This is a genomic window from Streptomyces sp. NPDC046716, from assembly GCF_040645755.1.
Taxonomy (GTDB): Bacteria; Actinomycetota; Actinomycetes; order Streptomycetales; family Streptomycetaceae; genus Streptomyces.
In genome coordinates this window covers 1-57671 of sequence record NZ_JBEYYU010000043.1, presented here as the reverse complement: position 1 = coordinate 57671, position 57671 = coordinate 1, and the positions used below count along the sequence as shown (strand labels likewise).

Here is a 57671-nt window from a genome sequence, read left to right as displayed (position 1 = left end):
TCGTCCGGCGGCACCACCGTCGGCGAAGCCCTCAACATGCTGGAGAGGACGGATCTTTCGAAGGCGTCCGCCGTCCAGTACCTGCACCACTACATCGAGGCCAGCCGGATCGCGTTCGCCGACCGCGGCCGCTGGGTCGGTGACCCGGCCTTCGAGGACGTCCCCACCCGCCAACTCCTGTCGCAGAAGTACGCCGACTCGCGGGCCTGCCTCATCAAGGACGACGCGGTGCTCACCAGCCCGGTGACGCCCGGCGACCCCCGGCACCCCGGGAAGTGCGGCAAGGCCGGTGACAAGGCGGCGCCGACGACGTACGAGGGCGAGAACACCACGCACCTCACCACCGCCGACAAGTGGGGCAACGTCGTCTCCTACACCCTCACCATCGAGCAGACCGGCGGCAGCGGCATCACCGTGCCGGGCCGCGGCTTCCTGCTCAACAACGAGCTGACCGACTTCTCCTTCGCGCCGGCCAGTCCCGACGTGCACGACCCGAACCTGCCGGGCCCCGGCAAGCGGCCGCGCTCGTCGATCTCCCCGACGATCGTGCTCGACCGGCACAACCAGCCGGTCGTCGCCGTCGGTTCACCCGGTGGCGCCACCATCATCACCACCGTGCTCCAGACGCTCACCGGGTTCCTCGACCGCGGGCTGCCGCTCGTCGACGCCATCGCGGCGCCGCGCGCCAGCCAGCGCAACGCCGCGCAGACCGAGCTCGAACCCGGCCTGTACGACAGTGATCTGCGGGCGAAGCTGGAGGCCATCGGGCACTCCTTCAAGCAGAACCCGGAGATCGGGGCCGCCACCGGAGTGCAGCGGCTGCCGGGCGGCAAGTGGCTCGCGGCCGCCGAGAAGATCCGGCGTGGCGGGGGCTCGGCGATGGTGGTCACCCCCGGCAAGTGACCCGTCCCTAGAACGCGGAGGGCATCGGCCCACGGGATGCATCCCGTGGGCCGATGCCCACGCCAGCCCGGCTTCGTACGCTCACCTGTGTGAACGCATCCTCCCTGTTCCGTACCGCCGTCGCCTGGGGCGGTCTCGTCCTCTACCCGGTGGCCCTCGGCCTCACCCTGTTCGGCTCGTCGGACGTCGCGCCCGCGGTGTGCGCCCTCGGCGTGGCCCTGTCGGCGGTGCTCCTGGCGGGGGTGGTGCGCCGGATGCCGCTGCCGGGACTGTCGCTGATCCTCCTCGGGACGCTGGTCGCCGCGTTCGCACAGCCGAGCGGCGGGCACTCGGACGGCGCGCGGGGAGTGACCCTGCTGGCGTTCGGGGCGGCCGACGTGGCGTTGGGCCATCTGATCGTCACCCGGCCGGGGTGGCAGTGGGGCACCGGAGTCGCTCTCTCCTTCGTCGCCCAGGCCGCCGGGATCGCCGCTCTGGTGCGGCCCGAGAACATGGTCGGCGGCGGGGTCGTCGCCCTGCTCGCCCTCCTCGTGGCCGGCATGGTCGGGCTGCTCGGCCGCGAGCGCCGGACGCACGCCGAGGCGCTGCGCACGCGGGCCGTGGTCGAAGCCGTGAACGCCGAACGGCTGCGCATAGCGCGGGAGTTGCACGACATGGTCTCCCACAGCATCGGCGTCATCGCGATCCAGTCGGGCGTCGCGGCCCGGGTCGTCGAGACCCGCCCCCGCGAGGCACGGGAGGCCCTGTCGGCGATCGAGGACACCAGCCGGGAGACCCTCGCGGGCCTGCGCCGCACCCTCGTCGCGCTGCGCGGGACCGACCCGGCCGGCGAGGCGCCGCTCGCCCCGGCCGCCGGTCTCGGCGACCTCGACGCGCTCGCCGGGGCCACGGGCCGGGACGCCGGGGTCCGCGTCGACCTCGTCCGCACCGGACCCGAGGGGGCGCTGCCGCCCGACATCGAGCTCGCGGCCTACCGCATCGTCCAGGAATCCCTCACCAACGTCGTCAAGCACGCGGGCGTCGACACCTGCCGGGTCGCCGTCCGCCGCGGCGACGACGCACTCGTCCTGGAGATCACCGACGCGGGCACCGGCGGCTCGGCTACCGTCCCCGGCATGGGGATCACGGGAATGCGCGAGCGGGTGAGTCTGCTGCACGGCGAGTTCGACGCCGGGCCGGGGCCGGAGGGCGGGTTCCGGGTGACGGCGCGCATACCGCTGCCGGAGGCGGGCCGATGACCGTCCGCGTCCTCCTCGTCGACGACCAGCCGCTGGTCCGATCCGGGCTGCGCGTCCTGATCGGCGAGACCGACGACCTGGAGGTGGCCGGCGAGGCGGGCGACGGCGCGCGGGCCGTCGAACTGGCCGCGTCGCTGCGGCCCGACGTGGTCGTCATGGACCTGCGGATGCCCGGCATGGACGGCATCGAGGCGACCCGGCGGATCATGGCGGGCGACAGCGGCAGCAGGGTGCTCGTCCTGACCACCTTCGACGAGGACGACTACGTGTACGGGGCTTTGCGGGCCGGCGCAGGGGGCTTCGCCCTCAAGGACATGCAGCTGGAGGACATTCTCGCGGCGGTGCGTGTCGTGGCCGCCGGGGACGCGCTCATCGCCCCCGGGGTGACCCGGCGGCTCATCGCGGACTTCGTGGGGCGGCCGGGGCCCGTCGCCGCACGCTCGGCGCGCCCGGTCCAGGGGATCACGCAGCGCGAGCGCGAGGTGCTCACCCTGGTCGGGCTCGGCCGGTCGAACCAGGAGATCGCCGACGAGCTCGTCATCAGCGTGGCCACGACCAAGTCGCACGTGGCCCGCCTGTTCACCAAGCTGGACGCCCGCGACCGCGTACAACTGGTCATCATCGCCTATGAGTTGGGCCTGGTGGCGCCGTCCGGGTGAGGGTGTGCGAACGGTCGGGGCTGTTCGCCGCGGTCCGGATCGCCCCCGTGGGCGCGGCGGAGGCTCCCGGCCGGTCGCCGTACACCCGTGGGGCGTACGGCAACCGGTGTGTCGGGCCAGGGGTGCGCCGTCGGGGCTCCCGGCACGGGGACGCTCCAGAGCGGCAACCCCACCCACAGGAGGTCCCCCGTGCCCCCGAAGACGGCCGTGCGCACCGGCGCCGCCCTCGCCCTGACCGCCCTCGCGGCAGTCGCCTGCGCCGCTCAGGAACCGGAGAACGTGCCCCGGGTCACGGGCGCCCTCGGCACCCGGCCCACCATCACCGTCCCGGACCAGCCCGCGCCCGAGGGGGCCCGGACGACGGTGCTGCGCGACGGTACGGGGCCCGAGGTGAAGAAGGGGCAGGTCGCCGTCACCGACGTGGAGATGCGGAGCTGGGAGGGCGGGAAGGGGCTCGTGTCGTCCTGGGGCCTGACCCAGCCGCGTACGGTCCGCTTCGACGGCGGCCGTGCCGCGCGCTCCTGGGAGCAGGCCCTCGTCGGCCGCAGGGGAGGCAGCCGCGTGCTCGTGGTGACGCCCGCCGCGAGCGCCCTCGGCCCACAGGAGCGGGCGGAGGGCGGCGAGGGGGTCGCGGCGGCCGGCCACACGATCGCCGTGTTCGATCTGATCGGCGGCTACGACCTCGACCAGCGGGTGCCCGTCACCGACGGCGGCACGCCGGGCGCCGGGGCGGCGGGCGAGGGGCTGCCGGTCGTCGACCTCCCCGACGGCGCCCCGCCCCGGGTCGTCGACTGGGGCGCGGGCAGACCCCGCAGGCTGCACGTCCGCACCGTCTCCGAGGGCAGGGGGCCGGTGGTCCAGGACGGCGATGTCGCCGTCGTGAACTACTTCGGCTGGCAGTGGGGCAAGGCGCGGCCGTTCCGCTGCACGTACGGGGTGAGCGGTCCCAGCGGCATGGTCGTCGGCCGGCGGGCGGCGCTGCCCGGGATGTACGAGGCGCTGAAGGGCGTCCGTGTGGGCAGCCGCCTCCAGATCGCCGTGCCGGCCGACTACTCGCCCGGCTTCACCGCGACCCCGGGCGGCCTCGCCCAGCCCGCGCACGCGGCCGTCCTCTACACGGTGGACGTCCTCGACCGGCAGGACCGCTGAGCCGCCTAAAGCGCTGTCAGGATGCGCGGCCCCGCATCGGTGATCGCCACGGTGTGCTCGGCGTGGGCGGCGCGCGAGCCGTCGTTCGTGCGCAGGGTCCAGCCGTCCGGCGCCTCGTGGTAGTCGTCCTCGCCGCCGCCGATCAGCATCGGCTCGATCGCGAGGACCATGCCGTGGCGCAGCCGCATGCCGCGGCCCGGCCGTCCCTCGTTCGGCACGCCCGGGTCCTCGTGCATCCGGCGGCCGATGCCGTGCCCGCCGAAGTCCTGCGGGACGCCGTACCCGGCGGTGCGGCAGAGCCGGCCGACGGCGTGCGCGATGTCTCCGATGCGGTTGCCCACGACGGCCGCCGCGATGCCCGCGGCCAGGGCCCGCTCGGCGGTCTCGATCAGCGTCACGTCCTCCGGGCGCGCCCGGCCCACGGTGAAGCTGATGGCGGAGTCGCCCGCCCAGCCGTCGAGCAGGGCGCCGCAGTCGATCGAGACCAGGTCGCCGTCGCGCAGCCGGTCGGCGGTCGGGATGCCGTGCACGATCGCGTCGTTCACGGACGCGCAGATCACCGCCGGGAACGGGGTGCTCGCGAACGAGGGCCGGTAGTGCAGGAAGGGCGAGCCCGCCCCGGCTCTGTCCAGCACCTCGCGCGCCACCCCGTCCAGCTCCAGCAGGCTTACGCCCACGGCGGCGTGGTCCCGCACGGCCGTCAGGGCCTGGGCCACGACGCGGCCCGCCTCACGCATCGCGTCCATCTGAGTGTCTGTCTTCAGTTCCACCATGCCAATAACTATACCGGTATTTCTATCCGGTACAAAAATCCGGTACAGAAATCCGGTATAGGAATCGGATCTCGGGTAGACTCCCGCCATGGTCCGAACTCCCCTGACCCCCGAAGAGCGCGAGCGCGGCGAGCGGCTCGGCCGGCTGCTGCGCGAGGCGCGGCGCGAGCGCAGCATGACGGAGGTCGCCGCGGGTGCGGGCGTCTCCGTCGAGACCCTGCGCAAGATCGAGACCGGGCGCGCCCCGACCCCGGCGTTCTTCACCATCGCCGCCGTCGCCCGCGAGCTGGGCCTGTCGATGGACGAGCTGGTGGTGCGCTGCGCGCTGGTGCTCGCCTGAAAAGTCCGCGTAGCGGCCCCGTAACACGCCGGGTGTTTCCTTCCGGAGCGACAGGCTCCAGGGGGCGCGACGATCGGCGGGGCGCACGTGACGGAAACGACGGACGCGGGGCAACTGGCTTTGCCCTGCAGGGAGTTCGCGGCCTACCTGCGCGCACTCGTGACCCGGATCGACCAGGGGGCCGGCTGGCTCGGCGTCTTCTGGCAGCGTGACCCCGAGGGGCTGCGCGCCTGCCTCGGCGGGGTCGAGGTGCCGCCCTGGGACGTGGTCGAGGCGCTGCTCCAGGACGTCGCCGCGCAGTACGGCCCCGACCGCGCCGAGCGCGAGACGGCCGACGCCCGCGCCCTGCACCGGGCGGCCGTCCGCGCCCATGACGCGGCCCCGGGCGGCCGGGACGCGCTGCTCGCCCACCTCGACGCCATGGCCCGCGAGCAGCGCCACGCCACCGAGCGCCGCCGCGATCTGGGTCACCTCCTCGACTCCGCCGCCACCCACGAGCAGGCCGAGTCGGCGCGCAGGGACCTCGCCTGGGCGCGGGACGACCATGACCGGGCGACGGCGCGCATCGCCGAACTCCGCCACAGGATCGCGGAGTTGGGGAGCGTCCAGGCGGTGTCGGGGCCGCACCCGGCTCCGCCCCGGCCGACCGCACCCGACGACGAGGCCGCGCCCGACGCCGGGCCCGAGGGCGATGCCGAGCCCACCGCACCCTCCCGTTCCGGGAAGCCCGCCAAGCCCGCCAAGCCGGCCAAGTCCAAGAAGCGCCGCCCACGCGGCAGCGCCCGCTTCGCCGGCCTCGACGTGGAGGCGGAGGAGCGACCTGCCCCGGAAGCGCCGCCCCTCGCGGCCCCCGCGACCGCCACCGGCGCCCGCTTCGCCGGGGCGCAGGACGACGCGGCGCCCGCCCCGCGGGCCCTCGACGACGCGGCCCACGAAGACGTCGCGGCCGTCGCCGCCACCGTCGACACCCTGCTCGGGCTGCGGGCCGCCGCGCGCAGCGGTGAGGCGCACATCCTCCTCGTGGAGGCGGCGCACTGGCCCGCGGCCCGCCTCCCGCTGTTCGCCGCGGAGCTGCACCGGGCCGGGCTCGACGCCGACTGGGCCACGCTGCTGTGGGAGGCCGCCTCGCTGCCTCCGGCCCGGCTGGTCGACGCCGCGGACGCGCTCGCCGCGGCGGGGCGCGGTGCCGACGGGCGCCAGGTGCTGCGGCAGGGCGTGGGGCGCCCGCCCGAGGCGATCGGGACGGCCGTCGCCGATCTCGACGCCGACGGCCGGCACCGCGAGGCCCGCATCCTCCTCGACGCCTATGTGCGGACCCGCACCCCCGAGGAGGCCGCCCGCAGCGCGCTGTGCGACCCGGGGCGCCTCGTCCCGCTGGTGCTCGACGCGGCCCGCGCCGTCACCGGCGACCGCCACCGCGACGTGCTGCACGCGCTGCGCCTGGCGGGGCACCCCGCCTGAGCCGGACGCCACCCCCCACGCGATCGCGGACCGCTGACCCGCCCGGCTGAGAAACGAGATCGATCCAGCGGGTTAACGACGATGGTCTTGGCAAGCCTTCCGGGTGGGCTTACGTTCGTCCCTCTACGGCCCGGTCTACGGGCGTAGAGGATCAGGCAAAGGAGCGGCTCATGGCCCCCGTCGTACGCGCCGCACTCGTCCAGGCCACCTGGACGGGCGACACCGAATCCATGATCGCCAAGCATGAGGAGCACGCCCGCGAGGCGGCCCGGCAGGGCGCGAAGATCATCGGCTTCCAGGAAGTCTTCAACGCCCCCTACTTCTGCCAGGTCCAGGAGGCGGAGCACTACCGCTGGGCCGAGCCCGTCCCCGACGGCCCGACCGTGGCCCGGATGTGCGCCCTCGCCCGCGAGACCTGCATGGTCGTCGTGGTCCCCGTCTTCGAGGTCGAGCAGTCCGGCTTCTACTTCAACACCGCCGCCGTGATCGACGCCGACGGCAGCTACCTCGGCAAGTACCGCAAGCACCACATCCCGCAGGTCAAGGGGTTCTGGGAGAAGTACTACTTCAAGCCGGGCAACCTGGGCTGGCCGGTCTTCGACACCGCCGTCGGCCGGGTCGGCGTCTACATCTGCTACGACCGTCACTTCCCGGAGGGCTGGCGGCAGTTGGGCCTGAACGGCGCCCAGCTGGTCTACAACCCCTCGGCCACCTCCCGCGGACTCTCCGCCTACCTGTGGCAGCTCGAACAGCCCGCCGCGGCCGTCGCCAACGAGTACTTCGTCGCCGCCATCAACCGCGTCGGCGTCGAGGAGTACGGCGACAACGACTTCTACGGCACCTCCTACTTCGTCGACCCGCGCGGACGGCTCGTCGGCGACGCCGCGAGCGACAAGACCGAGGAACTTCTCGTCCGGGATCTGGACCTCGGCCTCATCGACGAGGTACGGCAGCAGTGGGCGTTCTACCGCGACCGCCGCCCGGACGCCTACGACGGTCTCGTCCAGCCGTGAGCCGAGCACCCCGACGAACCGCGCACCCGACCGAGCCGTGATCGACGAAGGGACGCCGCACCCGTGAACACCTCCGCCCTGCACGCCCGCCACCGCGCCGTCCTGCCGGACTGGCTGGCCCTCTACTACGCCGAGCCGATCGAGCTGACGCACGGCGAGGGCCGCCACGTCTGGGACGCCGAGGGCCGCAAGTACCTCGACTTCTTCGGCGGCATCCTCACCACGATGACCGCGCACGCGCTGCCCGAGGTGACGAAGGCGGTCGCCGAGCAGGCGTCCCGCATCATCCACTCCTCGACCCTCTACCTCGACCGGCCGATGGTCGAACTCGCCGAGCGCGTGGCCCAGTTGTCCGGCATCCCGGACGCCCGCGTCTTCTTCACCACGTCGGGCACGGAGGCCAACGACACGGCGCTGATGCTCGCCACCGCGTACCGCCGCTCGAACCAGATCCTGGCGATGCGCAACAGCTACCACGGCCGCTCCTTCTCGGCGATCGGCATCACCGGCAACAAGGGCTGGTCGCCGACGAGCCTGTCCCCGCTGCAGACCCTCTACGTCCACGGAGGCGTCCGCGGCCGCGGCCCGTACGCGGCGCTGTCCGACGCCGAGTTCACCGACGCCTGCGTCGCCGACCTGCGCGACATGCTCGGCCAGACCCGCGGCGACGTGGCGGCGCTGATCGCCGAGCCGATCCAGGGCGTCGGCGGGTTCACCTCCCCGCCCGACGGCCTGTACGCCCGCTTCCGCGAGGTCCTGCGGGAGCATGGCATCCTGTGGATCTCCGACGAGGTGCAGACCGGCTGGGGCCGCACCGGCGACCACTTCTGGGGGTGGCAGGCGCACGGCCAGGCCGGCCCGCCCGACCTCCTCACCTTCGCCAAGGGCATCGGCAACGGCATGTCGATCGGCGGGGTCGTCGCCCGCGCCGACGTCATGAACTGCCTCGACGCCAACTCCATCTCCACCTTCGGCGGCTCCCCGGTCACCATGGCGGCCGGCCTCGCCAACCTCTCGTACCTCCTGGAACACGACCTCCAGGGCAACGCCCGCCGCGTCGGCGGCCTCCTCATCGAACGGCTCCGAGCCATCGCGGCACAGGTCCCCGCCGTACGGGACGTGCGCGGCCGGGGCCTGATGATCGGCGTCGAGCTCGACGACCCGACCCGCGCGGTCGCCGCGTCGGTCCTGGAGTCCTGCCGCGAGGCCGGCCTCCTCATCGGCAAGGGCGGCGGCCACGACACCAGCGTCCTGCGCATCGCGCCGCCGCTGTCCTTGACGGTGGCGGAGGCGGAAGAGGGCGCCGCCATCTTGGAACGGGCGTTGCGAGAAGCCCCCTAGGGGCGCGGGGAACTGCGCGACCAGCCACGACGAACCCGCACCCGGCCGACAAGAGAAGCCCCACGGCGAGGAGGCCCGATGCCGACCACCGCACCCGGCACCGAACACGCCCTGTCCGTACGCCAGATACTCGCCCTGGAACGCATCGCAGCCGGCGAACCGGAGGTGGTCGCGGCGGCGAACCACCTCGACCGCCCCGTCCGCTGGGTCCACGTGGCGGAGGCCGCGGACGTCGGCGTCATGCTCACCGGCGGCGAGATGATCCTCACCACCGGCGTGCTCCTCACCGGCGACGCCCACACGCAGACCGAGTACATCAAGTCCCTGCACCGCGCGGAGGCCTCGGCCCTGGTCCTCGGGCTCGGCCGGGCCTTCCCCGCCCCGCCGGAGGACATGCGGCGCGCCGCCGAGCGCTACGGCCTGCCCATGGTCGTCCTGCACCGCCCGTTCCCCTTCGCCGAACTCACGGAGGAGGTCCAGTCCCGGCTGGTGCGGCGCAAGTTCGCCGCCGTCAGCCTCTCCGAGGGCATCCGCACCGCCCTCACCGGCCTGATCACGGCGGGCGCCCCGCTCCAGGCCCTGCTCGACGAGGTCGCCGCGCACAGCGCCTGCCCGGTGCTCGTCACCAACCTCGCCCACCGCGTGCTGGCCACCGCCGGTGAGCGCCCCGCCGTCGACGACGTGCTGCGCGACTGGGAGCGGATCGCCCGCCGGCCGGGCGAAGTCGACGGCGAGGGCTGGCTCCGCGCCGACCTCGGCGGGCGCGGCGAACGCTGGGGCTCGGTCGTCCTGTGCGGCTACCGGGGCGACGGCGCCACCGGCCGCCTCCTCGCCGACCGCGCCGCCGAGGCCCTGGTCCTGCACCGCATGCTCTCCGGCGCGGGCTCCGCGACCTGGGAGGAGCAGTCCGCGCGGTGCCTGCTGGCCGACCTGATCTCGGGCACCGCCCCGGCCCGCCACTTCCTGCCCCGCGCACGGGCGGCGGGCCTCCCCGTGAACCGCCGCACCTTCGTCCCCCTCGTCGTCCGCGACCGTACGGCGCCCCAACTCGACCGCGTGGTGCGGCTCCTGGGCCTGCCCGCGCTGGTGGCCGAGCTCGCCGACGGCGCCACCGCCGTGCTGCTCAGCCTCGCCCGCGACCAGGCCGCGGCGCCCCTCACCGCGCACTTCGCGGCCCGGCTGCACGCCGAGACCGGCGAGCCCGCCGTGATCTGCGCCGGGCCCGACCGCACCACCTGGGACGAGGTGCCGGCGGCGCTCCAGGAGGCCCTGCACGTCGCCGACGCCGTCGCCGGGGCGGCACCGTCGTCCGGACTGCCCGCCGTCGTCCGCCTCGGCGACGTACGGCTGCGCGGCCTGATGCGGCTGCTCCGCGACGACCCGCGCGTCCAGTCGTTCGCCGAACGCGAGCTGGACGGTCTGCTGTACGCGGACGACGGCGACGCCCTGCTGCCGGTCCTGCGCACCTATCTCGCCACCGGCCGCAACAAGTCCCGTACCGCCCAGCTCCACCACATGAGCCGCCCCGCCCTCTACCGCCGGCTCGAAGCCATCGAGACGCTGCTCGGCATCGATCTCGACGACTTCGAACAGGCCGCGTCCGTGCACATCGCGCTCCTCGCGCACGACGCGCAGCAGGCGTGACACGGTGGAACGACACGCGGCGGCGGACGTGACACGGTGCAACTCGGCGGCGGCGCCCGCGATTCCTATCGTCGTGGGCACACCGAGCACCCCGCCACGCTGGAGGCCCTGATGAGCCCCGTGATCCGCGCCGCGATCTTCCAGACCGCATGGACCGGCGACAAGGAATCCATGATCAAGGTGCACGAGCAGGCCGTTCGTGACGCCGCCGCGCAGGGCGCCCAGGTCCTGTGCTTCCAGGAACTGTTCTACGGCCCGTACTTCTGCCAGGTGCAGGACCCCGAGTTCTATGCGTACGCCGAGGCCATCCCCGAGGGCCCGATCGTGCGCCGCTTCCAGGAGCTGGCCCGCGAGCACGGCATCGTCCTCGTCCTGCCCATGTACGAGGAGGAGCAGCCGGGCGTCCTCTACAACACCGCCGCGGTCATCGACGCCGACGGCAGCTACCTCGGCAAGTACCGCAAGACGCACATCCCGCAGGTGAAGGGCTTCTGGGAGAAGTTCTACTTCCGCCCGGGCAACAGCGGCTGGCCCGTCTTCGACACCGCCGTCGGCAAGATCGGCGTCTACATCTGCTACGACCGGCACTTCCCCGAGGGCTGGCGCGCGCTCGGCCTCGAAGGCGCCCAGATCGTCTTCAACCCGTCGGCCACCTCGCGCGGCCTCTCCCGCTACCTGTGGCAGCTGGAGCAGCCGGCGGCGGCCGTCGCCAACGAGTACTTCGTCGGCGCCATCAACCGCGTCGGCGTCGAGGAGTACGGGGACAACGACTTCTACGGCACGTCCTACTTCGTCGACCCCGAGGGCCAGTTCGTCGGCGAGGTCGCCGACGACAAGGCGCCCGAACTCGTCGTCCGCGACCTCGACATCGCCAAGCTGCGCGAGGTCCGCGACCGCTGGCAGTTCTACCGGGACCGTGCCCCGCAGGCGTACGAGCCCCTGACCCGCCCGTAAGACCGCCGCACTTCTGGAGGAGAACATGAGCGCCGTCCGTACCGTCATCCGCGGTGGTCTCGTCGTCACCGCCGCCGACGAGATGCACGCCGACGTCCTCGTCGAGGACGGCCGCGTCGCGGCCCTCGCGGCCAGCGGCAGCGACACCGCCGCGTCCTGGACGGACGCGCGCACGATCGACGCGAGCCAGAAGTACGTCATCCCGGGCGGCGTCGACGCGCACACCCACATGGAGATGCCGTTCGGCGGCACGTTCGCCGCGGACACCTTCGAGACGGGGACGCGGGCCGCCGCCTGGGGCGGCACCACCACCATCGTCGACTTCGCGATCCAGTCCAAGGGCCGCAGCCTGCGCGAGGGCCTGGACGCCTGGTACGCCAAGGCCGACGGGCAGTGCGCCGTCGACTACGGCTTCCACATGATCGTCTCCGACGTGAACGACGACACGCTCAAGGAGATGGACCTGCTGGTGGGGGAGGGGGTCACCTCCTTCAAGCAGTTCATGGCCTACCCGGGCGTCTTCTACAGCGACGACGGCCAGATCCTGCGCGCCATGCAGCGCGCGGGCGAGAACGGCGGGCTGATCATGATGCACGCCGAGAACGGCATCGCGATCGACGTCCTCGTCGAACAGGCCCTCGCCCGCGGCGAGACCGACCCGCGCTTCCACGGCGAGGTGCGCAAGGCCCTCCTGGAGGCCGAGGCGACCCACCGCGCGATCAAGCTGGCGCAGGTCGCCGGGGCGCCGCTGTACGTCGTCCACGTATCGGCGCAGGAAGCCCTCGCCGAGTTGCAGCGCGCCCGCGACGAGGGCCTGAACGTCTTCGGCGAGACCTGCCCGCAGTACTTGTTCCTGTCCACCGAAAATCTCGCCGAGCCCGACTTCGAGGGCGCCAAGTACGTGTGCAGCACACCGCTGCGCCCCAAGGACCACCAGGCGGCGCTCTGGCGCGGCCTGCGCACCAACGACCTCCAGGTGGTCTCCACCGACCACTGCCCGTTCTGCTTCACCGGCCAGAAGGAGCTGGGCCGCGGCGACTTCTCGAAGATCCCGAACGGCATGCCGGGCGTCGAGAACCGCATGGACCTCCTCCACCAGGCCGTCGTCGACGGCCACCTCTCGCGCCGCCGCTGGATCGAGATCGCCTGCGCGACCCCGGCCCGGATGTTCGGCCTGTACCCGAAGAAGGGCACGATCGCGCCCGGCGCCGACGCGGACATCGTCATCTACGACCCGCACGCCGAGCAGACCGTCAGCGCCGAGACCCACCACATGAACGTCGACTACTCCGCGTACGAGGGCAAGCGTCTGACCGGCCGCGTGGAGACGGTCCTGTCGCGCGGCGAACTCGTCATCACCGAGCGGGAGTTCACGGGCCGCGCCGGGCACGGCACGTACACCCCGCGCTCCACCTGTCAGTACCTGAACTGAACCTGAACTGAGCAAGCGAGGGATCACATCATGGACTTCGGACTCGTTCTGCAGACCGACCCGCCGGCCTCCGGGGTCGTGGAGCTGATGAAGCGGGCGGAGGGCGCCGGGTTCACGTACGGGTGGACGTTCGACTCGTGCGTGCTCTGGCAGGAGCCGTTCGTCATCTACAGCCGGATCCTCGCCGAGACGGAGCGGCTGATCGTCGGCCCGATGGTGACCAACCCCGGCACCCGCACCTGGGAGGTCACCGCCTCCACGTTCGCGACGCTCAACGACATGTACGGCAACCGCACCGTGTGCGGCATCGGGCGCGGCGACTCCGCGATGCGCGTCGCGGGCCGCACCCCCAACACCCTCGCGCGGATCAGCGGCGCGATGAAGGTCATCCGGGCGCTCGGCCGGGGCGACGAGGCCGACCTCGGCGGCGGCGCCGTGGTGCGGTTCCCGTGGGTGCGCCCCGGCGCCGAACTGCCGGTGTGGATGGCCGCGTACGGGCCGAAGGCGCTGAAGATGACCGGCGAGGAGGCCGACGGGTTCATCCTGCAACTCGCCGACCCGTTCCTCACCCAGTGGATGGTCAAGGCGGTGCGGGACGCGGCGGCCGCCGCGGGCCGCGACCCGTCGGACGTGAAGATCTGCGTGGCGGCGCCCGCCTACGTCACCGACGACGACTCGCCCGAGGCCCTCGCGCATGCCCGCGAGCAGTGCCGCTGGTTCGGCGGCATGGTCGGCAACCACGTCGCCGACCTGGTCTCCAAGTACGGCGCGCACTCCGGGATGGTGCCGGACGAGCTGACGGAGTACATCAAGGCCCGCGAGGGCTACGACTACGCGCACCACGGCCGCTCCGGCAACCCCGACACCCAGTTCGTGCCGGACGAGATCGTCGACCGGTTCTGTCTGATCGGCCCGGCGTCCGCGCACATCGAGAAGCTGCGCGCGCTGCGCGAGCTCGGCGTCGACCAGTTCGCGCTGTACGCGATGCACGACGCGAAGGAGCAGTCCATCGACGCGTACGGGCAGGACATCATCCCCGCGCTGACCGCATGACGGCGCCCGTTCCCTTACCCCCACGCGCGATGTGTCTCTGCGTCGCAACGCCCCCACACAGCACGGCAGTTCACGGCTTCCGCACGGCCGCAACCTCTCGTTCACCTCCCTAGAACGGACTGCCTCATGACCGACACGGCCCCACCACCGCAGCCCGCGGTGGAACTCCCCGCCGACGACTACCCGGCCGCCAGCCGCTACGCCAATGACGATCTCCGCCCGGTGCCGCTCGCCGAGCGCCGCTGGACGACGTACAACTTCGTGGCCCTGTGGATCGGCATGGCCCACTGCATCCCGTCCTGGACGCTGGCCTCGGGCCTGGTGGCGCTGGGCATGGACTGGAAGCAGGCGGTGCTGACCATCGCCCTCGCCAACGTCATCGTGCTGCTGCCGATGCTGCTGACCGGGCACGCGGGACCCAAGTACGGCATCCCCTTCCCGGTCCTCGCCCGGGCGTCGTTCGGGGTGCGGGGCGCGAACCTGCCGGCCATGGTGCGGGCGGCGGTGGCCTGCTGCTGGTTCGGCATCCAGACGTGGATCGGCGGCCAGGGCATCTTCGTGCTCCTGGGGAAGCTGTTCGGCGGGTGGGCGGACGCCGGGAAGATCGGCGGCTACCCGTGGACGCTGTGGCTGTGCTTCGTCGTCTTCTGGGTCCTCGAACTGGCCATCATCTACCGGGGGATGGACACCCTGCGCCGCTTCGAGAACTGGGCGGCGCCCTTCGTCCTCGTCGGCGCGCTGGTGCTGCTGATCTGGATAGCGAACAAGGCCGGCGGGTTCGGGCCGCTGCTGCACGAGCCGTCGAAGGTCGGCTGGGGCCCGGACTTCTGGAAGGTCTTCTTCCCCGGCCTGATGGGCATGATCGGGTTCTGGTCCACGCTGTCGCTGAACATCCCGGACTTCACGCGCTTCGGCAAGGGGCAGAGAGCGCAGGTCCTCGGGCAGACACTGGGCCTTCCCACGACCATGACCCTCTTCGCACTGATGTCGGTCCTGGTGACGGCCGGTTCCGAGAAGGTGTACGGCGTCGCCATCTGGGACCCGGTCGCGCTGGCCGGCAAGACCGACAACGTCTTCGGTCTCCTCTTCGCGCTCATCACGGTCTTCGTCGCCACGATCTCCGTGAACATCGCCGCGAACGTCGTCTCGCCCGCCTACGACCTCGCGAACCTCGCGCCGAAGGTCATCAACTTCCGTACGGGCGCGATCATCACGGGCATCGTGGGCGTCCTGGTGATGCCGTGGAAGCTGACCTCGACGCCCGAGCTGTACATCTTCACCTGGCTCGGGGTGGTCGGCGGGCTGCTCGGCACAGTCGCGGGCATCCTCATCGCGGACTACTGGATCGTGCGCAGGACCGTGCTCCACCTGCACGACCTGTATGTGGAGGGCGGCCGGTACTGGTACTCCGGCGGCTGGAACTGGCGCGCCGTCGTCGCCTTCGCGGTGGGCGGCGTGCTGGCGGTCGGCGGTTCCTACTCGACCCTGGACGCGAACGGCGACAAGGCCGGGCCGTTCCCGGTCGACGGCATCATCCCGTTCCTGAAGCCACTGGCCGACTACGGGTGGGCCGTGGGGCTCGGGGCCTCGCTGATCGTGTACGTCGCGCTGATGGCGGGCGGACGGCAGCGAGAAGCCCGAGTGTGACCTGAGGCACGGCCCGCACGGCTCCGGCGCGGTCGCGGGGGAGTCGGGCAGGCGCCGCCGCACGGTGCGCGGACAGCGCTCAAAGCCGCTGTGCGGCAAGCGAATTGATGAAGCGCGGGAGGCCGGTACCGGCCTCCCGCGCCGTACGTTTCCGGCGGGCGCGACGGTCGTCGGATGCTCGTCCGACGGCACGGCCTGTCCGATATCCGAGACCGGCATCCCGATCTTTGTTGACTTCCTTCACGGCGCTGGGCCATATTCCTCGGCATGTCCCGCAGCGCCGTCACCCCCGAGCAAGCCGCCATTGAGCTGGCTCTCATCGGTGTGACCCCGCACTGCGTCTCCGACGTCCACTGTTGCTGACGCCCGCCCGAGCGCGCGAAATCCCTCGCAGGCGCGGCAGCATCCCATATTCCGGCCGGCAGTCCCACTGTCCGGTCGTCCCTCTGTGATCGCCCTCGCCGCCGCCTGCACGCAACGTCCCTGCCTGCAGCACTCCGAGAGGTCACCTCCCATGCGTCAACCGTCCGTCATATCGCGCCGCCTCGCAGCGGCTCTGGCCGTGTCCGCCGTGGCGGTGGGCGCTGCCGCGTGCGGCCCCCAGGACGGCAAGGCGTCCGGCTCCGGTGCCGCGGGCGCGCCCGAGAAGGGCGGCACGCTCACCGTCCTCAACAGCACTCCCCAGGAGGACTTCGACCCCGCGCGGCTCTACACCTCCGGCGGCGGCAACATCCCCTCCCTCGTCTTCCGCACGCTCACCACGCGCAACCGCGAGGACGGCGCGGCCGGCGCCGAGGTGGTGCCCGACCTGGCCACCGACCTCGGCACGCCCAGCAAGAACGCCACCGTGTGGACGTACCACCTCAAGGACGGACTGAAGTACGAGGACGGCACGGAGATCACCAGCGCCGACATCAAGTACGGGATCGAGAGATCGTTCGCCGGCGAGCTGTCCGGCGGCGCGCCCTATCTGCGTGACTGGCTGATCGGCGGCGCCGACTACCAGGGCCCGTACAAGGACAAGAAGGGCCTCGACTCGATCGAGACGCCCGACAAGAAGACCATCGTCTTCCATCTCAACAAGTCGGAGGGCGAGTTCCCCTACCTCGCCACGCAGACCCAGACGACCCCGGTGCCCGAGGCCAAGGACAAGGGCACCAAGTACGAGGAGCACCCGCTGTCCTCGGGCCCGTACAAGGTCGTCAGGAACGAGGGCGACGGCGAGCGGCTCGTCCTGGAGCGCAACCCGCACTGGTCGGCCGCCACCGACAAGGAGCGCAAGGCCTACCCCGACAAGATCGACGTACGCTCCGGGCTCGACTCCGCCGTCATCAACCAGCGGCTCTCCGCCTCGCGCGGCACCGACGCCGCCGCCGTCACCACCGACACCAACCTCGGCCCCGCCGAACTGGCCAAGGTCAGCGGCGACAAGGACCTCGCCGCCCGCGTCGGCACCGGCCACTTCGGCTACACCAACTACCTCGCCTTCAACCCGAAGGTGAAGCCGTTCGACAACCCCAAGGTGCGCCAGGCCATCTCCTACGCCGTCGACCGCTCGTCCGTGGTCAACGCGGCCGGCGGATCGTCGCTCGCCGAGCCCGCCACCACCTTCCTGCCGAACCAGAAGTCCTTCGGATACACGCCCTACGACCACTTCCCGGCCGGGAAGAACGGCGACGCGGCCAAGGCCAAGCAGCTGCTCAAGGAGGCCGGTTACCCCAAGGGCCTGACCGTCACCCTCACCCACGACAACGCCAAGAACTTCGCCACCAGCCCCGAGATCGCCACCGCGGTCCAGGAGGCACTGGCGAAGGCGGGCATCACCGTCAAGCTGCAGGGGCTCGAGGACACCAAGTACTCCGACACCATCTACAACGTGAAGAGCGAGCCCGGCTTCTTCATCAGCGGCTGGGGAGCCGACTGGCCGTCGGGCGGCCCGTTCTTCGCGCCGATCTTCGACGGACGGCAGATCGTCGAGAACGGCTACAACTTCAACTCCGGCCAGCTGAACGACTCCTCGGTCAACAAGGAGATCGACGAGATCAACAAGCTGACCGACCTGAAGGCCGCCGCCCAGCGGTGGGGCGCGCTCGACAAGAAGGTCGGCGAGCAGGCACTGACCGTGCCGCTGTTCCACCCGGTCTACAAGCGCCTGTACGGCGCGGACGTCAAGAACGTCGTCATCAGCGACTGGACCGGTGTGCTCGACGTCTCCCAGGTCGCGGTCAAGTAATCATGTCCGAAGCACTTCTCGCACAAGCGGAGAAGGCCGACGGGGCGGGGGCGGCCGACGTCGCCCCCGCCCCCGGGGGCCGCCCCTTCTGGCGACGGCTGCGCGCCCGCCGCTCCGCCCTGATCGCCGCCGCGGTCGTCGCCCTCCTCGTCGTCGCGGCCCTCGCCGCGCCGCTGCTCAGCGCCCTCGAAGGGCAGAACCCGACCACGTACCACCCCGCCCTCGTCGACTCCGGGAGCGGTGGCGTGCCGATCGGCTCGTTCGGCGGGATCAGCGGCGAGCACTGGCTCGGCGTCGAACCCCTCACCGGACGCGACCTGTTCGCCCGCGTCGTGTACGGAGCCCGGGTCTCGCTCGGTGTCGCGCTCGCCGCGACCCTGCTCCAGGTCGGCATCGGCACCGCCATCGGCCTCGCGGCCGGTCTCGGCAACCGGTACGTCGACCAGGCACTCAGCCGCATCACCGACGTCGTCGTCGCGCTGCCCATCATGGTCATCGCGCTCGGCGCGCTCGCCGTCGTCCCCGCCGGATTCCCGCGCCCCGTGCTGATCGCCGTGGTCGTCGGGCTCATCGGCTGGTCCGGGATCTCCAAGATCGTGCGGGCCCAGACGCTGTCCCTGAAGTCGCGCGACCACGTCGCCGCCGCCCGGCTCAGCGGCTGGAGCTCCTGGCAGGTCGCCCGCCGCGAACTGCTGCCCGCGCTCGGCGCGCCCGTCATCACGTACGCCGTGCTGCTCTTCCCGTCGAACATCGTCGTCGAGGCCGCCCTGTCGTTCCTCGGCGTCGGCATCAAACCGCCCACACCGTCCTGGGGACAGATGCTCAGCGACGCCGACACCTGGTACCAGGCGGCGCCCACCTATCTGCTGATCCCCGCCGTGCTGCTCTTCGTCACCGTGCTCGCGCTGACCGTCCTCGGCGAGGGCGTCCGCACCGCCCTCGACCCGCGCGCGGCGTCCCGGCTGCGGATCGGCACCGGCCGCAAGAAGGAGGCGGACGCATGACCGGGTTCCTGCTCCGGCGGGCCGTCGGCGCGGTCCTCGTGCTCTTCGCGCTGAGCGTCGTCGTCTACGCGGCCTTCTACGTCGCCCCGGGCAACGTCGCCCAGATCGCCTGCGGGCCGCGCTGCTCACCCGCCCAAGTCGCCCAGGTCAGCGCCCAGTTGCACCTCGGCGATCCGCTCTACCTCCAGTACGCGCACTTCGTCGAGGCGCTGTTCGCGGGCCGCGACTACTCCACCGGCACCGGTGTGCAGCACTGCCCGGCGCCCTGCCTCGGCCTCTCCTACCAGAGCGACCAGCAGGTCACCCGGCTGATCCTCGCCAAGCTCCCGGCCACCGCCTCGCTCGTCCTCGGCGGCGCCGTGCTGTGGGTGCTGCTCGGCGTCGGCACCGGCATCCTCTCGGTGTGGCGGCGCGGCCGTCCGACCGAGCGGATCCTCACCTGGATCACCCTGGCCGGCATGGCCACACCGGTCTTCGTCATCGGCCTGCTGCTCATCATCGTCCTGGTCACCGCGCTGCAGATCCTGCCGTTCCCGGACTACGTGCCGCTCACCGACGATCCCGAACAGTGGGCCTGGAACCTGCTGCTGCCCTGGATCTCGCTGGCCCTGGTCTCCGCCGCCCCGTACGCCCGCATGACCCGCGCCGCGATGCTGGAGACCCTCGCCGAGGACCATGTGCGCACCTTCCGCGCCTACGGGGTCAGCGAACGGGTCCTGGTGCGCCGGCACGCGCTGCGCGGCGCGCTCGCCCCGGTGATCGCGCTCGGCGCCCTCGACGTCGGCGCCATGTTCGGCGGCGCCGTCCTCACCGAGTCCCTCTTCGGGATCCCGGGGATCTGCCGCGAACTCGTCGACGCCGTCAAGAACGTGGACCTTCCGGTCGTCGTCGGCCTGGTGCTCGTCACCGGGTTCTTCGTCGTCCTCGCCAACGCCGTCGCCGATGTCCTCCAGGCGCTGGCCGACCGACGGGTGGTGCTCGCATGAGCCTCGTCTCAGTCAGCGATCTCTCCCTCTCCTTCGGCGACGTACGGGCCGTGGAGAACCTGTCGTTCGACCTCGAACCCGGCGGCGCGCTCGGCATCGTCGGCGAGTCGGGCTCCGGCAAGAGCGCCTCGGCGTACGCCCTGCTGGGCCTGCACCGGGGGACCGGCGCCCGGGTCACCGGCCGCGTCGAGGTCGCCGGCGTCGACGTGAACGCCGCCGACGACGCACAACTGCGGGCCCTGCGGGGCGCCAAGGCGGCGATGGTCTTCCAGGACCCGCTGTCCTCGCTGGACCCGTACTACGCGGTCGGCGACCAGATCGCGCAGGTGTACCGGGTCCACCACCGGGTCTCCCGGCGTGCGGCGCGGGCCCGCGCGGTCGAGGTCCTGGACCGGGTCCGCATCCCCGACGCGGCGCGGCGCGCCCGGTCCAGGCCGCACGAGTTCTCCGGCGGCATGCGGCAGCGGGCCCTGATCGCTATGGCCCTGGCCTGCGCACCCCAGCTGCTCATCGCCGACGAGCCGACGACCGCCCTGGACGTCACCGTGCAGGCCCAGATCCTCGACCTGCTGCACCAGTTGCGCCAGGAGACCGGCATGGGCCTGATCCTGGTCACGCACGACGTGGGCGTCGCCGCCGAATCGGTCGACGACGTGCTCGTCATGCAGCACGGCCGGGCCGTCGAACGGGGCCCGGTGCGCGAGGTGCTCGGAGCCCCCCGCGAGCCGTACACCCGGGCCCTGCTGTCGGCCGTGCCCCGGATCCCGGACGGCGACGCCCCGCGCGACGAGCGGCCGACACCGCCCGCGGAAGCGGGGGAGCCGCCCTCCGGGCGGACGGAGGGCTCTGAGAGACAGGCCCTCGTCGAGGCGACCGGCCTCCGGCACGTCTTCGGCCGGGGCGCGGCCGCGCACACCGCCGTCGACGACGTCTCGCTCACCGTCCACCGCGGCGAGACCCTCGGCATCGTCGGGGAGAGCGGCAGCGGCAAGACCACCCTCGGCCGGATCCTGGTCGGACTGCTCGACCCCACCTCCGGCGACCTCACCCGCCGGGCCAAGGTCCAGATGGTGTTCCAGGACCCCGTCTCCTCCCTCAACCCGCGCCGCTCGATCGGGGAGTCGGTCGCCGACCCGCTCCGGGCGGGCGGACAGCGCGACGAGGGCGCCATCCGGGCCCGGGTGGCCGGGCTGCTGCGCAGGGTCGGTCTCGAACCCGGCCACTACGACCGCTATCCGCACGAGTTCAGCGGCGGCCAGCGCCAGCGCGTCGGCATCGCCCGGGCCCTCGCCGCCGAGCCCGACCTCATCGTCTGCGACGAGGCCGTGTCCGCCCTCGACGTGACGACCCAGGCCCAAGTCACCTCCCTGCTGGCCGAGTTGCAGCGGGAGCTGGGTCTGTCCCTCGTCTTCATCGCGCACGACCTCGCCGTCGTACGGCAGGTCAGCGACCGGGTCGCCGTGATGCGGCAGGGCCGGATCGTCGAGGAAGGACCGGTGGAGCAGGTGTACGCCCACCCCCGGGAGACGTACACCAAGACGCTGCTCGCGGCCGTCCCCGCGCTCGACCCCGACCGGGCCGTCGCCCGGCGGAACGCCCGCGCGGAGCTGGCGGCGCTCTGAGCCGGCCCCGCGCGCCCGTCATGTGACCGCCGGGTAAAGGGAGTTGTCCGTCCGGACAGTACCGGCGGGCAGACCTCTGCCGAACGGACAAGAGGGAGGCGTGACGGTCCGACCTAGGTTTCAGCCACTGAACCCGGGGAGGACCTCATGCTTCGCTCCAGCACGTCCCGCACCAGCCTTTTCGCGCTGACCGCACCCTTGCTCGCCTGCTCCCTCGCCGCCTGTGGTGCGCGCGACGAGGGCGGTGAGAGCGGCTCGGACGGCGGCACCACCACCGTCACCATCGGCTACGACTCGCCGCTCTCCAAGGACCTGGCCGCCGTCGGTCTCGGCATGCGCAACTCCGCCGAACTGGCCGTCAAGCAGGCGAACAAGGAGAAGCTGGTCCCCGGCGTCACCTTCAGGCTCCGGGCCAAGGACGACCAGGGCACCCCGAACATCGGCCAGCAGAACGCGGCCGCGTTCGTCTCCGACAAGAGCGTCATCGGCGTGGTCGGCGCCTACAACTCCTCGGTATCCGCCGCCATGCAGTCCACCCTGCACGACGCGCGGATGGTGCAGATCTCCGGCGCCAACACCGCCGCCACCCTCACCAAGGGCGCCGACTACACCGACAACCCGAAGCGCCAGTACGACAACTACTTCCGGACCATCTCCACCGACGACGTCGCCGTGCCCGTCACCGCCGCGTACCTCTACAAGGACCTGAAGATCAAGAAGATCGCCGCGGTCGACGACAAGAAGACCTACGGCGCCCAGATCGTCGACGACTTCACCACCGCGTACAAGAAGCTCGGCGGCAAGGTCGTCCTCCACCAGTCCATCAACCCGGACGAGTCCGACTACTCCGCCGTCGTCAACACCGTCAAGTCCTCCGGCGCGCGGGGCGTGTTCTACGGCGGCGAGTACCCGCAGGCCGCCGCCCTGAAGAAGCAGCTCGTCGCGGCCGGCTTCGACGGGCCGATGGGCGGCGGCGACGCCGTCAAGGACGACCAGCTGATCTCCCTGGCCGGCGCCAAGGCCGCCGACGGCACCTGCACCCACTCCGACGGCGCGCCCATCGACAAGATGACCACGGCGACCTCGTTCGTCTCCGCCTACCAGGCCGCCGGATACCAGCAGACCTACGGCGTCTTCGGCATCTACACCTACGACGCGACCACCGCACTGATCAAGGCCGTCGGCGAGGCCGTCAAGGCGAACGACGGCAAGGTCGGCGACGTGACCCAGCTGCGCCCGAAGGTCGTCGAGGCCATGGCGAAGGTCTCCTTCGACGGCGCCACCGGCACCATCGGCTTCAACGAGTTCGGCGACAGCACCAACCAGGTCATCAGCATCAACTGCGTCAAGAACGGAAAGTGGGAGAACGGCGTCAAGGTGGTCACCGTCAAGTGAGCACCACCGACCTGTTCCAGCTCCTCGCCGACGGACTCGTCCTCGGCGCCATGTACGGCCTCATCGCGGTCGGCTACACGATGGTCTACGGCATCCTCCAGATCATCAACTTCGCCCACGGTGAGATCTTCATGCTCGGCGGGTTCGGCGCCCTCTTCGTCTACGCGTGGGTGCCGGGCCTGCACCAGGTCAACCTCTGGGTGGCACTCCCCGTGCTGCTGATCGCCGCCGTCCTGGTCTCCGTGACGGCGGCGGTCGCCGCCGAGCGGTTCGCCTACCGGCCGCTGCGCGGGGCGCCCCGCCTGGCCCCGCTCATCACGGCCATCGGCCTCTCCCTCTTCCTCCAGCAGGTCGTCTTCAACTTCTTCACGCTGCCCGGCGCCTCCGTCGGCGTCACCGCCCCCGTCCCCTTCCCCCAGCTCCCCGGCTCCCCGCTGCACCTGGGCGGCGTGAGCGTCTCCTCCGCGGCGCTCCTCACCCTCGTCCTCGCCGCCGCGGCGATGGTCGGCCTGACCTGGTTCGTCGGACGCACCCGCACCGGCCGCGCCATGCAGGCCACCGCCCAGGACCCCAGGACCGCCCGCCTCATGGGCATCGACACCGACCGGGTCATCGTCATCGCCTTCGCCATCGGCGCCGTCCTCGCCGCCGTCGCCTGCCTCACCCAGGGACTCCGGCTCGGCACCATCTCGTACAACATGGGCTTCATCGCCGGGCTGAAGGGCTTCACCGCGGCCGTGCTCGGCGGCATCGGGCACATCCAGGGCGCCATGCTCGGCGGCGTCGTGCTCGGTGTCGCCGAGTCCCTCGCCTCCGGGCTGCTGCCGCACCTCCCCGCCCTGCACACCTTCGGCGGCTCCGCCTGGAAGGACGTCTGGGCGTTCGTCATCCTCATCCTGGTGCTGCTGATCAGACCTCAGGGCCTGCTCGGTGAACGCCTCGCCACGGACAGGGCGTGATCACCGTGAAATTGCCCCGACTTCCCGCCCGCGCCGCCCGGGCGCTCACCCTCGCCGGAGCGGCCCTCACCCTCGTCTCGCCGTTCCTCGCCTGGACCTGGACCGCGCGCTTCCCCGGCAACCTCACCGTCACCGGCTACCCCGGCGGCAGCCAGCTCGTCACCCTCGTCACCGGGCTGCTCGCCGCGTACTTCACGGCCGCCGCCCTCGGCGTGCCCCACCTCGCCCCGCGCGGCGCGGTCCGGGCCCTGCGCGCCGCCGCCCTCGCCGCGTTCGCCTCGACCTGGATCACCGTCGGCGCCATCGCGATCACCCTCGGCGGCGTGGTCAACGTCGACCCCGGCGGCTGGCTCGCCCTCGCCGCCACGGCGCTGCTCGCAGGGGGCGCGTACACACTGGGCGACGACACCGTCGACGATCCGGCGCCCGACGCACGGCTGCCGCGCGTCGCCGAGATCGGGCTCATCACCGTCGTGTTCCTCGCCGCCATGTACGTCCTCGCCTTCGGGATCACCACCGGCTCCGCCGAGGAGTTCCTGGCGTTCCTGCCCGCCGCCGGGTTCGGCGCCCGCGCCCTGGTCGCGAGCGGGCTCCTGGCGCGGCTCAGCCGGATCAACGCCCGCAACCGCGTCGCCGTCTCCGTGGCCGCGCTCGCCGCCGCGCTGGTCTTCCCCTTCACCCAGGAGGGCGACCAGTACACGGCCATCGCCGACAACATCCTGGTGTTCGCGGCCGTCGCGCTCGGCCTGAACATCGTCGTCGGCCTGGTCGGGCTCCTCGACCTCGGCTACGTCGCGTTCCTCGGCACCGGCGCCTACACGGCCGCGCTCGTCTCCGGCTCCACCTTCTCCACGCTGCACGTCGGCCCCTGGCCGTTCTGGGCCACCGCCCTGCTCGGCATGGCCGTCTCGCTCGTCGCGGGGCTGATCATCGGCGCGCCGACGCTGCGGCTGCACGGCGACTACCTCGCCATCGTCACCCTCGGCTTCGGCGAGATCTTCCGGATCACCGTCAACAACCTCGACGGCAGCTCGGGCCCCTCCCTCACCAACGGGCCCAACGGCATCAACTCCGTACCGAACCTGGAGATCCTCGGCTTCGACTTCGGACAGCCGCACGTCCTGCTCGGCGTCACCTTCGGCCGCTTCGCCAACTACTACCTGCTGCTGCTCGCCGTCATCGCCGTCATCGTCTTCGTGTACGCGCGTGCGGGCGACTCCCGCATCGGGCGGGCCTGGATCGCGCTGCGCGAGGACGAGACCGCGGCCACGGCCATGGGCATCGAGGGATTCCGCTTCAAGCTGCTCGCCTTCGGTCTCGGCGCCTCCCTCGCCGGGCTCGCCGGCACGGTCATGGCGCATCTGCAGACCAACGCCGTCCCCGAGAACTACAAGTTCGCCGACACCGCGCCGCCCAACTCGGCGTTCCTGCTCGCGGCGGTCGTCCTCGGCGGCATGGGCACCGTCTCGGGGCCGCTGGTCGGCGCCGCCCTCCTCTATCTCCTGCCCGCCAAGTTCGAGTTCTTCAGCCAGTACCAGATGATGCTGTTCGGTCTCGCCCTGATCCTGATGATGCGCTTCAGGCCCGAGGGGCTCGTGCCCGACCGCAAGCACCAGCTGGAATTCCACGAAGCCGCCACCACTCAGATTGCGAAGACCCCGGCATGAGCCCAACCCCCTTGCTGGAGGCGCGCGGTGTCACCATGCGGTTCGGCGGCCTGACGGCCGTCGACGGTGTGGACCTCACCGTCGCCGAGGGCGAGATCGTCGGTCTGATCGGGCCCAACGGCGCCGGCAAGACCACCTTCTTCAACTGCCTCACCGGCCTGTACGTGCCCACGGAGGGCGCCGTCCTGTTCGAGGGCGCGACGCTGCCGCCGCGGCCCGCGAAGGTGACCCGGGCCGGAGTGGCGCGCACCTTCCAGAACATCCGCCTGTTCGCCAACATGACGGCCCTGGAGAACGTGATCGTCGGCCGGCACACCCGCACCCGCGCCGGTCTGCTCGCCGCGCTCGGCCGCGGCCCCCGCTACCGCCGTGAGGAGCGCGAGTCCCGGGAGCGGGCCGGGGAACTGCTCGACTTCGTCGGCCTCGCCGACCGCGAGCGACACCTCGCCCGCAACCTCTCCTACGGCGCCCAGCGCCGCCTGGAGATCGCCCGCGCCCTCGCCAGCGACCCCCGGCTGCTCCTGCTCGACGAGCCGACGGCCGGAATGAACCCCCAGGAGACGCGTGAGACCGAGGAGTTGGTGCACGCCGTGCGGGAGCGCGGCGTCGCCGTCCTCGTCATCGAGCACGACATGCGCTTCATCATGAACCTCTGCGACCGGGTCGCCGTCCTGGTGCAGGGCGCCAAACTCGTCGAGGGCGCCCCCGCGGTGGTGCAGGCCGACGAGCGGGTCGTCGAGGCCTACATCGGCGCACCCGACGACGAGGAGACGCCCGTATGAGCGCCCTGCTGGAAGTGGACGACCTCCGGGTCGCGTACGGGAAGGTGGAGGCCGTCAAGGGCATCTCCTTCCGCGTCGAGGAGGGCCAGGTCGTCACCCTCATCGGGACCAACGGCGCGGGCAAGACCACCACCCTGCACACCCTCAGCGGTCTCCTCGCGCCGGCCGCCGGCCGCGTCCGGTTCGCCGGCCGCGACCTCGCAGGCGTCCCCGCGCACCGGATCGTCGCCCTGGGCCTCGCCCACTCGCCCGAGGGCCGGCACATCTTCCCGCGGCTGACCGTCGAGGAGAACCTGCTGCTCGGGGCGTTCCTGCGCAAGGACGCCGACGGCATCGCCGACGACACCGAGCGCTGCTACACCCTGTTCCCGCGACTCCGTGAGCGCCGCGCCCAGGCCGCCGGCACCCTCTCCGGCGGCGAACAGCAGATGCTCGCCATGGCGCGGGCGCTGATGTGCCGGCCCAAACTGCTCATGCTGGACGAGCCCTCCATGGGCCTGTCCCCGATCATGATGAAGAAGATCATGGCGACCGTCGCCGAGCTCAAGGCGGGCGGCACCACGATCCTCCTCGTCGAGCAGAACGCCCGCGCGGCCCTCGCCCTCGCCGACCACGCCTACGTCATGGAGACGGGCCGCATCAGCCTCTCCGGCAGCGGCCGCGACCTCCTCGCCGACGACGGTGTCCGCAAGGCGTACCTCGGCGAGGACTGACCCGCACAGCCGCTAGTTCTTGCGCCCGACCCCGCCGAACATCGCCACTTCGGCGGGCTCGGTGTCCCCTGCCGTCTCCTCCGGCCGCCAGCGAGAGCAGGACAGGACGCCCGGCTCCAGCAGTTCGAGGCCGTCGAAGAAGCGGGTGACCTGTTCTGGGGTGCGCTGGTTCAGCTTCGGCGTGCCGTTCGCGTTCCAGAACGCGACGGCCTCGTCGACGTCCGGCATGTCCGGCCGGGTGATGGTGTGCGACAGCACCAGGTGGCTGCCCGCGGGCAGCGCGTCGATCAGGCGGCGCAGCAGCCCGTACGGGTCCTCGTCGTCGCCGACGAAGATGACCACGCCGAGCAGGATCAGCGCCACCGGCTGCGTGAAGTCCAGGGTCTTGGCGGCGATGCCGAGGATCTCGTCGACGTTGCGCAGGTCGGCGTCGATGTAGTCGGTGCTGCCCTCGGGGGAGCTGGTGAGCAGCGCCTGCGCGTGGCGCAGCACCAGCGGGTCGTTGTCCACGTAGACGATCCGGGACTCGGGCGCGATCCGCTGGGCGACCTCATGGGTGTTGTCCGCGGTCGGCAGGCCGGTGCCGATGTCGAGGAACTGGCGTATGCCCACCTCCGCGGTGAGGTACCGGACCGCACGCCCCAGGAAGGCGCGGTCGGCCTGGGCGTAGTCGGAGATGCCCGGGTGGAGCGCGCGGATCTGCTTGCCCGCCTCCTCGTCGACGGGGTAGTTGTCCTTGCCGCCCAGCCAGTAGTTCCAGATGCGGGCCGTGTGCGGCCGGCTGGTGTCGATCCGCTCGCTGATGCTGTCCTGGTGCGCGTCGCTGCCCGTCACAGGGACACCCCTCTCGTCGCCGATGATCCTCTGGCGCCCACTTTAAACGTGAACATGGCCAACGGGCCGTGCCGGATGCCGCGTTGACGGCCTCAGTACACGTCGCGCACGTACCGCTTGTCGGCCGCGAGCTGTTTCACGTACGCCGCCGCCCCCGCCTCGTCGAGCCCGCCGTGCGCGACCGCGATGTCGCGCAGTGCCCGGTCGACGTCCTTGGCCATGCGCGAGGCGTCGCCGCAGACGTAGAACCGGGCGCCGTCCTGGAGCCACGACCACAACTGCGGTCCGTGCTCGCGCATCCGGTCCTGCACGTACACCTTGGCGCGCTGGTCGCGGGAGAACGCCGTGTCCAGGCGGGTGAGGGTGCCGTCGGCGAGATGCGCGGCCAGTTCCCGCTCGTAGTAGAAGTCGGAGGCGCGGTGCTGCTCGCCGAAGAAGAGCCAGTTGGGCCCGCGGTGGCCGAGGAGCCGGCGCTGGTCGAGGAAGCCCATGAAGGGGGCCACGCCGGTGCCGGGGCCGACCATCACCATCGGGGTCGCGGAGTCGGCGGGCGGGCGGAAGGCCGGGGCCGCCTTGACGTGCACCGGGACCGCGGTGCCCGGCGTGGCGTCGGCGAGGAACGGCGAGCACACCCCCTGCCGCGGCTGCCCGTCGACGTTCTCGTAGCGCACGACGGAGACCGTCAGCGAGACGAGCTCCGGATCGGCGAGCGGGCTCGACGAGATGGAGTACAGGCGCGGCTGGAGGCGCCCCAGGACGTCGGCCCATTCCTGGGCGTCGGCCTTCACCGCCTGCTCGGCGACGACGTCGACGGCCTGCCGGCCCCAGCACCACTGGGCCAGACCGTCCTTGTTGTCCGGACGCAGCAGCTTCTTCAACTCCCTTGGATCGCGGGCCCGTTCGGTGACGAAGCGCAGCAGGTCCGGGGTGATGCGGGTGATGTCGAGATGGCGCAGCAGCGCCTCGTCGAGGGGGACGGGTCCGACGTCCTTCAGGGTGACCTCGGTGTGGCCGGTGAGCGCGGTGACCGTCAGCCACTGCGCCACGAGATCGGGGGAGTTGAGCGGCCGGACGCCGAGCGCGTCCCCGGCCTCGTACGCGAACGGCGTCTCGCTGTCCCGGGTGTCGAAGGTGAACCGGCGCACCTCCTTGCCCGAACCGGGGCCGCTCAGCAGGCGGTTGCCGGTGAGGCGCGCGGTGACGGGGGCGGGGCGGTTCGGGCGGCGCGCGGGAGGCCTCGGAGCGGCGGTCGCCGCCGTGCCGGGTTCCGGTGCGGCGGAGAGCGCCGCGACGACGTGGTCCAGCCAGGCGTGGGCCGAGTCCTCGTAGTCGGGCTCGCAGTCCGTGCGCGGTGCGAGGGGTGAGGCGCCCAGTTCGCCGAGGCGTCGGTCGAGGCGGCGGCCGTGCCCGCAGAAGTCGTCGTAGGAGGAGTCGCCGAGGGCGAGCACGGCGTAGCGGCGGCCCTCGAGGCGCGGGACGTCGGGCGCGGCCAGCGTCTCCCAGAGCCCGGCGCCGTTGTCCGGAGCGTCGCCGTCGCCGAAGGTGCTGGTGATCAGGAGCAGATCGGCGCCGGCCGGCAGCGCGCCGAGGTCGGCCTGGTCCATGCCGACGAGGGAGACGGCGTGCCCGGCGTCGGTGAGCCGGCGCACGGTGACGCCCGCGAACTCCTCGGCGTTCCCGGTCTGCGAAGCCCACAGGACGACGACCTGCTGCCGGGAGACCGGCGCGGCCGGCTCGGGCGCCCGCGAGTACATCCCAGCGAGCACCCCGTTCACCCACAGCGCGTGCTCGGCGCTGAACGGCGCCGACGACGGCAGCACCGGCACCCCCGGCGTCCCGGACGGGATGCCCGCGAGGAAGCCGACCAGATACTGCCGCTCCTGCGCGGAGAGCACGGGAGGCGGCGCGGTCTCCAGCCCGAACGGGCTGACGGCAGCGCCTGCTTCGGGCTTCGGCGCCTCGGCCGGAACGGCCGCCGCCACCTTGGTGAGCGACACCGCGCACACCTTGAGCTCGGGCTGGAAGGAGAGCGGGTCGACGGCGTCGTTCGTGACGGCGTTGACGCTCAGGTACTCGCCGAACAGGTCGTTCCAGTGGAACGGCGCGAAGCAGCAGCCCCGCTGGACCCGGTCGGTGACGACCGCGGGCAGTACCGCCCGGCCGCGCCGGGACGCGACCTCGACCGAGTCGCCGTCGCGCACGTCCAGCGACTCCGCGTCGAGCGGGTGCAGTTCGACGAACGGCCCGGGATCGAGCTTGTTCAGCTTGGGGACCTTCGCCGTCTTGGTGAGCGTGTGCCACTGGTGCTGCACCCGCCCGGTGTTCAGCGTGAACGGGTAGTCGTCGTCCGGCATCTCGGCCGCCGGTATGTGCGGCCGGGCATGGAAGACGGCGCGTCCGCTCGCCGTCGGGAACGTCGGCACGCCGTCCTCGTCGACGTAGCGGATCGGATTGCGGTCGGGGCCCTCCGCGTGCGCGGCGGGCCACTGCACGGGCGTCGCGCGCAGCCGCTCGTAGCTCACCCCGCGCAGGTCCCAGCCCGTCGCCGGATTCCAGGCCCGCTTGATCTCCTCGAAGATCTCCTCGGCGCTCGTGTACGAGAACCCGTCCGCGTACCCCATCTCCCGGGCGACCGCGGCGATCAGCTCCCAGTCCGCCCGCGCCTCGCCGGGCGGGTCGACGGCGGCCGGGGCGAGCGTCAGATTCCGCTCGCTGTTGATGAGGACGCCCTCGGTCTCCGTCCACAGCGCGGCGGGGAGCACCACGTCCGCGTACGCGTTCGTCTCCGTCTCGGCGAACACGTCCTGGGCGACGACGAACTCGGCGGCCTCCAGGCCCTCGATGACGGTGCGGCGGTTGGCGACGGACGCCACCGGGTTGGTGCAGATGATCCAGCACGCCTTGATGTCGCCGTCGGCCATCTTCCGGAACATCTCCACGGTGCCCCGGCCGACGCCGTCGGCACGCAGCGTGCCGCGGTCGAGCTCCCACAGGTCCTCGACGAACTCCCGCTCCGTGTCGACGAGTACGGACCGCTGGCCCGGCAGCCCCGGCCCCATGTAGCCCATCTCGCGGCCGCCCATCGCGTTGGGCTGCCCGGTCAGGGAGAACGGTCCGCTGCCCGGACGGCAGATCGCGCCCGTCGCCAGATGGAGGTTGATCAGCGCGTTGGTGTTCCAGGTGCCGTGCGTGGACTGGTTGAGGCCCATCGTCCAGCAGCTCGTCCACTCGCCCGCCTCACCGATCAGCCGGGCGGCGGTGCGCAGATCGTCCTCGGCGATCCCGGTCGCCGCGGCGACGGCGGCGGGGGCGTAGTCGGCGAGGAACGGCACCAGCTCCTCCCAGCCCTCGGTGTGCCGGGCGATGAACTCCGGGTCCGTGTCGCCGTTCTCGTGCAGCAGGTGCAGCAGGCCGTTGAGCAGCGCGAGATCCGTGCCCGGCCGGATCTGGAGGAAGAGATCGGCCTTCGCGGCGGTCGCCGTGCGCCGCGGGTCGACGACGATCAGCTTCGCGCCCGCCTTCACCCGCTCCATCATCCGCAGGAACAGGACCGGATGGCAGTCGGCCATGTTGGAGCCGATGACGAGGAAGACGTCCGCCCGGTCGAGGTCCTGGTACGAGCCGGGCGGCCCGTCCGCGCCGAGCGACAGCTTGTAGCCCGTGCCCGCACTGGCCATGCACAGCCGGGAGTTGGACTCGATCTGGTTGGTGCGCACGAACCCCTTGGCGAGCTTGTTCGCCAAGTACTGCGCCTCGAGGCTCATCTGCCCCGACACGTAGAGGGCGAGCGCGTCGGGGCCGTGCGTGTCGACGATGCCGCGCAGCCGCCGCGCCGTCTCCCGCACCGCCGTGTCCACGGCGGCGGGCTCCGGCGCCGCGTCGCGCGCGGGGCGCACCAGCGCGGTCGTGAGCCGGCCGGGGGCCGCGAGCAGATCGGCGGTGGTCGCGCCCTTCGTGCACAGCCGCCCGCGGTTGGCCGGGTGCTCCTTGTCGCCGGACGCCCTCAGGACCGTACGGCGGCCGTCCGCGCCCACGGTGATGTCGAGGACGAGACCGCAGCCCACACCGCAGTACGAGCACACCGTCCGCACCTGCTCCGCACTGCTCTCCCGCGAGTCCGGCGCGGCCACAGGCACCCCGCCCCTTCAGAATCGTTCCGCGCCGATCTGCTCGGCCGTCCGGTTCCGACCGTACGAAGGGTCCGTTACGCGGCTGTCTCCTGTGCCCGCCGACAGGGGTTACGTGGGCCGCACAGACGGGTGGAGGGCGGCGTGAGAGGCGGGCGTCAGCCGGCGGAGCCGAGGCCGGCCACCGCGTCGCCGGCCGCCTTCCGGGCACCCTTGATCATGGTGTCGTTCGCCGGCGCGCCCTTGGACTCGAAGTCGCTGCCGTTGTAGGTGACGGTCACCAGGACGTTGCCCCTGCGGACCGTCACCACCGACTCGCGGGTGTCCTGCTTGTCCTTCGTGGTGAGCGAGCTCGTGACCCGCGCCTCGTCCCCGAGGCCGGTGAGCGGGCTGTCCTTCGAGCCGCTGTTGTCCTGGTACGCCTGCTTCGCCAGCGCGTCGGAGCCCTTCACCTCGAAGGACACGTCGAGCCAGCGGTAGTCGTACCCCTTCAGCGCGCTCCAGGAGCAGCCGCGGCGCACCGACTCGTCCGTCGCCGACAGCTCCTTGCCCGCCTTCTTCGCGCTCGGCACCAGCGAGGAGATCGTCGTGGCCGAGACGGTGCCGCAGGGCGCGGGCGGCTTCGCGTACGTCTTCGCCGCCACGCTGGAGCTGGGGCTCGACGGGGTGGCCGAGGACTGCGGCGCCGCGTCGGACGTGTCCTTGGCGGCGGTCTCGGACATCGGCCCGGTGGACCAGGCCCAGCCGACGCAGGCGAGGATGCCGACGGGCAGCAGCCGGGCCGCCAGGGTGACCGGGAGCGGGAGAGAACGCACGGTGTACGTCCCTTACGTCAGGGGTGGGGTGGGGGAAGCCAGTCTCACACGGGTTGCTGTGCGACCGGTACCGCTACTTCTGTCACCTGAGCATCACGCTCGGGCATCGTCGCGGCGTGCGGCCGTCACCAGCCACACCCCCGCGCGCGTCCGTACCCCGCGCGGCGTCGCGTACGGACGGAGCGTGTCCTCCAGCACGGCGCGGGTCGCGGCGGGCACGTCGCGCCGGGGCGCGCGCGACAGCAGGAAGTCGACCGCGTCGGCGGGCGAGTCGCCCCAGTGGGTGTGGACGTCCACCGGGTCGACCGCGATGCGGGTGAAGTGGCGGTGCAGCGCCGCGTGGATCCGGTAGGGCTCGGACAGCGACGTCATCGCCGTGTGCGCGGCGTGCGCGTCGGGGTCCGGCTCCGGGGCCCCCTCGGTGCCCTCGGCGAGACGCCGGGCGAACAGGCCGAGCGCCGTGCCCTCCTCGGAGCCGGGGCCCGGCCGGCGCGGGCAGACGAAGACCAGCCTGCCGCGCTCGCGCAGCGCCCGCGCCACGTTCGCGAACGCCGCCACCGGGTCCTCGAAGAACATCACCCCGCCGCGACTGACCGCCACGTCGAAGCCGCCCGGCGGGAACGGGTGCGTCTGCGCGTCCCCCAGTTCGTACGTCGCGCCCGGCACCCCGTCCTCTGCGGTGCGGGCCCGCGCCCGGTCCACGAGCGGGGCGGAGATGTCCACGCCCACCGCGTGTCCCGGCGCCGCGAGCCGGGCCGCGGCACGGGTCGTCGCGCCCGCGCCGCACCCGATGTCGAGGACCCGGTCGCCGGGGCGGATCGCGGCGGCGGCGAACAGGGCCTCGTCGGCCTCGCCGAGCAGCGCGTCGAACCGCCGGTGATGGGCGGCCCAGTGCCGGCCGAGCGGACCGTTCCAGGCATGGGCCTGCCGGTGATTGGCGAAGGCGGTGACGGTCATCGGGTCTCCAGGCGGTCGAGGAGGGCGGCGGGCAGGGCGGACTCGATCCGGTCGACGGCGGCGAACGCCGCGTACGCGACCAGATGCACCAGGCAGTGATCGGTGTACGGCGGCACCCGCCACGCCGTGACGTCCGCTTCCGTGATCCGGTACGGCGCGAGCGCGGCGAGCAGCGCGAGCCGCGCGCCGGGCCGCTCGGCACGGTCCGGCAGTTCGGGCCACACGGCGGGCGGGTGCGTGCCGTCCCAGCGCGCGACGGTCTGCTGCACGAGACCGAGGTCGGCGTCGTCGAGCAGTCCGGCGCCCTGCGTGGCGGCCGTGCGCAGCGCCGCGTAGGCGGGCCCGACCGGGCTGCCGACCGCCCAGCCGGGGCCGGGCTCCAGCGCGTCGAGCAGCGGCAGCGAGGCGCCCGGGGCGTGAGCGGCCCGCACGACCTCCGACACACCGCGGCCCGCGTGGGCGCGGACCGACCGCCGGCGCCGGGCGCCCGCGGGCAGCAGGTTCTCGGTCAGCAGGGCGGACACGATCCGGTTGATGAAGTGGAAGGCGAGCGCGGTGCCGAGCTGTGCGGCCAGGTCGGCGCGCGGGAACGGAGGCGACGCGAGGCCGGGCGCGCCGGGGACGCGGGTGTCCCGCCCCCATCGCAGGATCCGCGCCGCCCGCTCGTCGCGCGGATCCGTCCCGTGGGCCACCGCCTCGCCGAGCGCCGCGTCGCCGTGCGCGTGCAGCAGGAGGGCGTGCGCGTCGACGCAGAACGGGCACCGGTTCGCCTGGGACACGCCGGCCGCGACCAGCTCCCGGTCGGCGCGCGAACCACTGCCCGCGATCAGCGACTCGCGCAGCAGCGACCAGGTGGGCGCGAGGAGTTCGGGCGCCGACGCGAGCACGACCAGGGGGGCGGGCTCCGGGATGCCGAAGTCGGTGGCGGCCTGCGCGTAGACCGCGGCCGTGGTGCCGGTGGCGGACCCGGGGGAGGGCGGTTCGGTGAAGCGGAAGGGGCCGGACATGCGGACTCCTCGGCACTCTGGGCGGTGGGGTTCGGCGGTTGTCGAACGTGTCCCAGACTCGCTCCGCGTCCCGGCCCCCGGCGTCGTACGGCGGAGCCCAACTCCGCCTACTCCCGGGGGAGTAGGCGGACCGCCGCTCCCGTCCTCGCGGTGGACGCCGATGCCGGTGGCGGCCTCTAGCCTCGAAGCGAGCACGGGGACAGGGACGGGAACGTGAGCCGGACGAGCAGGGCCCGACGAGGGGGACCGGATGCGGACGTACGCGGCCGACGCGGCACTGGCCGTCGTCATCGGCACGGTGGTGATCGGCGGGGCGGCGCTCGGCGACGGCGCGACACCGGCGGGGTACGCGCTGATGGCGGCGGCCGCCGCGACCCTGGCGGCTTACCGGCACGCACCGCGCGCCGTACTGCTCGTGTCGGCCGCCCTGACCACGGCCCACGTCGTGGCCGCGCACCCCGGTCCGCTGGCCGCGCTGCCGGTGATCGCGTCCGTGCACACCGCGTCCCGCGCGGGACACCGGGGGCTCGGCGCGGCCGCCGCCGGAGGGTTCCTCGCCGTGTACGTCACACGGGACGCCCTCGCGGGGGACGGGGCCACCGGCCGGGCGATGCTGCTCGCCGGCTGGTTCCTGTGCGCGGTCGTCACGGGCCTCGCCGACAAGAACTGGCAGGCGTACCTCCACCAGACCGAACAGCGCGCCCTGGAGGCCGAGCGGACCCGCGAGGAGGCGGCGCTGCGCCGCGCGGGGGAGGAACGGCTGCGCATCGCGCGGGAGTTGCACGACTCCCTCACCCACAGCATCTCCATCGTCAAGCTCCAGGCCGGGGTCGCGGTGCATCTGGCCCGCAAGCGCGGCGAGGAGATCCCGGCCGCGCTGCTCGCCATCCAGGAGGCCAGCGGCGAGGCGATGCGCGAACTGCGGGCGACGCTCGACGTACTGCGCACCGACGAGCCCACCGGCACCCCCGCGCTGCTCGTGGAGCGGGCCCGCTCGGCCGGGATCCCCGTCACGCTCACCGTCGCGGGCCGCGAGCGCGCCCTGCCGCCGCAGCTCGACCGCACGGTCTACCGCATCGTGCAGGAGGCCCTGACGAACGTCGCACGGCACGCGGGCGGCGCGGCCCGCACCGAGGTGCGGCTGGCGTACGGGGAGAGCGAGGTCACCGTCCGGGTGACGGACGAGGGCACCGCGGATCCGGCCCGCCCGGCCGCCGAGGGCACCGGCCTGACCGGCATGCGGGAGCGGGTCACGGCGAGCGGCGGCACGCTGACGGCGGGGCCGCGCGCCGGGGGCGGCTTCGAGATTCGCGCGGTGCTGCCGATGGAGCCCGCGGAGGCCGTCGGCCCCGGCACGGACCGCGTACCGCTGGGGGCCGCCCCGTGACCGGCACCGCGCCGCACCGACCCGTGGTGCGGGTCGTGCTCGTCGACGACCAGGCGCTGATGCGGGCCGGATTCCGGGCGCTGCTCGACGCCGAGGACGGGATCGAGGTCGTCGGGGAGGCCGGGGACGCCGCGGCCGGGGTCGCCCTCGTACGGGAGGCCGTGCCGGACGTCGTGCTCATGGACGTCCAGATGCCGGGAGAGAGCGGGATCGGGGCGACACGGCGGATCGCCGCCGACCCCGGCCTGGCCGCCGTGCGCGTCGTCATGCTCACCAACTACGCCTTCGACGAGTACGTCTTCGAGGCGCTGCGCGCGGGCGCGTCCGGCTTTCTGCTCAAGGACAGCGAGCCCGAAGACCTGCTGGCCGGGATCGCGGTCGTGGCCCGCGGCGACGCCCTGCTGTCGCCGTCCGTCACCCGGCGCCTGATCGGCGAGTTCGTCGCACGGCCCCCGGACCGGGCGACGGCCCCCGGCCTCGAACACCTCACGCCGCGCGAGCGCGAGGTCACGGCGCTCGCGGCCCGGGGCCTCACCAACGAGGAGATCGCCGCGCACATGGTGATCAGCCCGTTCACCGCCAAGACCCACATCAGCCGCGCCATGACCAAGCTGGCCGCCCGCGACCGGGCCCAACTCGTCGTGTTCGCCTATGAGTCGGGCCTGGTGACCGCGCGTGCCCGGGGCGCCGGGGGAGGGGCTGCGTAGGATCCGCCCATGACGATCAGGGGGAGGGCGGCGCTCACGCGCGCCGCGGGGATCACCGCCGCCGCACTGCTGGTGGCGGGATGCGGCACACAGACGTCCGGCGGCGGCGCGCCCGCCGCGCCGTCGAGCGGCGGGCCGGACCTCGGCCGGGTCCACGCCGACCCGCTGGACGGCAGCCCGCGGCCGCAGTACGGCGAGATCGAGACCGCGCCGCCCACGAACGCCGCGCCGACCGGCCCCTGCCCCGGCTCCGGCGTGCGCGTCACCGTGGGGGACGGCGAGGCCGCCATGGGGCTGCGCGTCCTCCGGCTCACCCTCACCAACTGCGGTACGGGCACGGTCGAGCTCTCCGGGTATCCGCGGCTGCGGCTGGCCGAGTCCGACGGCACCCCCGTGGAGGACGTCCGCGTCCTCAAGGGCACCGGGCAGATCACCACAGGCGTGGAGGATCCCGCTCCGCACCGCGTCACCCTGCGCCGCGGCGAGAACGCGATCTCCGTCCTCGCCTGGCGCAACACGTACACCGACACCACCGAGCCGCCCGTGACCGTCGACCGCGTGAGGGTCGAACCCGGCGTCGGCGCCGCCCAGACCGTCGTCCCCGACCCGCCGCTCGACCTCGGCAGCACCGGACGACTCGGCACGACGGCCTGGCGCAAGGGCTGAGAGCCGCCCGCTAGGATCCGGACGAAGGATGCTGAGGACGCGGACGCCTGGTCCGCCGTGGTGGTTGGGGGTCGACGTGGTCGCTGGTCGTGTGGTGCGCTTCGACGGGGCGCGCGGTTACGGGTTCATCGCGCCGGACGACGGCGGCGAGGACGTCTTCCTGCATGTGAACGACCTCCTCATCCCCGAGTCGTACCTGCGCACGGGGCTGAAGGTCGAGTTCGACATCGAGGAGGGCGACCGCGGCCCGAAGGCGTCCTCGGTCCAGCTCGCCGAGGGCGCGTCCGCGCCGGTGGCGGGCGGCCGGCACGTCGCGGCCGACGGCGACGACGTGCTCTGCGACGTGCTGCGCGTCGACGAGTTCACCAACGAGGTCACCGAGCTGCTGCTGCGTGCCGCCCCCTCCCTGACGGGTGAGCAGATCCTCACGATCCGCCGGGAGCTGGTGCAGAGCGGACGCAAGCACGGCTGGGTCGACAGCTGAGCCGGCCGAGCCGCCGCTCCGAACGGAGAACCTGAGACGCCCGGGCCCGGGCCGAGTCCACCGACTCGGCCCGGGCCCTGTCCGTTCTCGGCCTTCTTCGCCCCTGATGTCGGGCCCGGTTATTCAATCTTCACAGAATCCGGACGGAATCCGGTCCGGCATCCGGACAACCCCCTTGTCCTGCGGACTGTATGCGAAATACGTTCTGCGGTATTCCTTGATCGCCCACAGGTTTCCCGTGATCCGTCATGGGCCCTGCGGATTCCCTTCCCTGGCGGAGGTATGCCCTCGTGCGCCGAACAGCGGTTGCCTGCACGGCAGTTGCCTTGGTGATGTCCCTGACGGCGGGCTGCGGCTCCCTGCAGTCCTCGGCCACCGAGGTCGGCGGGGAGCGCATGACCGACGACCGCCCCGTTCGCGACGGCGGCACCCTCACGGTCGCGCTCAACGCGGACCCCGACAAGCTGGACCCGACCCTCGCCCAGACCCTCGTGGGCCGCACCGTCTTCGCGGGCATGTGCGAGAAGCTCTACGACACCGACGCCGACGGCGAGATCGTGCCGCAGCTCGCGACGGCCCGGCCCGAGGTCTCGGCCGACGGCCGCACCGTCACCTTCGGCGTCCGCAAGGACGCCACGTTCAGCGACGGCACCCACCTGGACGCGGACGCCGTCGTCACCTCGCTGCTGCGCCACCGCGACCTGGCGGGCTCCGCGCGCGCCACCGAACTCGCGCCCCTGAAGTCGGCGGAGGCCACCGGCCCGTACAGCGTGAAGCTCACCCTCAAGCAGGCCTACGTACCGCTGACCGCCGTCCTCGCCGACCGCGCCGGCATGGTGATGTCACCGGCCGCGCTGAAGAAGTACGGCAAGAACTTCACCAACCACCCCTCCTGCGTCGGCCCGTTCACGTTCGCCGAGCGCGTCGGCGGCGACCGGATCGTCCTGACCAAGGACAAGCACTACTACGACGCCGACTCCGTCCACCTGGACAAGGTGGTCTACAAGCCGATCCCCGACGGCAGCGTCCGCCTCGCCAACCTGCGCTCCGGAGACGTCCAGGTCGGCGACCAGATGGGTCCCGTCGACGTGAAGAGCGCGCTCACCGACGAGAAGCTCCAGCTGTTCAACTCGCCCTCGCTCGGCTACCAGGGCATCGGCATCAACGTCGGCAACGTCGGGGGACTCGGCGCGAAGCCCGGGAAGATCGACAGCCCGCTCGCGAACGACGTCCGCGTCCGCGAGGCCTTCGACCTGGCCATCGACCGCGACCTCATCAACAAGGTCGTCTTCCAGGGCATGTACGAACCCGCCTGCGGGCCGGTCTCCCCGGAGTCCGCGATCGCCCCCGGCGCGCGTTCCGCGCAGTGCCCGGGACGCGATGTGGCCGCCGCCAGGAAGCTGCTGAAGCAGGCCGGGGTGAAGACACCCGTACGCATCGAGCTGAAGACCTCCACCACCCCCGAGTGGAGCCGCATCGGCCAGGTCATCCAGGCCATGGCCAAGGACGCCGGCTTCGACGTCACGCTGCGGCCCACCGAGTACGCCACGATGCTGGAGGAGACCGACGCGGGCCAGTACCAGGCCTTCAACAGCGGCTGGTCCGGACGGCTCGACCCCGACGGCAACATCGCCAGCTTCCTGCAGACGCGGGGCGCCATGAACGCCTACGGCTACAGCGACCCGGAGGTCGACGCGCTCATCGCCCGCGGCCGCACCGAGTCCGACACCGGCGAACGCGACCGGATCTACGACGAGTTGGCCCGCCGGGTCAACGACGCGCACGCCCTCATCTACCTCTACCGCCAGAAGAACTACGTCGTCGCAGGGAAGGACGTCGCCGGCCTCCACGTCTACGGCGACGGCCTGATCCGCGTGAAGGAAGCGGGGTACGCCAAGTGACGACCGCTCAGATATCCCTGAGGAAGCCGGGACTGCTCGCCGGCCACCCGATGGCCGCGTACGTCCTGACCCGCGTCCGGCAGTCCCTCATCACGCTCTTCCTCGTCTCGATCGTCGTTTTCGCCGGCATCCGCGCCCTGCCCGGCGACCCGGCCCTCGCCCTCGCCGGTGAGGAGCGCAGCCCCGAGGCGCTCGCCGCGATCCGCAGCGAGTACGGGCTCGACGACAACATCGTGATCCAGTACGGGCGTTTCATCGGCCACGCGCTCCAGGGCGACCTCGGCACCTCCTCGCGCACCGGCCTGCCGGTCGCGGGCGCCATCGGCGAGGCGCTGCCCGTCACCCTCGAACTCGCCGCCCTCGCCCTGCTCCTGGCGGTCGTCCTCGGCATCGGCGCCGGAGTCGTCGCCGCCGTGCGACGCGGAAAGCCCGCCGAGTGGATCGCCAACGCCCTGGCCCTGCTGGGCCTCTCCATCCCGACGTTCTGGCTCGGCATCGTCCTGGTGCTCGCCTTCGCCATCGCCGTCCCCGTCTTCGCGGCCTCCGGCTACGTCCCCTTCGGCACCGACCCCGTCGACAACCTGCGGCGCATGGTGCTGCCCGCGATCGTGCTCGGCTCCGGACTCGCCGCCGTCGTCATGCGGCAGACCCGCGCCGCCATGCTCGACTCGCTCTCCGCCGACTACGTCCGCACGGCACGCGCCAAGGGGCTCTCCCGCCGTGAGGTCGTCGGCGGGCACGCGCTGCGCAACTCCCTCGTCACCGTCGTGACCGTCCTCGGCCTGCAACTGGGCCACCTGATCTCCGGCGCCGTCGTCACCGAGCAGATCTTCGTCCTCCCCGGCTTCGGCAAGCTCACCATCGACGCCGTCTTCACCCGTGACTACGCGACCCTCCAGGGCGTCGTCCTCGTCACCTCGTTCGCGTACATCTTCATCAACCTGCTGGTCGACGTGGCGTACTCGGTCATCGACCCGCGCATCCGGCTCGGAGGTGCCCGGTGACCACGCTCGCCCTCACAGGACTGCGCGCCCGGGCCACCGGGAACGCCAAGCTGCGCGCCCTGCGCGGGAACAAGCTGGCCATGACCGGCGCCGTCATCGCGCTGATCTTCGTACTCGCCGCGCTGCTCGCCCCGCTCGTCGCCCCCTACGACCCGGCCCGGCCCGACTTCGACAACGTGCTCGCCGCGCCGAGCTGGGCGCACTGGCTCGGCACCGACGACCTCGGGCGCGACCAGCTCTCCCGCGTCGTCTACGGCGCCCGGGCCTCCATGCAGGTCGGCGTCCTCGCCGTCGTCCTCGCCTTCCTCGTCGGCGTCCCCCTCGGCCTGCTCGCCGGCTTCTACGGGAAGATCGCGGACAGCGTCGTGTCCCGGGTCACCGACACGATGCTCGCGTTCCCCTTCCTGGTCCTGGCCGTCGGTCTCGCCGCCGTCCTCGGCCCGTCCCTGACCAACGCGACGATCGCGATCGGCATCTCCCAGATCCCGGCCGTCATCCGCATCACCCGCGCCGAGACCCTCCGCCTCAAGCACGTCGACTACGTGGCCGCCGCGATCGCCAACGGCGGCGGCGACGGCACCGTCCTGTTCCGGCACATCCTGCCCAACGCGACGTCCGCGCTCACCGTGCAGGCCACCGTCGGCATCCCCGCCGCCATCATCGGCGAGGCCCTGCTCAGTTTCCTCGGCCTCGGCGTGCAGCCGCCCGAGCCCTCGCTCGGCGTGATGCTCTCCTCCGCCCAGTCCTTCCTCGCGCCCGCGCCCTGGATGGCGGTCTTCCCCGGCCTCGCCGTGGTCGCCGCGACCCTCGCGTTCAACCTGCTCGGCGACGGCCTGCGCGACGTCCTCGACCCCCGTGGAGCGACCCGATGACCGAGCCAGTGCTGAGCGTGCGGGACCTGTCGGTCTCCTTCAGGTCCGACACCCGCACGGTCCACGCCGTCGACCACCTCTCCTACGACCTGCACGCCGGTGAGGTCCTCGCCGTCGTCGGCGAGTCCGGCTGCGGCAAGTCCGTCACCTCGATGGCCGTCATGGGCCTGCTGCCGCCCACCGCGCACATCACCGGCTCCGTCCGGCTCGGCGGGCGGGAGCTGGCGGGCGCCGACGACAAGGCGTACGGGAGGATCCGCGGCAAGGACATCGCGATGATCTTCCAGGAGCCGATGACGTCCCTGAACCCGGTGCTCACCGTCGGCCGGCAGATCGGCGAGGTGCTCCGCCGCCACCAGGGGCTGAGCAAGAAGGAGGCCCGCGCGCGGGCCGTGGAACTCCTCGACCTCGTCGGCATCCCGGCACCGGCCCAGCGCGTCGACGAGTACCCGCACCAGCTCTCCGGCGGCATGCGCCAGCGCGTGATGATCGCCATCGCGGTCGCCTGCGACCCGTCGGTGCTCATCGCCGACGAGCCGACCACGGCCCTCGACGTCACCGTCCAGGCCGGCATCCTCGACGTCCTGAAGTCGCTGCGCGAACGGCTCGGCACCGCCATCGTCCTCATCACCCACGACCTCGGCGTCGTCGCCGACATCGCCGACCGGGTCCTCGTCATGTACGCGGGCCGTCCCGTCGAACAGGCCCCGGTGGACGAGCTGTTCGCGGAGCCCCGGCACCCGTACACCCGCGGGCTGCTCTCCGCCGTCCTGCGCCCGGGCACCCCCAAGGAGCGACTGCCCGAGATCCCCGGCCTGGTGCCGAGCCTCGACGCGCAGCCCGACGCCTGCACGTTCGCGCCGCGCTGCGCCCGCGCCGACGACCTCTGCACGGGCGGCCGTCCCGGCTTCAAGGCCGTCGCGGCCGATGCCGGGGCGGACGCCGCCCACCGCGCCGCCTGCTGGCACCCGCACACCCTCCAGGAGACCGCCTCATGAGCACCGCTCCCGTGCTGGAACTCACCGGCCTCGAACGCCACTTCGCGGGCGCGGGCGGCACCGTGCGCGCCGCCGACGGCGTCACCCTCACCGTCGGACGCGGCGAGGTCGTCGGTCTCGTCGGCGAGTCGGGCAGCGGCAAGTCGACCGTGGGCCGCTGCGCCGTCCGCCTCGACGACCCCACCGCCGGCACCGTCCGCATCAACGGCACCGACGTGACGACGCTGTCCCGGCGCGCCCTGCGCCCCCTGCGCAAGGACTTCCACCTGGTCTTCCAGGACCCGTCCTCCTCGCTCGACCCGCGGATGACCGTCGGCGAGATCGTCGCCGAACCGCTGCGCCTGCACGGCATCGCCAAGAACAAAGAGGCCGCCCACGCGCGCGTACGGGAACTTCTCGCCCAAGTGGGACTGCGCCCCGAGCACGCCGACCGCCACCCGCACGAACTCTCCGGCGGCCAGCGCCAGCGCATCTCCATCGCCCGCGCCCTGTCCGTCGACCCCGACCTGCTCGTCGCCGACGAGCCGACCTCGGCGCTCGACGTCTCCGTCCAGGCCTCCGTCCTGAACCTGCTGGCCGACCTCCAGCGCGACCGCGGCTTCGGCTGTCTGTTCATCACGCACGACCTGGCCGCCGTCGAGTACCTGGCCGACCGGATCGCCGTCATGTACCTCGGCCGGATCGTCGAGCAGGCGCCCACGCGCGAGCTGTTCGCCGACCCCAAGCACCCCTACACGCAGGCCCTGCTGTCGGCCGCGCCGGTCCCCGACCCGGTCACCCAGCGCACCCGGGAACGCATCGTCCTCAGCGGCGAACTGCCCAGCCCGCTCGCGCCGCCGCCGGGCTGCCGCTTCCACACCCGCTGCCCGCTCGCCGTGGACCGCTGCCGCACGGAGGTGCCCGCCCTGCGGACCCTCGACGGCGCGGCGGGCGCCCGCGAGGTCTCCTGCCACCTGGTCGCCGACGACGGCACCGCCCCGGACGCGGCCTCTCGTACGATCCCGAACACCCGCACCGCCACCCGCTAGGAGCCTTCTTGTTCACCACCCGGCCGACCCTCCAGGGCACCTTCGGCATGGTGTCCTCCACGCACTACCTCGCCTCCCAGTCCGCGATGGCGGTCCTGGAGGACGGCGGCAACTCCTACGACGCGGCCGTCGCCGCGGGCTTCGTGCTGCACGTCGTCGAGCCCCACCTGAACGGCCCGGCCGGCGAGGTGCCGATGATCGTCGCCCCGGCGGACGGCGAGGTCCGCGTGCTGTGCGGCCAGGGCGTGGCCCCCGCCGGAGCCACCGTCGCCCACTACAGGGCGCTCGGACTCGACCTGGTGCCCGGCACCGGCCCGCTCGCCGCCGCCGTCCCCGGCGCCTTCGACGCCTGGATGCTGCTCCTGAAGGACCACGGCACCAAGACCCTCGCCGACGTCCTCAAGTACGCCGTCGGGTACGCGGAGGACGGCCACGCCCCCGTCGAGCGCGTCGGCGAGACCGTCGAGACGGTGCGCGAACTGTTCGAGAACGAGTGGCCCTCGTCCGCCGAGGTCTACCTCGTCGACGGCAGGGCGCCCCGCCCCGGCGAGCTCCTGCGCAACCGGCAGCTCGCCGCCACCTGGAAGCGGCTGACGGCCGACGCCGAGGCGGCGGGCGGCTCCGACCGCGTCGCGCAGATCGAGGAGGCCCGCCGCATCTGGCGCGAGGGCTTCATCGCCGAGGCGCTGGTGCGCCAGTCCCAGCGGCCCACCCTGGACACCAGCGGCGAGCGCCACACCGGCACGCTCACCCTGGAGGACCTGGCCTCCTGGGAGGCGTCGTACGAGGCCCCGGCCACCTACGACTGGAACGGCTGGACCCTGTGCAAGGCCGGCGGCTGGAGCCAGGGTCCCGCCTTCCTCCAGCAGCTCGCCCTGCTCCCGCCGGAACTGCCCGCCTACGGGTCGGCCGACTACGTCCACCTCCTCATCGAGGGCTGCAAGCTGGCCATGGCCGACCGCGAGGCCTGGTACGGGGACGCCGAGCAGGTCCCCGTGGACGCGCTGCTCTCGGACGACTACAACGCCGCCCGCCGCGCCCTGATCGACCCCGAGAAGGCCTCGCACGAGCTGCGCCCCGGCAGCCCCCTCGGCGCCGAGCCGCGGCTCAGCGCGCACGCCCACGCGGTCGCCTCCGGCGAGGAGGGCTTCGACGCGATGGGCGTCGCGGGCGCCGGCGCCGGAGAGCCCACCGTGGCCAAGGACGGCGCCACCCGCGGCGACACCTGCCACCTGGACGTCGTCGACCGCTGGGGCAACATGGTCGCCGCCACCCCCTCCGGCGGCTGGCTCCAGTCCAACCCGGTCGTGCCCGAACTCGGCTTCCCGCTCGGTACGCGCCTCCAGATGGCCTGGCTCGACGAGGGGCTGCCCAACTCGCTCACGCCCGGCCGCCGCCCCCGCACCACGCTCACCCCGTCCCTCGCCCTGAAGGACGGCGTCCCCGTCATGGCGTTCGGCACCCCGGGCGGCGACCAGCAGGACCAGTGGCAGGTGCACTTCTTCCTGGCCGTGGCGCTGCGCGGCGAGGTCCGCGGCGGGCTCGACCTGCAAGGCGCCATCGACGCCCCGAACTGGCACAACGACTCCTTCCCCGGCTCCTTCTTCCCGCGCGGCATGCGCCCGGGATCGGTGACCGTCGAGTCGCGCACGGCCGAGGACGTCATCGCCGAGCTGCGCCGCCGCGGCCACGACGTGACCGTCGGCGACGCCTGGTCCGAGGGGCGCCTGTGCGCGGTCGCCCGCGACCCGCGCACCGGCGTCCTTCTCGCGGCGGCGAACCCGCGCGGCATGCAGGGATACGCCGTCGGCCGCTGACCAGGGCCAGGACCACGAGGGGTGGAACCGCCGATTTCACGGTGGGTCCACCCCTCGTTCACCTCCCCGGAACGCGTTGTCAGCGGGCCGTGTTCTCATGGAGGCATGATCGAAACAACGACGGAAAGCATCGACGACTTTCTGACCAGCAAGGTCACCGACCGGCTCATGACCGACGTGGAGCGGATCGTCCGCGCCGCGGCCACCACCGAGATCACCCCGCGCTTCCGGCAGCTCGCCTCCCACGAGATCGAGGAGAAGAGCGCCCCGCACGACCTCGTGACCGTCGCCGACAAGCGGGCCGAGGAATACCTCACGCGAGAACTGCCGGCCCTGCTCCCCGGCTCCGTCGTCGTCGGCGAGGAGGCCGTCGCCGCGGACCCCGCGCGGTACGAGGAGATACGCGGCACGGCCCCCGTCTGGATCGTCGACCCGGTCGACGGCACCCGCCAGTTCGTCCACGGCGACCCCGGCTTCTGCACCCTCGTCGCCCTCGTGCTCGACGGCGTCGTGCTCGCCTCCTGGACCTGGGCGCCCGCGCTCGACGAGTTCGCCGTCGCCGTCCGCGGCCGGGGCGCACGGCTCAACGGCCGGACGCTGCACGCCGGTTCGCCCGAGACCGGCCAGGACCTCCGGGTCGCCACCTCGCACCCCGACTACACCACCGACGCGCAGAAGCGGGCCCTGCTCGGACTGCGCACGGACGGCGTCGCCCCGCGCCCCTGCGGCTCGGCGGGCCTGGAGTACCTGGCCGTCGCCCGCGGCGCCCTCGACGCCCTCGCCTTCAGCTGGGAGCTGGCCTGGGACCACGCGGCAGGACTGCTCCTCGTCGAGGAGGCGGGCGGCACCCACCTCACGCGCGACGGCGAACCGTTCCGGATCACCGGGGGGAACGCGCTGCCGTTCACGGCGGCGCGGGACGCGGCCACCGCGCAGCGGATCAAGGGACTGCTGGCGGGCGGAGCCTGACCAGCACGACCTGCGCCGCACACCACCCGCGCCCGGCGTTGTCGGTGGCCCGGCATATCCTGTCCGGGCAGTGGCCATCGGCTGACGAAGGAGTCCGAAGGTGCCGTCGATGCTCGACGCCGTCGTGGTGGGTGCGGGGCCCAACGGGCTGACCGCCGCCGTCGAACTGGCCAGGCGCGGTTTCTCCGTCGCCCTGTTCGAGGCCAAGGACACCGTGGGCGGCGGCGCGCGCACCGAGGAGCTGACGCTGCCCGGCTTCCGCCACGACCCGTGCTCCGCCTCCCACCCGCTCGGCATCAACTCCCCGGCGTTCCGGTCGATGCCGCTGGAGCGGTACGGCCTGGAGTGGGTGCACGCCGCGCTGCCCATGGCGCACCCGTTCCCCGACGGGACGGCGGCCGTGCTGTCCCGCTCCGTCGCCGAGACCGCCGCCTCCTTCGGGCCACGCGACGCGGGCACCTACCGCCGTCTCGTCGAGCCGCTGCTGCCGCACTGGGACGCCCTGGTCCGCGACTTCATGTCGCTGCCGCTCACCGCGCTGCCGCGCGATCCCGTCACCCTCGCCCGGTTCGGCCTCGTCGGCCTCCAGCCGTCGACATGGCTGACCCGCCGCTTCCGCGACGACCGGGCCGCCGCCCTCTTCGCGGGCCTCGTCGCGCACGTGATCGCCCCGCTCGGCGGCTTCGCGACCTCCGCGATCGGCCTCGTCTTCGCGCTCGCCGCCCACGCGCGCGGCTGGCCACTCGCCCGGGGCGGCTCCCAGGCGATCTCCGACGCGCTCGCCGGATATCTCGAGGACCTCGGCGGCGCGATCCACACCGACTACGAGGTGAAGCGGCTCGACGACCTGCCGCCCGCCCGCGCCTACATCTTCGACACCTCGCCCACCGCCCTCGCCAGGATCGCGGGCCTCGGCCGCTACTACGACCGCTTCCGCTACGGCTCCAGCGTCTTCAAGGTCGACTACGCGCTCGACGGCCCGGTGCCGTGGACCGCCGAGGAGGCCCGCTCGGCCGGGACCGTCCAGGTCGGCCCCCACCACCGCGACATCGCCAAGGCCCTGCGCGCCGCCTCGCGCGAGGACCGGGCCCCCGAGGCGCCGTTCCTGATCACCGTCCAGCCGACCGTCGCCGACCCGACGCGCGCCCCCGAGGGCAAGCACACCTTCTGGGCGTACGGTCACGTGCCCAACGGCTGGGACGGGGACCTGACCGACGCCATCGAGCGTCAACTGGAGCGTTTCGCACCGGGGTTCAGGGACCTGGTGCTCGCCCGCGCCACGGCCGGCCCGCCGCAGCTCGCCCTCCGCAACGCCAACTACGTGGGCGGCGACATCGCCAGCGGCGCCGCCAGCGGACTCCAGCTCCTGCTGCGGCCCAAGCTGTCGCTGTCCCCGTACACGACCCCGCACCCCGCCGTCTTCATCTGCTCGTCCGCGTCACCGCCCGGCCCCGGAGTGCACGGCATGTCGGGGCACAACGCGGCCAAGGCCGTCTGGCGCAGGCTGCGGGCGTCATGAGCGCGCCCGAGGGGCCCCGCCTCGTCCTCGTCCGGGGCGACATCACCGAGCAGGACGTGGACGCCGTGGTCAACGCCGCGAACTCCTCGCTGCTCGGCGGCGGGGGAGTGGACGGCGCCATCCACCGGCGCGGCGGGCCCGAGATCCTCGCCGAGTGCCGCAGGCTCCGTGCCTCCCACTACGGCAAGGGCCTGCCCGCCGGGCGAGCCGTCGCCACCACCGCGGGACGCCTTCCGGCGCGGTACGTCATCCATACCGTCGGGCCGCGCTGGTCGGAGACCGAGGACCGGTCCGGGCTGCTCGCGTCCTGCTACCGCGAGTCGCTCAAGGTCGCCGAGCAGCTTCAGCTCAGCAGTGTGGCGTTTCCGGCGATCTCCACGGGGATCTATCGCTGGCCGCTGGAGGACGGGGCGCGGATCGCGGTGGAGACGGTGCGGGGGGCTCCGCCGGGGTCTGTGCGGGAAGTGCGGTTCGTGGTGTTCGACGAGCGGGCCCGGGAGGTGTTCGCGGGGTTGCTGGGCTGACCGGGCAGCCGCGGGTCTCGCCGTGGCTGGGCGCGCAGTTCCCCGCGCCCCTGAGGCGCGCGGCCTGCGGCCGCACCTCAGGGACGTCCATGTCGGATTTCCGCCAGCCACGCCGCTCACCATCGACGATGCTTGAGGCATGTCCACCGAACAGGCTCAGGCCGTCGCCATGCACACCGACTTCGAGCGCTGCGTACGCGCCGTGCAGGCCAAGGACACCCGGTTCGACGGGGTGTTCTTCACCGCCGTCAGAACCACCCGCATCTACTGCCGGCCCGGCTGCCCGGTCGTGCCGCCCAAGCCCCGGAACATGGAGTTCTACCCGAGCGCCGCCGCCTGCCAGCAGGCCGGATTCCGGGCCTGCAAGCGGTGCAGGCCCGACACCAGCCCGGGCTCCCCGGAGTGGAACCAGCGCGCCGACCTCACCGCCCGCGCCATGCGGCTCATCGGCGACGGCGTCGTCGACCGGGACGGCGTGCCGGGGCTCGCCCGGCTGCTCGGGTACAGCGAGCGGCAGATCGAGCGCCAGCTCCTCGCGGAGCTGGGCGCGGGCCCCCTCGCACTGGCCCGCGCCCAGCGCGCCCAGACCGCGCGGCTGCTCGTCGAGACGACCGGTCTGCCCATGGCCGACATCGCGTTCGCCGCCGGATTCGCCTCCGTCCGCGCCTTCAACGACACCGTCCGCGAGGTCTACGCCCTCACCCCGAGCGAACTGCGCACGCGCGCCCCGCACAGCCGGACGGGCACCCCCGGCGCGCTCACCCTGAGACTCCCGTTCCGCAAGCCCCTCAACCCCGACAACCTCTTCGGCCACCTCGCCGCGACCGCCGTGCCGGGTGTCGAGGAGTGGCGCGACGGCGCCTACCGGCGCACCCTCCGGCTGCCGTACGGGCACGGCATCGTGAGCCTCACCCCGGGCCCCGACCACATCGGCTGCCGCCTCGTCCTCACCGACCAGCGCGATCTCACCGTCGCGATCAGCCGCTGCCGCCGCATGCTGGACCTCGACGCCGATCCGGTCGCCGTCGACGACCGGCTGCGCACCGACCCGCTGCTCGCGCCGCTGGTCGACAAGGCGCCGGGCCGCCGGGTGCCGCGCACCGTCGACGAGGCCGAGTTCGCGGTGCGGGCGGTGCTCGGGCAGCAGGTCTCCACGGCCGCCGCCCGCACCCACGCCGCCCGTCTCGTCCTCGCCCACGGCGAGCCGGTCGAGGACCCGGAGGGCGGACTCACCCACCTCTTCCCGGCCCCGGCCGCCCTCGCCTCGCTCGATCCGGAATCCCTCGCGCTGCCCCGCAGCCGCCGCACCACGCTCCTCACGCTCGTGACGCAACTCGCCGACGGAGAGCTGGCGTTGGGCCCCGAGTCCGACTGGGACGAGGCGCGCGCCCGGCTCGCCGCACTGCCCGGTTTCGGGCCCTGGACCGTCGAGGCCATCGCGATGCGCGCCCTCGGCGACCCGGATGCCTTCCTGCCCACCGATCTCGGCATGCGGCGCGCCGCACAGCAGCTGGGCCTGCCGCACACCCCGGCGGCGCTCACCGCGCGGGCCGCCGCGTGGCGCCCCTGGCGCGCGTACGCGACCCAGTACCTGTGGGCCACCGACGACCACCCGATCAACTTCCTCCCCGCGTAAGGGATGTACGCCATGTCCACCCAGAAGCAGCACACCGTCATCGACAGCCCCTACGGGCCGCTCACCCTCGTCGCGGACGCCGACGGCACCCTCTGCGGCCTCTACATGACCGACCAGCGCCACCGCCCCGCCGAGGAGACCTTCGGTGTCCGCGACGAGCGTCCCTTCGGCGCCGTCATCGACCAGCTGAACGCCTATTTCCAGGGCGAGTCGACCACCTTCGACCTGCCGCTCGCCCTGGACGGCACCCCGTTCCAGCGGTCCGTCTGGGCGCAGCTCCAGCGCATCCCGTACGGCGAGACCCGCACCTACGGCGAACTGGCCGAGGCCCTCGGCAAGCCCAACGCCTCGCGCGCCGTCGGCCTCGCCAACGGCAAGAACCCCGTCGGCGTCATCGTCCCCTGCCACCGCGTCATCGGCGCGAACGGCGACCTGACCGGCTACGGCGGCGGCCTGGACCGCAAGCGCCGGCTGCTCGACTTCGAGCGGGGCACCGCGCTGTTCTAGGCTGCGCGGTGTGATGACGGCCGACGACGTGACCTCCGTGCTGGAACTGCTGCGGGAGGCGGGCGCCGAGGTCTGGGTCGGCGGCGGGTGGGGCATCGACGCCCTCGTCGGCGAGCAGACCCGGGACCACCACGACCTCGACCTGATGCACGGCCAGGAGCAGGAACCCGCCGTGGTCGCGGCGCTCGCCGCGGCCGGATTCCGCGAGAGCCTCAGCTGGCGGCCGGTCCGCTTCGTCGTCACGGCACCGGACGGCCGGGAGATCGATCTGCACCCGCTGGTCTTCGCGGACGACGGCTCGGCGGTCCAGGCGTCCCCCGAACCCGGCCGTCCCTTCCGCTACCCGGCCGCGTCCTTCGTGACGGGCGCCGTCGCCGGCACCCCCGTCCCGTGCCTCTCGGCCGCGCAGCAGGTGTCCTTCCACCAGGGCTACGAGCCGAGGGACCGGGATCTGCACGACATGGCGCAGCTACGCCGCGTCTTCGGGATCGCCACGCACTTCTGACAGCAGCCGCGGCAGCGCCGTCCCGATCGGCTCCCGTACGACCTCGTCGGCCACGTCGTCGTACGGGGTCGGCTCGGCGTTCACCACGACCAGGCGGGCGCCGTGCTCGGCCGCGAGACCCGCGAGGCCCGCCGCGGGATGCACCTGGAGCGAGGAGCCGACGGCGAAGAACACCTGGCACGCCTTGGTGACCGCGACCGCCTCGGCGAGCACCACCGGGTCCAGGTTCTCGCCGAACATGACGGTCGTCGACTTCAGGACCGCGCCGCAGACCAGGCACCCCGGGTCGTCCTCGCCCGCCTCGACGCGCGCGATCGCCGCCTCCATCGGGCCGCGCTCACCGCATCCCGTGCACACGAACTCCCGCGCCGAGCCGTGCAGCTCCAGCACCTTGCGGGTGGGCATCCCGGCGCGCTGGTGCAGCCCGTCGACGTTCTGCGTGAGCACCCGCACGGGGATGCCGGAGCGCTCCAGGTCCGCGATCGCGCGATGGGCGGCGTTCGGCTCCGCGGTCAGGGTGCCGCCGCGGCGCCGCACCTGCCAGGCGCGGCGCCGGATCTCCGGATCGTTCATGTAGTACTCGTACGTGACGAGCTTCTCGGCGTCGGGATCCTTGCGCCACACCCCGTTCGGTCCCCGGTAGTCGGGGATCCCGGAGTCGGTGCTGATCCCGGCGCCGGTGAGGATCGCGACGAGCGGCCTGGACGTGGTCATGACGCCGAGGGTAGGTCAGGCCGTCTCCTCCGCGTCCACCGGTTTCGGGATCAGCGTCGAGACGAGCAGGGCCGCCACGATCAGGATCAGACCGGCGATCACGCCCGCGCTGTACCCGCCGACCGACGTCCCGTCCGACGGGGCGACCGCGTCCATGGCCGCGTACAGGACGACGAAGCTGAGGCCCGCGCCCAGGTTGAAGCAGCCCGCGTTCAGGCCCGGCAGGAAGCCCGGGTTCTCCTTCGGGGAGAGCACGATGCCGAAGCCGTTCAGCATGATGTTGACCGTGCCCGCGTAGGTGACGCCCAGCAGGATCGAGACGGCGAGCAGCAGCCCCGAGGAGTCCGTCTGGAGGGTCAGCAGGGCGAGGACGGTGGCGACGGCCGTGGCGATCAGGCCGACGCGCAGGATCCTGCCGTAGCCGTACGTCGCCGCGAGCCGCCCGGAGACCGGGCCCATGGCGAGGCCCGCGAGCGCGTACGGCGTGAGCGTCCACCAGGTGGCGCCCTCGGCGCCGAGGCTGAGGCCGACCTCGGTGTCCTGCGCGAAGCCCGGCAGCAGCCCGTTCATGATCGCGAAGACGCCGGTCATGGTGAGCATCGTCGACAGGAGCAGCGACCAGGTCGCCCGGCGCCGCAGGAGGTGCGTGGTGACGAGGGGGTGCTTCGCGCGGGTCTCCATCCGCCAGAACGCCCAGAAGGCGAGCCCGGCGAGGACCAGCAGGCCGATGGCGAGCGGCCAGTTGGCGTTGCCCAGCTTGCCCGCCTCGTTGAACGCGATCAGCAGCGCGCCCACCGAGACGACGAGGAGCGCGACGCCCGGCCAGTCCATGGGCGGGCGCAGCTCGGCGCGCGACTCGGGGGCGAAGAAGCGGACGAGCAGGGCCGCGACGAGCGCGAAGGCGGTCATCACCCAGAAGATCGACGCGTACCCGGCGTGCTCGGCCAGTGAACCGCCCGCGAAGGAGTCGACGCCCGCGATGCCGCCGTTGACGGCCGTGACGACGCCCATGAGGGTGCCGTACTTCTTCGGGTCGGGGACCTCGACGCGGAGCATGATCAGCGCGAGCGGGATGGTCGGGCCCGAGGCGCCCTGGATGACGCGGCCGACGGCGAGCATGCCGACCGATCCGGCGAGCGCCGAGATGACGCAGCCGACGGCCATCAGGACCATCATCCCGGTGAGCACCTTGCGGCGGCCGACCAGGTCGCCCAGGCGCGGCAGGAACAGCGAGAACAGAGCCGCGGCCGTGAAGAAGGCCGTCTGGGTGACGCCGATCGCCGAGGCGCTGGTGTCCAGCTCGTCCGCCATCGTGGCGAGGGCGGGGCTGAGCATCGAGGCGTTGAGCTGGAAGGCGAAGCTGGCCGCGAGGAGCGCCACCATGAGCGCGCCGATCCGGACCGGCCGTCCCGCGCGGGAGCCGTCGGCCGGGGTGTGGGGGGAGGCGGCGGCGCTCATGCTGCGGGCTCTCCGATGCGGGTGAGGGCGTCCACGACGAGATCCCAGAACCGGCCGTGGTCCAGCTCCACCGCGACCTGGGTGTGGCAGTCGGCGGGGGCGGGGGAGCGCAGGTCGGTGACGGTCATGCCGAGGGTGAGCGCGCCGCGCAGCTCGATGTCGACGGGCGCCTTCCGCACGGTCATGACGCTCGGGTCGATGACGTACGCGACCGCGCACGGGTCGTGCACCGGCGGGTGCTCGAAGCCCTGGTTCTCGCGGTAGGCCTCGCGGAAGAAGTCGAGCAGTTCGAGGACGAACGCGGCGGGCTTCGTGCCGACCGCCCGGATCCTGTCCTCGACGGCCGGGGTCGCGAGGGCCTGGTGGGTGAGGTCGAGGCCGACCATGGTCAGCGGCCACTTCTCGTTGAAGACGATGTGCGCGGCCTCGGGGTCGATCACGATGTTGAACTCCGCGACCGGGCTCCAGTTCCCCTCGTGGAAGCCGCCGCCCATCAGCACGACCTCGCGGACCCGCTCGACGATGCGGGGCTCCTTGCGGGCGGCGAGCGCGATGTTCGTCAGGCCGGCCGTCGGGACGATGGTGATCTCGCCCGGTTCGTGGCTCATCACCGTGTCGATGATGAGGTCGACGGCGTGCCGCCGGTCGAGGCCGAAGGCGGGCTCGGGCAGCTCGGGCCCGTCGAGCCCGGTCTCGCCGTGGATCTCCGGCGCCGTCTCGATCTCGCGGACCAGGGGCCGCGGGCACCCGGCGGCGAACGGCACCCCGGTGATCCCGGCGATCGCCGCGACCGACAGCGCGTTGCGGGTCACCTTCTCCAGGGTCTGGTTGCCGACGACGGTGGTCACCGCGACCAGGTCGATGTCGGGATTGCCGTGCGCGAGCAGCATCGCGACCGCGTCGTCGTGCCCCGGGTCGCAGTCGAGGATGATCTTCCTGGCCACCGTGTTGAGCCCCTTTGCTCCGGTTTGCTCCGGTTGGAAATACTGTCCTCGTACACCTCACATCGCGCCATACGAGTTGTCAACGCGCGTAGAATCGCGGCCCGAAATATTGGGTACAGGGATCTAAGGGGCAAATCAACCCGCGACGGGCTCGCCGCACTCCAGCTCCACGGCCCCGGCGCCCCGGTCGAGCACGCCGAGCGCGGAGCGCACCCGGCGCCCGAGCGACCCCAGCAGATACGCGTCCAGGTCGTCGCGCGCCACGAACCGCCAGGACAGCAACTCCTCCTCCTGGAGCCGGATCGCCTCGATCTGCTCGGCGGCCAGGACGCCGCCGTCGTACAGGTACGCCACGATCGGCGGGCGCCCGGTGCCGGGCACCCAGTCCACGGCGAGCAGCCGTCCCGGCGGCACGTCGAGACCGATCTCCTCCAGCGTCTCGCGCCGCGCGCCCTGCCGCGGGCTCTCCCCGGTGTCCGACTCCACGGTGCCGCCGGGCAGCGCCCAGCCGTCCCGGTAGTTCGGTTCGACCAGCAGGACCCGCTCCTCGCTGTCGCGGAACAGAACGGCGGCGCCGGCCAGGACCCGGGGGAGTCCGGCGATGTACGTGGCGTAGTCGAGGATTGTCATCGGCCCACTCTAGAACCCGCCCGCACCCCACCCGGCGCGACGCCACGGACGGCGGCGCCCGCCCTCAGTACTCCGCCAACGCGACCGTCCGCCGCGCCAGTTCACTGATCCGTACGCCGTCGAACCCGAACACCGCGCTGCGCACCCGGTCCTCCAGCGGCTCCGTCCACTGCGCCGGGATGGCGTCCGCCCCGCACAGCACCCCGGCCACCGAACCGGCCGTCGCCCCGTTGGAGTCCGTGTCGAGGCCGCCGCGCACCGTCAGGGCCACGGTGCGCGTGAAGTCGCCGTCGCCGTACAGGAGCCCGGCCGTGATCACCGCGGCGTTCGGCACGGTGTGGATCCAGCCGAGCCCCGCGGTCTCCTCCTCGACCGTGGCCAGGGTCTCCTCCCAGGTCAGCCGCGACTCGTGGAGCGAGACCACCCGGCGTACGACCCGGGCCAGACGGCTGCTCGCGGGGATCACCGCGAGCGCGGCGTCGAGGGCGGACCGCGGGTCCTGCGCGGTGAACGCGGCCGCCACCAGCGCCGCCGCCCACATCGCCCCGTACACGCCGTTGCCCGTGTGCGAGAGGACCGCGTCGCGGCGGGCCAGGGAGGCGGCGCGGCGCGGGTCGCCCGGGCAGGTCCAGCCGAAGACGTCCGCGCGGATCAGCGCGCCGATCCACTCCTGGCAGGGGTTGTCGTAGGTGGCCGTCAGCGGCGGCTTCAGCCCGTTGGCGAGATTGCGGTAGGCCGCGCGCTCCGCCGTGAACGTCTGGAGGTAGGGCAGCCGCAGCAGCCACAGCTCGCCCACCTGTTCCGTCGTGAAGAGGGCGCCGTGGGTCTCCAGCAGATGCAGACCGAGCACCGCGTAGTCCACGTCGTCGTCCCGGCAACTGCCGTGGATACGTCCCCGGACGCACGCCCGCCACTCGGTGCGCAGCGCCGACTCCACCTCCTGCGACGGAGGTTCGGGCAGATAGTCGGTGAGCGGCAGGGCCTCGGCCTGGCGCAGATAGCGGTCGATGCGTTCACGCGTCCACACCTCGCCCTGCTCGACCGGTTTGCCGAGCATGTTGCCCGCGATCCGGCCGAGCCAGCCGCCGAGCACGCGGTCGGCGAGGACGCGTTCGGTGAGCCGGGAGCTCGTTGGTGTCATGACTGCGGTGTACCCGTTTCGCCGGCCGATCCGTCCCGGACCGGCCGGCGGGAGTCCGTCCGTTCGGTCGGCGGGGGCGGCTCCGGGGCCGCTTGATCGATCGTTTCCGTGCTCATGGCGCCCCACTATGAACCTCTATAGGCGTAGATAAGTGGCGGGCGCGCCGTCCCGCCGACCGGACGACCATGGGCAGCGGGCCACTCCTGCGGTTAAGGTCGCAGCGGCGCGACTGCCTTGACGCGAGCAAGGCCCGAACAGCAAGGGGAGCAAGGTGGCGGACGCTGCACAGGCCGCGCGGCACGTGTTGATCGCGGCGGACAAGTTCAAGGGCTCGCTCACCGCCGTGCAGGTCGCACAGCGGGTGACGGCCGGTCTGCGCCGGGTGGCGCCCGAGGTGACCGTCGAGTCCGTGCCGGTCGCGGACGGCGGCGACGGCACCGTCGCGGCGGCGGTCGCGGCCGGGTTCGAGCGCCGCGAGGCGCGGGTCACCGGGCCGCTCGGCGAGCCGGTGACCGCCGCGTGGGCGCTGCGCGACGGTACGGCCGTGGTGGAGATGGCGGAGGCGTCCGGTCTCCAGCTGCTGCCCGAGGGCGAGTTCGCTCCGCTGACGGCCACGACGTACGGCTCCGGTGAGGTCATCGCGGCCGCGCTCGACGCGGGCGCGCGCACGATCGTCTTCGGTGTCGGGGGCAGCGCCACGACCGACGGCGGCGCCGGGATGCTGGCCGCGCTCGGCGCACGGTTCCTCGACGGCTCCGGTGCTCCGGTCGGGCCGGGCGGCGGTGCGCTCGCCGCGCTGGCCTCCGCCGATCTCTCCGGGCTCGACCCGCGCCTGGCCGACGTGGACGTCGTCCTCGCCAGCGACGTCGACAACCCGCTGACCGGCCCCAAGGGCGCGCCCGCCGTGTACGGGCCGCAGAAGGGGGCCTCGCCGGAGGACGTCGCCGAGCTGGACGCCGCGCTGGGCCACTACGCGAAGGTGCTGTCGGAGTCCGTGGGCCCCGACGCGCTCACGCACGCCGAGGCGGCGGGGGCCGGGGCCGCCGGAGGGATCGGGTACGGGGCCCTGGTCGGGCTCGGGGCACGCTTCCGGCCCGGCATCGAGGTCATGCTGGACGTGCTCGGCTTCGCGCCCGCGCTGGCCAAGGCCACGCTGGTGATCACCGGTGAGGGGTCGCTCGACGAGCAGACCCTGCACGGGAAGGCGCCGGCCGGGGTCGCCGCCGCGGCGCGGGCCGCCGGTATCGAGGTCGTCGCCGTCTGCGGGCGCCTCGCCCTTCCGGCCGAGGCGCTGGGGCGGGCCGGGATCCGTCGCGCCTACGCCTTGACGGAGCTGGAGCCCGATGTGGCCCGGTGCATCGCCGAAGCGGGGCCCATCCTGGAGGACCTGGCCGAGCGCATCGCCGCCGATTTCCTGAACTGAGAGAGGGACGCGTCGCTGGGTGCGGCTCTCGTCGTGGCTGGTCGCGCAGTTCCCCGCGCCCCTGGACGAGCGGAGCTCGTTTCAGGGGGCCCGCACCCCGGGCCTCGATCGCGATGGCGCTGGACGGCC

Annotated in this window: 51 protein-coding genes (1 of these 51 running past the window's edge); 40 read left to right on the top strand and 11 right to left on the bottom strand. The window is 72.8% G+C overall.

Features of this window, described 5'->3' with window-relative positions:
• The 4 genes from ggt to ABZ930_RS28225 all read left to right on the top strand — a co-directional run.
• A protein-coding gene (gene ggt / locus ABZ930_RS28240) for a gamma-glutamyltransferase (RefSeq protein WP_361553487.1) crosses the window boundary here: on the top strand, positions 1 to 903 show its 3' end. It extends 906 nt beyond the left edge of the window; the window shows 903 of its 1809 coding nt (coding positions 907-1809); the start codon falls outside the window, past its left edge; it ends in the stop codon at positions 901 to 903.
• A gap of 89 nt (positions 904 to 992) precedes the next feature.
• On the top strand, positions 993 to 2141 hold the full coding sequence (locus ABZ930_RS28235) for a sensor histidine kinase (protein ID WP_361553484.1): 1149 nt from the start codon (positions 993 to 995) through the stop codon (positions 2139 to 2141).
• Positions 2138 to 2800, top strand: a complete 663-nt coding sequence (locus ABZ930_RS28230) for a response regulator transcription factor (protein ID WP_361553482.1) — start codon at positions 2138 to 2140, stop codon at positions 2798 to 2800. Before ABZ930_RS28235 ends, ABZ930_RS28230 begins: the two co-directional genes overlap by 4 nt.
• Before the next feature lie 189 nt (positions 2801 to 2989).
• The gene (locus tag ABZ930_RS28225) at positions 2990 to 3949 is read left to right on the top strand and encodes an FKBP-type peptidyl-prolyl cis-trans isomerase (RefSeq protein ID WP_361553479.1); all 960 of its coding nucleotides are present in this window, start codon (positions 2990 to 2992) and stop codon (positions 3947 to 3949) included.
• A 5-nt stretch (positions 3950 to 3954) separates the two neighbouring features.
• On the opposite strand, the gene map is transcribed toward ABZ930_RS28225, so the two are convergent.
• On the bottom strand, positions 3955 to 4722 hold the full coding sequence (gene map / locus ABZ930_RS28220) for a type I methionyl aminopeptidase (protein ID WP_361553476.1): 768 nt from the start codon (positions 4720 to 4722) through the stop codon (positions 3955 to 3957).
• A gap of 88 nt (positions 4723 to 4810) precedes the next feature.
• Between map and ABZ930_RS28215 the strand changes: the two genes are divergently transcribed.
• The 19 genes from ABZ930_RS28215 to ABZ930_RS28125 all read left to right on the top strand — a co-directional run bounded on the left by ABZ930_RS28215 (position 4811) and on the right by ABZ930_RS28125 (position 26968).
• Entirely contained in the window at positions 4811 to 5062 is a 252-nt protein-coding gene (locus ABZ930_RS28215; protein WP_353945633.1) for a helix-turn-helix transcriptional regulator, read from the top strand.
• A gap of 87 nt (positions 5063 to 5149) precedes the next feature.
• Positions 5150 to 6523 (top strand): hypothetical protein, encoded by a 1374-nt coding sequence (locus ABZ930_RS28210; protein ID WP_361553473.1) that lies wholly within the window; start codon positions 5150 to 5152, stop codon positions 6521 to 6523.
• Positions 6524 to 6693: 170 nt separating this feature from the next.
• Positions 6694 to 7536, top strand: coding sequence for a nitrilase-related carbon-nitrogen hydrolase (locus ABZ930_RS28205; protein ID WP_361553470.1), 843 nt, complete (start codon positions 6694 to 6696; stop codon positions 7534 to 7536).
• 63 nt (positions 7537 to 7599) lie between these two features.
• Positions 7600 to 8877 (top strand): aspartate aminotransferase family protein, encoded by a 1278-nt coding sequence (locus ABZ930_RS28200; protein ID WP_361553467.1) that lies wholly within the window; start codon positions 7600 to 7602, stop codon positions 8875 to 8877.
• 78 nt (positions 8878 to 8955) lie between these two features.
• Positions 8956 to 10521, top strand: coding sequence for a PucR family transcriptional regulator ligand-binding domain-containing protein (locus tag ABZ930_RS28195; protein ID WP_361553464.1), 1566 nt, complete (start codon positions 8956 to 8958; stop codon positions 10519 to 10521).
• 111 nt (positions 10522 to 10632) lie between these two features.
• Entirely contained in the window at positions 10633 to 11475 is an 843-nt protein-coding gene (locus tag ABZ930_RS28190; protein WP_361553461.1) for a nitrilase-related carbon-nitrogen hydrolase, read from the top strand.
• 25 nt (positions 11476 to 11500) lie between these two features.
• On the top strand, positions 11501 to 12907 hold the full coding sequence (gene hydA / locus ABZ930_RS28185; RefSeq protein WP_361553458.1) for a dihydropyrimidinase: 1407 nt from the start codon (positions 11501 to 11503) through the stop codon (positions 12905 to 12907).
• A gap of 30 nt (positions 12908 to 12937) precedes the next feature.
• Entirely contained in the window at positions 12938 to 13960 is a 1023-nt protein-coding gene (locus tag ABZ930_RS28180) for a TIGR03842 family LLM class F420-dependent oxidoreductase (protein ID WP_361553455.1), read from the top strand.
• Between the two features lie 126 nt (positions 13961 to 14086).
• On the top strand, positions 14087 to 15607 hold the full coding sequence (locus tag ABZ930_RS28175) for an NCS1 family nucleobase:cation symporter-1 (RefSeq protein ID WP_361553452.1): 1521 nt from the start codon (positions 14087 to 14089) through the stop codon (positions 15605 to 15607).
• A 267-nt stretch (positions 15608 to 15874) separates the two neighbouring features.
• Complete coding sequence (locus ABZ930_RS28170; RefSeq protein ID WP_361553449.1) at positions 15875 to 15970, top strand: Ms4533A family Cys-rich leader peptide; 96 nt, start codon at positions 15875 to 15877, stop codon at positions 15968 to 15970.
• 151 nt (positions 15971 to 16121) lie between these two features.
• Entirely contained in the window at positions 16122 to 17840 is a 1719-nt protein-coding gene (locus ABZ930_RS28165) for an ABC transporter substrate-binding protein (protein WP_361553446.1), read from the top strand.
• Between the two features lie 2 nt (positions 17841 to 17842).
• A complete protein-coding gene (locus ABZ930_RS28160; protein WP_361553443.1) occupies positions 17843 to 18844 on the top strand; it encodes an ABC transporter permease in 1002 nt (333 codons plus the stop codon).
• Positions 18841 to 19830 carry an ABC transporter permease gene (locus ABZ930_RS28155; RefSeq protein WP_361553440.1) on the top strand — a complete coding sequence of 330 codons (990 nt, stop codon included), beginning with the start codon at positions 18841 to 18843 and terminating at the stop codon, positions 19828 to 19830. Before ABZ930_RS28160 ends, ABZ930_RS28155 begins: the two co-directional genes overlap by 4 nt.
• The gene (locus ABZ930_RS28150; protein WP_361553438.1) at positions 19827 to 21452 is read left to right on the top strand and encodes an ABC transporter ATP-binding protein; all 1626 of its coding nucleotides are present in this window, start codon (positions 19827 to 19829) and stop codon (positions 21450 to 21452) included. The genes ABZ930_RS28155 and ABZ930_RS28150 overlap by 4 nt, the downstream gene beginning before the upstream one ends.
• Positions 21453 to 21599: 147 nt before the next feature.
• Positions 21600 to 22847, top strand: a complete 1248-nt coding sequence (locus ABZ930_RS28145; protein ID WP_361553435.1) for a branched-chain amino acid ABC transporter substrate-binding protein — start codon at positions 21600 to 21602, stop codon at positions 22845 to 22847.
• Complete coding sequence (locus tag ABZ930_RS28140; protein ID WP_361553432.1) at positions 22844 to 23806, top strand: branched-chain amino acid ABC transporter permease; 963 nt, start codon at positions 22844 to 22846, stop codon at positions 23804 to 23806. Before ABZ930_RS28145 ends, ABZ930_RS28140 begins: the two co-directional genes overlap by 4 nt.
• Complete coding sequence (locus ABZ930_RS28135; protein WP_361553429.1) at positions 23803 to 25473, top strand: branched-chain amino acid ABC transporter permease; 1671 nt, start codon at positions 23803 to 23805, stop codon at positions 25471 to 25473. The genes ABZ930_RS28140 and ABZ930_RS28135 overlap by 4 nt, the downstream gene beginning before the upstream one ends.
• The gene (locus tag ABZ930_RS28130) at positions 25470 to 26255 is read left to right on the top strand and encodes an ABC transporter ATP-binding protein (RefSeq protein ID WP_361553426.1); all 786 of its coding nucleotides are present in this window, start codon (positions 25470 to 25472) and stop codon (positions 26253 to 26255) included. Before ABZ930_RS28135 ends, ABZ930_RS28130 begins: the two co-directional genes overlap by 4 nt.
• Positions 26252 to 26968: an ABC transporter ATP-binding protein gene (locus tag ABZ930_RS28125; protein WP_361553423.1), complete on the top strand. Its 717-nt coding sequence runs from the start codon at positions 26252 to 26254 to the stop codon at positions 26966 to 26968. Before ABZ930_RS28130 ends, ABZ930_RS28125 begins: the two co-directional genes overlap by 4 nt.
• A 12-nt stretch (positions 26969 to 26980) precedes the next feature.
• On the opposite strand, the gene ABZ930_RS28120 is transcribed toward ABZ930_RS28125, so the two are convergent.
• The 5 genes from ABZ930_RS28120 to ABZ930_RS28100 form a co-directional block, all read right to left on the bottom strand.
• A complete protein-coding gene (locus tag ABZ930_RS28120; RefSeq protein WP_361553420.1) occupies positions 26981 to 27802 on the bottom strand; it encodes an SAM-dependent methyltransferase in 822 nt (273 codons plus the stop codon).
• A 92-nt stretch (positions 27803 to 27894) separates the two neighbouring features.
• Positions 27895 to 31932: a bifunctional nitrate reductase/sulfite reductase flavoprotein subunit alpha gene (locus ABZ930_RS28115; RefSeq protein WP_361553417.1), complete on the bottom strand. Its 4038-nt coding sequence runs from the start codon at positions 31930 to 31932 to the stop codon at positions 27895 to 27897.
• A 155-nt stretch (positions 31933 to 32087) separates the two neighbouring features.
• On the bottom strand, positions 32088 to 32744 hold the full coding sequence (locus ABZ930_RS28110) for a hypothetical protein (protein ID WP_361553414.1): 657 nt from the start codon (positions 32742 to 32744) through the stop codon (positions 32088 to 32090).
• Positions 32745 to 32837: 93 nt separating this feature from the next.
• Positions 32838 to 33701: a methyltransferase domain-containing protein gene (locus ABZ930_RS28105; RefSeq protein ID WP_361553411.1), complete on the bottom strand. Its 864-nt coding sequence runs from the start codon at positions 33699 to 33701 to the stop codon at positions 32838 to 32840.
• Positions 33698 to 34708: a carboxymuconolactone decarboxylase family protein gene (locus ABZ930_RS28100; RefSeq protein ID WP_361553408.1), complete on the bottom strand. Its 1011-nt coding sequence runs from the start codon at positions 34706 to 34708 to the stop codon at positions 33698 to 33700. Before ABZ930_RS28100 ends, ABZ930_RS28105 begins: the two co-directional genes overlap by 4 nt.
• Before the next feature lie 250 nt (positions 34709 to 34958).
• On the opposite strand from ABZ930_RS28100, the gene ABZ930_RS28095 reads away from it, so the two are divergent.
• The 16 genes from ABZ930_RS28095 to ABZ930_RS28020 all read left to right on the top strand — a co-directional run bounded on the left by ABZ930_RS28095 (position 34959) and on the right by ABZ930_RS28020 (position 51232).
• Positions 34959 to 36095, top strand: coding sequence for a sensor histidine kinase (locus ABZ930_RS28095; protein WP_361553406.1), 1137 nt, complete (start codon positions 34959 to 34961; stop codon positions 36093 to 36095).
• Positions 36096 to 36118: 23 nt separating this feature from the next.
• A complete protein-coding gene (locus ABZ930_RS28090; RefSeq protein WP_361553554.1) occupies positions 36119 to 36802 on the top strand; it encodes a response regulator transcription factor in 684 nt (227 codons plus the stop codon).
• 9 nt (positions 36803 to 36811) lie between these two features.
• Positions 36812 to 37468 carry a DUF4232 domain-containing protein gene (locus ABZ930_RS28085; protein ID WP_361553403.1) on the top strand — a complete coding sequence of 219 codons (657 nt, stop codon included), beginning with the start codon at positions 36812 to 36814 and terminating at the stop codon, positions 37466 to 37468.
• A gap of 76 nt (positions 37469 to 37544) precedes the next feature.
• Positions 37545 to 37952, top strand: a complete 408-nt coding sequence (locus tag ABZ930_RS28080; RefSeq protein ID WP_361553400.1) for a cold shock domain-containing protein — start codon at positions 37545 to 37547, stop codon at positions 37950 to 37952.
• Positions 37953 to 38284: 332 nt separating this feature from the next.
• Positions 38285 to 39853, top strand: a complete 1569-nt coding sequence (locus ABZ930_RS28075; protein WP_361553397.1) for an ABC transporter substrate-binding protein — start codon at positions 38285 to 38287, stop codon at positions 39851 to 39853.
• Between the two features lie 50 nt (positions 39854 to 39903).
• Positions 39904 to 40857: an ABC transporter permease gene (locus ABZ930_RS28070; RefSeq protein WP_361553551.1), complete on the top strand. Its 954-nt coding sequence runs from the start codon at positions 39904 to 39906 to the stop codon at positions 40855 to 40857.
• A complete protein-coding gene (locus ABZ930_RS28065; protein WP_361553393.1) occupies positions 40854 to 41729 on the top strand; it encodes an ABC transporter permease in 876 nt (291 codons plus the stop codon). Before ABZ930_RS28070 ends, ABZ930_RS28065 begins: the two co-directional genes overlap by 4 nt.
• The gene (locus tag ABZ930_RS28060) at positions 41726 to 42727 is read left to right on the top strand and encodes an ABC transporter ATP-binding protein (RefSeq protein ID WP_361553390.1); all 1002 of its coding nucleotides are present in this window, start codon (positions 41726 to 41728) and stop codon (positions 42725 to 42727) included. The genes ABZ930_RS28065 and ABZ930_RS28060 overlap by 4 nt, the downstream gene beginning before the upstream one ends.
• Positions 42724 to 43755, top strand: coding sequence for an oligopeptide/dipeptide ABC transporter ATP-binding protein (locus ABZ930_RS28055; protein ID WP_361553387.1), 1032 nt, complete (start codon positions 42724 to 42726; stop codon positions 43753 to 43755). Before ABZ930_RS28060 ends, ABZ930_RS28055 begins: the two co-directional genes overlap by 4 nt.
• Positions 43756 to 43763: 8 nt before the next feature.
• Positions 43764 to 45572 (top strand): gamma-glutamyltransferase, encoded by a 1809-nt coding sequence (locus tag ABZ930_RS28050; protein WP_361553384.1) that lies wholly within the window; start codon positions 43764 to 43766, stop codon positions 45570 to 45572.
• Between the two features lie 105 nt (positions 45573 to 45677).
• Positions 45678 to 46541 carry an inositol monophosphatase family protein gene (locus tag ABZ930_RS28045; protein ID WP_361553381.1) on the top strand — a complete coding sequence of 288 codons (864 nt, stop codon included), beginning with the start codon at positions 45678 to 45680 and terminating at the stop codon, positions 46539 to 46541.
• 100 nt (positions 46542 to 46641) lie between these two features.
• The gene (locus ABZ930_RS28040) at positions 46642 to 48060 is read left to right on the top strand and encodes an NAD(P)/FAD-dependent oxidoreductase (protein ID WP_361553378.1); all 1419 of its coding nucleotides are present in this window, start codon (positions 46642 to 46644) and stop codon (positions 48058 to 48060) included.
• A complete protein-coding gene (locus tag ABZ930_RS28035; RefSeq protein WP_361553376.1) occupies positions 48057 to 48584 on the top strand; it encodes an O-acetyl-ADP-ribose deacetylase in 528 nt (175 codons plus the stop codon). Before ABZ930_RS28040 ends, ABZ930_RS28035 begins: the two co-directional genes overlap by 4 nt.
• A gap of 169 nt (positions 48585 to 48753) precedes the next feature.
• On the top strand, positions 48754 to 50220 hold the full coding sequence (locus ABZ930_RS28030) for an AlkA N-terminal domain-containing protein (protein ID WP_361553548.1): 1467 nt from the start codon (positions 48754 to 48756) through the stop codon (positions 50218 to 50220).
• 12 nt (positions 50221 to 50232) lie between these two features.
• On the top strand, positions 50233 to 50727 hold the full coding sequence (locus ABZ930_RS28025) for a methylated-DNA--[protein]-cysteine S-methyltransferase (RefSeq protein ID WP_361553373.1): 495 nt from the start codon (positions 50233 to 50235) through the stop codon (positions 50725 to 50727).
• A 13-nt stretch (positions 50728 to 50740) separates the two neighbouring features.
• Complete coding sequence (locus ABZ930_RS28020) at positions 50741 to 51232, top strand: amino acid transporter (RefSeq protein ID WP_361553370.1); 492 nt, start codon at positions 50741 to 50743, stop codon at positions 51230 to 51232.
• On the opposite strand, the gene ABZ930_RS28015 is transcribed toward ABZ930_RS28020, so the two are convergent.
• From ABZ930_RS28015 to ABZ930_RS27995, 5 genes are all read right to left on the bottom strand, one after another.
• Complete coding sequence (locus ABZ930_RS28015) at positions 51197 to 51946, bottom strand: Sir2 family NAD-dependent protein deacetylase (RefSeq protein WP_361553367.1); 750 nt, start codon at positions 51944 to 51946, stop codon at positions 51197 to 51199. The two genes, ABZ930_RS28020 and ABZ930_RS28015, sit on opposite strands and share 36 nt — an antisense overlap.
• Before the next feature lie 15 nt (positions 51947 to 51961).
• Complete coding sequence (locus ABZ930_RS28010) at positions 51962 to 53404, bottom strand: MFS transporter (RefSeq protein WP_361553364.1); 1443 nt, start codon at positions 53402 to 53404, stop codon at positions 51962 to 51964.
• Positions 53401 to 54348 carry a nucleoside hydrolase gene (locus ABZ930_RS28005; RefSeq protein ID WP_361553361.1) on the bottom strand — a complete coding sequence of 316 codons (948 nt, stop codon included), beginning with the start codon at positions 54346 to 54348 and terminating at the stop codon, positions 53401 to 53403. Before ABZ930_RS28005 ends, ABZ930_RS28010 begins: the two co-directional genes overlap by 4 nt.
• 135 nt (positions 54349 to 54483) lie before the next feature.
• Positions 54484 to 54978, bottom strand: coding sequence for an NUDIX hydrolase (locus ABZ930_RS28000; protein WP_361553358.1), 495 nt, complete (start codon positions 54976 to 54978; stop codon positions 54484 to 54486).
• Positions 54979 to 55042: 64 nt separating this feature from the next.
• Complete coding sequence (locus tag ABZ930_RS27995) at positions 55043 to 56119, bottom strand: ADP-ribosylglycohydrolase family protein (RefSeq protein WP_361553355.1); 1077 nt, start codon at positions 56117 to 56119, stop codon at positions 55043 to 55045.
• A gap of 271 nt (positions 56120 to 56390) precedes the next feature.
• On the opposite strand from ABZ930_RS27995, the gene ABZ930_RS27990 reads away from it, so the two are divergent.
• Complete coding sequence (locus tag ABZ930_RS27990; RefSeq protein WP_361553352.1) at positions 56391 to 57542, top strand: glycerate kinase; 1152 nt, start codon at positions 56391 to 56393, stop codon at positions 57540 to 57542.
• Positions 57543 to 57671: the final 129 nt, after the last annotated feature.

Bases quoted from the DNA above. Each gene is read 5' to 3' on its own strand.
- ABZ930_RS28230 (WP_361553482.1), top strand. From the start codon at position 2,138: ATGACCGTCCGCGTCCTCCTCGTCGACGACCAGCCGCTGGTCCGATCC.
- map (WP_361553476.1), bottom strand. From the start codon at position 4,722: ATGGTGGAACTGAAGACAGACACTCAGATGGACGCGATGCGTGAGGCG.
- ABZ930_RS28215 (WP_353945633.1), top strand. From the start codon at position 4,811: ATGGTCCGAACTCCCCTGACCCCCGAAGAGCGCGAGCGCGGCGAGCGG.
- ABZ930_RS28205 (WP_361553470.1), top strand. From the start codon at position 6,694: ATGGCCCCCGTCGTACGCGCCGCACTCGTCCAGGCCACCTGGACGGGC.
- ABZ930_RS28195 (WP_361553464.1), top strand. From the start codon at position 8,956: ATGCCGACCACCGCACCCGGCACCGAACACGCCCTGTCCGTACGCCAG.
- ABZ930_RS28190 (WP_361553461.1), top strand. From the start codon at position 10,633: ATGAGCCCCGTGATCCGCGCCGCGATCTTCCAGACCGCATGGACCGGC.
- hydA (WP_361553458.1), top strand. From the start codon at position 11,501: ATGAGCGCCGTCCGTACCGTCATCCGCGGTGGTCTCGTCGTCACCGCC.
- ABZ930_RS28180 (WP_361553455.1), top strand. From the start codon at position 12,938: ATGGACTTCGGACTCGTTCTGCAGACCGACCCGCCGGCCTCCGGGGTC.
- ABZ930_RS28175 (WP_361553452.1), top strand. From the start codon at position 14,087: ATGACCGACACGGCCCCACCACCGCAGCCCGCGGTGGAACTCCCCGCC.
- ABZ930_RS28170 (WP_361553449.1), top strand. From the start codon at position 15,875: ATGTCCCGCAGCGCCGTCACCCCCGAGCAAGCCGCCATTGAGCTGGCT.
- ABZ930_RS28165 (WP_361553446.1), top strand. From the start codon at position 16,122: ATGCGTCAACCGTCCGTCATATCGCGCCGCCTCGCAGCGGCTCTGGCC.
- ABZ930_RS28160 (WP_361553443.1), top strand. From the start codon at position 17,843: ATGTCCGAAGCACTTCTCGCACAAGCGGAGAAGGCCGACGGGGCGGGG.
- ABZ930_RS28155 (WP_361553440.1), top strand. From the start codon at position 18,841: ATGACCGGGTTCCTGCTCCGGCGGGCCGTCGGCGCGGTCCTCGTGCTC.
- ABZ930_RS28150 (WP_361553438.1), top strand. From the start codon at position 19,827: ATGAGCCTCGTCTCAGTCAGCGATCTCTCCCTCTCCTTCGGCGACGTA.
- ABZ930_RS28145 (WP_361553435.1), top strand. From the start codon at position 21,600: ATGCTTCGCTCCAGCACGTCCCGCACCAGCCTTTTCGCGCTGACCGCA.
- ABZ930_RS28130 (WP_361553426.1), top strand. From the start codon at position 25,470: ATGAGCCCAACCCCCTTGCTGGAGGCGCGCGGTGTCACCATGCGGTTC.
- ABZ930_RS28125 (WP_361553423.1), top strand. From the start codon at position 26,252: ATGAGCGCCCTGCTGGAAGTGGACGACCTCCGGGTCGCGTACGGGAAG.
- ABZ930_RS28105 (WP_361553411.1), bottom strand. From the start codon at position 33,701: ATGACCGTCACCGCCTTCGCCAATCACCGGCAGGCCCATGCCTGGAAC.
- ABZ930_RS28100 (WP_361553408.1), bottom strand. From the start codon at position 34,708: ATGTCCGGCCCCTTCCGCTTCACCGAACCGCCCTCCCCCGGGTCCGCC.
- ABZ930_RS28095 (WP_361553406.1), top strand. From the start codon at position 34,959: ATGCGGACGTACGCGGCCGACGCGGCACTGGCCGTCGTCATCGGCACG.
- ABZ930_RS28085 (WP_361553403.1), top strand. From the start codon at position 36,812: ATGACGATCAGGGGGAGGGCGGCGCTCACGCGCGCCGCGGGGATCACC.
- ABZ930_RS28075 (WP_361553397.1), top strand. From the start codon at position 38,285: ATGTCCCTGACGGCGGGCTGCGGCTCCCTGCAGTCCTCGGCCACCGAG.
- ABZ930_RS28070 (WP_361553551.1), top strand. From the start codon at position 39,904: ATGGCCGCGTACGTCCTGACCCGCGTCCGGCAGTCCCTCATCACGCTC.
- ABZ930_RS28060 (WP_361553390.1), top strand. From the start codon at position 41,726: ATGACCGAGCCAGTGCTGAGCGTGCGGGACCTGTCGGTCTCCTTCAGG.
- ABZ930_RS28055 (WP_361553387.1), top strand. From the start codon at position 42,724: ATGAGCACCGCTCCCGTGCTGGAACTCACCGGCCTCGAACGCCACTTC.
- ABZ930_RS28045 (WP_361553381.1), top strand. From the start codon at position 45,678: ATGATCGAAACAACGACGGAAAGCATCGACGACTTTCTGACCAGCAAG.
- ABZ930_RS28035 (WP_361553376.1), top strand. From the start codon at position 48,057: ATGAGCGCGCCCGAGGGGCCCCGCCTCGTCCTCGTCCGGGGCGACATC.
- ABZ930_RS28030 (WP_361553548.1), top strand. From the start codon at position 48,754: ATGCACACCGACTTCGAGCGCTGCGTACGCGCCGTGCAGGCCAAGGAC.
- ABZ930_RS28025 (WP_361553373.1), top strand. From the start codon at position 50,233: ATGTCCACCCAGAAGCAGCACACCGTCATCGACAGCCCCTACGGGCCG.
- ABZ930_RS28020 (WP_361553370.1), top strand. From the start codon at position 50,741: ATGACGGCCGACGACGTGACCTCCGTGCTGGAACTGCTGCGGGAGGCG.
- ABZ930_RS28015 (WP_361553367.1), bottom strand. From the start codon at position 51,946: ATGACCACGTCCAGGCCGCTCGTCGCGATCCTCACCGGCGCCGGGATC.
- ABZ930_RS28010 (WP_361553364.1), bottom strand. From the start codon at position 53,404: ATGAGCGCCGCCGCCTCCCCCCACACCCCGGCCGACGGCTCCCGCGCG.
- ABZ930_RS28000 (WP_361553358.1), bottom strand. From the start codon at position 54,978: ATGACAATCCTCGACTACGCCACGTACATCGCCGGACTCCCCCGGGTC.
- ABZ930_RS27995 (WP_361553355.1), bottom strand. From the start codon at position 56,119: ATGACACCAACGAGCTCCCGGCTCACCGAACGCGTCCTCGCCGACCGC.